Below are 56,704 nucleotides of genomic sequence, written 5' to 3' on the forward strand. Positions count from 1 at the left end.
AGACATCGGCGACCAAAGAAACCGGTTTTTCATCAAAGCACACCGTGGGATACTGCGGATCGTACTCCTCTTCATAGAGTTCGAGCACATCTTCCATGGCTGCCACAAATGGTGCTCCTACCTGTGGAATGCACCATTGCTCGTGTTGCCACGGCTTGAGTTCGTTTTTTTCAAGAGGTGACGGATCGTCTCCGGCGAAATGGACTCGACAAAGCCAAGTTCTACCGCCTGGTCGGCGAGCAAGCGCACGGTCCAATGATCATGGCCATCTGGCACAGGGCTACACGTTATGGCCACCAGGTGAGCTGATTGAACTGGAGTAAGGGCGTGCCGTCGGTGGGCTTGGGGCTGATCCTGGAGCACACGGGCCAGACCGCCCTCAGCATACCGCTCACGAACGCGTTTCACGGTAGAAAGGCTGGTTTCGATGGCTTCCATGATGCGCTGATTAGACCACCCATCTGCGGCTTTGAGCAGGATACGCGCACGGGTCAAGGTTCGAGCATTGGCTTTGCCCCGATGCAACACGGCTTGCAGTTCTTTGCGATCTGATGCAGTGAGTTTGATTGATTCTTTCATCTCTCGACGCTAACACACGAGGGCGTTTCTGTCAAACCTAACTGGACTGACCACTAGTTGAGCCAGATCCCGATCCCAATGACGCAGGTCATTAAACACGTGACGATTCACAACCATCCAGCGTCTATGCAACTGATAATGGAACTGGATAAGCCCGACCAGACCATCATCCATCACATACAATGCTGAGGAAGGATCATACCTCATAGCGTGCTCAATTCGAGTCCGATAATAAGAAAACAGACCCTGGAGGTATTGCTGGATGCGTGGCGAGAGGGAGGGGGGTTGCTCCTGTTGTGCCTCTTCTTGCATGTGGCGCACTCTACCTGTCTTATCAAAAACAACAACGCTTTTCGCTATTGCAAGTGGCCGTACGCGATTATGCATGCGATTAAGTTGCTCAATCTCACATCCGACTCTTTCTTGAAACTGTTCCAGCGACAGAAAGAGAAGATCGAGCCTTGTGCCCTCAAACATGAGATAGCTTCTGTTATGGCAGGCAGCATCTTTGTGAACAATGATCTGAACCTCCAATTCACTCGGCCCGGTAGGCTCGCCAATAGGGATCGGACCAAAAAGCAAGGCCGCCAGGTAGCGCTCATTCTGTTCAAGACGCTGAATAGCCTGATAGGCGGGACGGAAAGCAGGGGGGATTGTTGAAAATGGTGAGGGCACATATGGGTGATCCTCTTGCTTCTCCCACTCAGGAATTTTCGCAGCAATCGCCTCCACTTCCTCAGGGGTAAACGAATGAGTGCGCGCGCAACAGAAAATGGCCCTGTGCCTGTTGGGAAGCTCGTACACAACACAACCAGCGAGGAGGTGACAGTGGGAACAACAATCGTGCTTCATGATGCCTGCTTCACGCAGGTGATGGCAACGAATAATCATGAGGTAGTGCTCTTTTGGAGTGCACAAGAGCTAGCGCATGAGAATGGAAAGATGGCTCTTTCGCCTCTATTATAGAGATGAGTGGTCGTTTTTGCAAGAACGCGCATAGTGCTACTACAGATCCCGGCCGGGACTGTAAAGTGTGAGACCTGAGGAACCATTAGATCAGCGGAGTCTGCTTATCGTGAGATGTAAGCACACACTCCGGATAGAAATGAACCCGCTTACAGAGAACGCGAAAAAGGAACGGTCGTATGTCTCATTGTTTGCGCTCTCTGTAAGCGGGGCAACTCCCCGTCATTCACCACATTTTATTGTCCCAAGGCTTGATATGCAAAGCGCAGCATCCGCTCCTGAGAGGCGATCCTATCATCCACTGAGGGCGAGCCGTGACCCGCGTCAAACCAGAGAATCTCGATGTGCTTCCCTAATGCGCGCATCTGCTCTTCATAGACCTCTACCTGACGCGCAGGACAACGCGTATCGTTGCGTCCCTGAATGAGCAGAACAGGAGCAGTAACGTGTTCAACGTAAGTGGTTGGAGAGCTTTTCCTGTACTGATCTAGCTTTTCATCAGGGGTGCCACCAAACAACCCTGCAATATAGCCCTTGTGTTTATCCGACGAGTACTGATACTGCAATGCTCGATCGGCAACGGCGACACCACCCATACCACCGGCCCAGAGCCCCGGATACTTCCCCAGTGCCTGGAGGGTCAGGTAACCCCCATATGATCGGCCAGTAAGTAGAACCTGATCCGGTCGAGCAATGCCCTGGTCAACCAGCCACTGACGCGCACCGACCATGTCTTCAACCTCCAGATCGCCTGGATTTCCCCAGATTTGCTCTAAAAACTGCTTGCCAAAGGTTGTTGAACCTCGATAATTGATCGAGGCAAACGCAAAGCCATGGTCCACCCACGCCTGACAGGCGGCATCAAATCGCTCAACCGTGACAGCATTGGGTCCACCATGCGTTTCCAGAATCGTAGGAAACGGTCCCTCGCCTTCCGGAACACAGAGCCAACCCTGAATCTCCTGGCCATCCGTGGACGAGAACGTAAACGATCGCCAGGGCTGGCCTTCTGGAATAGTATCAGTCGAGATCAGTGTGCGTTTCAGCTGCCCTGTCTCTCCATCCAGTTCAATGAGACAGGAGGCATGCTTCGCATTCTGCCAGGTGGCCACGATGGTATTCTCAGGTCCAAACTGGGCCTGTGTGTACGTCCCACTGGGATGATGGAGCGCGCGCACCTCTCCGCTCTCAAGATCATAGATATAGAGACGCTGCACCGCTTGCCGGAACTGGCAGAGCAGGAGCCGCTTTCCATCAGCGGACCAGTCCAACGGCCTGATCTCCCCCTCCACATCATCCAGAGACAGATAATGGCATTCACCGGTACGAGGATTCCAGAGCAGCGGACGCATATTCCCGCTACGGTCGCTCGTCGCCAGCACACGCAGATCATCAGCTAAGGGAGAAAAAGCGAGCAGGTCCAGGCTAGCCCCCGGGCCATCCTCCAACTCACCCAGACACTCACCACTTCTGACATCAACTGCCAGAAGCGTGTATTGAAGGGTTCCCGTACGCTCTGTCACAGCAATGACAACCACTTCTCCGTCATATGAAAGCACCGGGCTCATCGCCAGCTTTGGGCTACTATAGAGCAGGCGCGGCTCGCCAATCGCATCTTCCCTCCCCACGTCAATGCAATACAGATAAAAATCACCCGAGTGAGCCACTACTCCACCAAGTACACGACTGGACCCGCTGATCGTCAGGCCATAGAGCACAGACTCCTGCGAGACCACATACGGCGGAAGATGTGGCGTCAGATCGACAGGGGCACCGCCTTCATACGGAATACGGACAAAATGTCCCGTCTCGTCTCCCCCTTGATCATCCAGATAGTACAGGAACTTTCCGTCAGGAGAAAGCACAACGTGAAAGAGCCCACCTGGTTTATGCGTCAGTTGAACAATCGCATTCGTCGATACATCCCAGCTGTATACCTGAAAAACATGACTCGCTTTATTGCTGACCACAATACCCCGCGTGGGATTCTCCCTTGCCACCTGGGCATCAAGCAGCACAGAGGCACGAAACCGGCGTTTCCAGGGAGCAGATTCCTCAAGGAGAGGTTTTTTGAGCATAACATCCTCCGCTATCTATCAAAAACGAAACGAGAGAAACAATATCATCTTACCACTACTGCGACAGAGGCGTCAGACAAGCAATTTCATCCCTGCGTTTGTGCCAACTCTTACTACTAATATTGCCCATTCCCCCAATTTCATGCTATGCTAGCCATGTACTCATAAGTTTTGTTCATCTCTTTTTGTACATTTCCGTCAAGTGATAGCTTGATGGGCACACACGCTATTATCGCCTCAACACATCCTGGTACGCCAGGATAAGAAGGAGCTCAAATTTCTTCGTTCTAGAGAGGATGAGAACAATGATTCCACAACGCATTTCCCTACAAGGCAGAACTCTTTTCCCTGCTTGTAGACAAACCAGGAGATGGAACTGGATTGCTTATTACTGACGAACCAAGAGCGTTGGCTCTGACAGGAGGCACAGGCAAAAACGATTCCTGATGCTCCTTGATGTCGCGTTGATCTCAAAGTAATATTCCCATCTCCTCACAACTCACTTTTTTTGGCTGATCCACGCCTCGTGCGACTGGATCGTTTTGTGTTGCCTCAGACTCCCATACGGCCGTGCTCCTCCCCTTTCCTTTTTCTTTGCTTTTGGTGAATTACAACATTTTTCATACAAAGAAAAGGAAAAAGGAATGGCTTCAATCTCAGATCATCACGTAAATGATCATCAAGCCACGCAAGTAAGTAGGGTACCTCTCAAACGCCGGCTTCCTCTTGCAACATTACTTGTCGAGCGAGGATTTTTTGCACACATCGATGAAGCACGTCGATGGGTCATGGCTGGAAAGGTCCTGGTGAACGATCAGCGTCTGGACAAGCCGGGGATGCTTGTTCCTCGGGAAGCACAGATCCATGTTCGTGGTAGATCACACTATGCAAGTCGAGCTGGATACAAATTGGCAGCCGCTTTGGATACATTTGCTATCTCTGTGGCCGAGCAAGTAGCCCTTGACTGTGGCGCTTCTACGGGAGGATTTACCGATTGCCTCTTGCAACGAGAAGCAACACTGGTCTATGCAGTTGATGTCGGCTATGGTCAACTCCTTGGTCGTCTACGCGTTGATCCTCGCGTGCGAAATCTTGAACGAACCAACCTGAGCGATGTAACACCAAATATGTTAGTTCCTGCACCGACGGTAATCACGCTGGATCTTTCTTACCTCTCGCTCACGAAAGCATTACCTGTTGCGACAGCATTGCTTGGCTCTGGGACATATTCGGTGTGCCTACCTGACTTTGGGAAGCTACTGATCAGGCATCGGGGATGTAGGGGATCAACCCTTTACGGAATGCTGCCTCCTGGATTTCCCTGGGGGCCTGGCGCACATCGATGATGAGTCCATTCACCTCAAGCATCCAGATCAAAGGGTTCTTGTCAACCATGGAGGGGATCGACCAATCTGGGTTCATGGGATACATGCCCAGCAGGTCACGGATTTGTTTGGATTTCGCCTGCATCGTGCTCGAACTGAGATCGAAATACTCCCAGATCTGGCTTGCTGTAATGTGGGGAGTCTGGGAGGAATCAAAGAGAAAGTTGACCATGCCCAGCGCATGAATGATCCCACAAGCCCACGTAGGAGCCTTGCCTCGTGCCAATGGTGAAGGACGTTTCCGGCACAGGGTCGCTGTCAGTTCACGACAGAGTTGGAGATACTCGTCATTTAAGTAGGTCTGGCTGAAGGTATCCGTGAGCAGGGTGATCTCCTCGAAGCACTTCTGCATCTCTTTGGGAACTTGTTGTGATGTACTCCGTTTGGCCATATCTTCCTCCTTCACGTCTTCATTGTAGCGTATCACCACGAGGGATGACCAGCGAATCGCCCATCCGTCAAGCACCGACTATGCAGCTGCGATGGCTGCCGGTGTGGACCCAGTGCCATGTGTCTCAAGAGTGGCAGGAACCGCCACCTGCGAGGAGCGTCTACGCTGCTCTTTACCCAATGATTCCCCTGCTGCTGGGTGGAGCAGAACACGGCGTTGCAGGAGCGCAAATCCGGCTTGTCCATAGGAACTACGCTTGATCCATTTTACTTTATTGACAAAGCCTTCGACCACTCCGTTGCTCCAGGTCAGGCTGCATCCGTTGGTAACCGCCTCCGCATCATCGGCTAGTCCATCAACAAAAGCGATCAGTTCCGCGATCCCACTGGCTTGGACAGCGGCTTTCCATTGTTCCAGATGTGTTCGTCCCTCGTGTTTTCGTAGGAGGTAGCCAAAGTCCTGCGCAAGCTTGAACACGAGAGCGATGGTCTCATTGCTCTGGATGAGCTGATCCAGATAGGCCGCTTGCTCTCTCGTGCGGTTTTGTGCTGGCCTCACCATCATGAGCGCAACGCCTCTGGACGAAGGAGGCTTGTCCCAGATGATTGTCTGCTTAGAGACGGGGCGTGCGACGTTCTGACGAAAAGGACGAAGCCGCCTCTGAAGCGTGCGCTGCGTCCCAGTATATCCTTGAGTGACAATTTCCTCGTACAGCTTGGCCACGTTGTGGCACCCCTGGTTCCATCGCAAAGTGAGGTAGGAAAGGTAGGGATCAACGATGGAAGAAGAGCGAGATCGTCGTCGCGGAGGCGGAGGTGTCTCCTGTTCGAGGGTACGGTAGACTTTGCTTGAACTGACGCCAACGAGCTGGGCAATCTGCCCTTTGTGGTAGCCTTGCCGATACAGTTTCCAGATCCGCTTATGAAGTTTGACTTGTTGGCGATGACGCTCCTGCCGCTCTTGTGCGACTTTTTCAGGGACTGCCGTCCTCGTAGCTAGACGCGTTTTGCCTGTGCTCCCTTGTGTTGCCTTTTTGAGTGCACGTTCTTGCGTGCGAAAGAACTTCTCCAGGGCTTCGGCAAAATTCTTTTGCAAGTGAAAGCGATCGACCACCTGTTTGGCCTGAGGCGCGCCCTCAGTGGCAGCTTCTCGGAAGATTTTGCCACGATCACGTGAGACCAAATCAATTTCGGGATGCGTGCACAACCATGCTTTACTCGTTTCGGCGGAACGCTCTGCTAACAACTGCACGATCCGCCGCTTTTCCAGGTCCACGAGAATGGTCCCATAGCGCTGGCCTTTTTTCCATGCCCACTCGTCTATTCCCACCTTCGCTACCTCGCCTTCACTGGGCAAGGGAAGCTGCAAGACGCGACGGATGATGGTTTTGGCAGTGGTGGGCATGCCAAGGGACGAGGCGATCCGCGCTGCATCGGCCCCATTGGTGGTCACTCCTAGTGCCTGAAGCGCCTTGACGAGCCGATCCGTCATTCGTGCATAGCGCTGGACCAACTCTGGGAAGCGCTCGGCAAAGATGTGTTGGGGACAGGATGCCTCGTGACAGATCCACTTGCGCACTCGTAACTTGAGCACAAGGCATCGGCCGCCAAAGGCAACATCGGCAATGGTGCGCTGATAGTGGCTATGGACTCGAGAGCCAGGCGTCCCACATCGTGGGCAAAGAGCTCTTGACGAGGTTGCATGAAGATGGACGATGATTATCTGATTCTGGATCTCGATAGTCTCAAGATGTACCGTTGAAGGAAATGCAAAAACAGGGGAAAGATCGATGGAAGCGCCTCCAGATGACTTAAATGATTGGAACTGACGCTATTATACCACAAAGCCAAGTCAGTAGGCACACCGAATATGTCCCAGAGCCCATTGCTTGCTCCAGAAGGACAGATCCTGGCACTCGTGAAGCCGCTCTTCGAGGTCGAAAGTGCTGATGCAAGGCGGAGCGGGCGCATTGACGATGTGGCGCTGCTCGTTGAAGCACTTCAGCAGGTAGTGGAAGCAGGAAGAACGTGTGGGCTGAGCATACAGGGTATCGCCAAGCTGGCACTTACACCCGCCATGGTGTTCACGAATTCTTTGCTTCATTTGTTCGCCGTCCTGGTGCTCTTGATTGGCAGTATGATACACACACACTGCTTGATATTATTCAAAGACCAGGTGTTGGTAAGGCTCAAGAATGGAGCGAACCCATGTTGCCAGACAGATGAGGAAGTCAACTCCTGATGGAGAGAGTGAGTGGGTCACTCTCTCCTTTCAATTTCGGACCCGCTTTTATCGGCCAGCCTCCTGCTCAACATAGCGGGCCAGTTTCTCTAGACTCGACTGAGTGCCAGCTTCGTTGTCCTCGGGTCGAACGCCCGATGGAATCCCCTTGAAGAAGAGAGTGACGATTGTTCCGCCGTTTTCAGCCTCAAATGTGGCCTCCATGATCATCTCCCCTTTGAATGCCGGATTGACCGTATCAAAGGTGATTGCTTCAACGATTTTTCTCGGAGGCGTCAGTTCCACAAATCGCGCCGTATAGCGATCTTCCCGATCTTCCGTCTTACCTGGGGAGATCGTTTCGGTTGTAGGGTAGTACAGTGACATCTGATACCCTCCGCCCTCTCGGTCGTCGAAACGATGGACCTTGCCAGTCATGTCTCCTGGTGCTTGCCAGACAGCCAGGGCTGCAGGATCAGTAAAGGCTCGATAGAGCACGTCAGGCGATGCTTTGATCCATTTGGAGTTGCGCGTGCTGGCTCGCGAGGATGCATCAGTCATAGATCTCTCCTTTCGCCACTTCGTTGGTAATGGTCTTCACTCAACATCTGGACGCTTCCAGACCTTACCTGGCCACACGCCGGGCAAGCCATCTGGCTCACACCGATGCCATACCGAGTTTTGTGTAATGGCGTAATGCTAGAATGCGTTAAAACGGCGCCAGTTCTGGCTTCGAGGCTTTTCCGTAATTCACCGTTACACAACATTCGGGATGGCATCGCTCACACCTCCCGACGAAGCATAGCTTGCCTCAAACTCAATAGGTGGAAGATATCCCAGGCTGGAGTGCAACCGTTTGGTATTGTACACCTGTTCGATGAAGACCTGCAAATTGACCTCGGCGTCGGCAAACGACTCGTATTCTTTCAGATACAGCATTCCCGCAAGAGATGTTCGAGTGCTTGTTCATCAATGACTTCTGCGCGCTTGCGTTCCCATATGCCGTCTCCTGGAGCATATCCCAATCATTCTCAAGGTGTCGTCGGCTGTACTCACGCCAGATAACCCTGAATGCTCGATCAGGAATGCTTGCTTTCCAGCCTTCAACCTGTGCTTGCTCATCTTTAATGCATCGTTGGGGGGGAAATCGTTACTCCTGCCAGGCGCTCAGGAGTACTGGCTGCCACCTCCACAGCCAATGCCATTCCAAGGCGAAGTGCTTCGACCAATGGTCCAGAAATATGTGTCTCACTTGTGTTTTCACTCATACCATAGCTCCTTCCCGTCTCTCAGTCGCATTACGCCACATGTTATATGGAGAATAATTTGTCAAGAGGAAAGAGAGATGGAAACTGTTCAGACTTGACCTAAAGACGTTTGCGTCTTAGTGCCATCAAGTAGTGGTCGAAATTATTGAGGGTCTTCGTCGAATACTCCATCCTTTCCTTACAAAGAGATGAGAACGCTGGTTCGGTTCTGTTTTCCGGGGGGAGCCCAGGCCTCAATAAAGGATGGAAGTTCGTTTCGTGGCACTGCAAGCTGCATGATGGTGTTGGCCAATCGCCGATCCTGAATAATTGCAATGGTAGTCGTTGGAAAGAGTGGAACACGAGCGACTCTCACATTATCAACGCTACAGCCCTTTGTGCCCCCCAGCGCATGTGTGTCTATCATTCCATACCTCGAATCGTTCACTTGATGACCCTGACTTCGCAGGAACTCAGTGGCTGAATGGGGAATAATCACTTCTCGAAAGATATCCCCTTCAAAGACGAGTACCGAGGTGGTGCCTACTGAGCAGATCTCGACTCCCTCTGGCAGGCACTGCCACGTCGTACCAACTAAACACACATGCTCAGGATCATTGATCACCGTATCTGCAGTATCAACGAGAATCTGGGATGTTGAAACACGGTTAGGAGAAGAGGCAAAACCGATCGCCTCAATAACACGATAGGCAAACGCCAGCCCAGTGTGCCGAGCCTCCGTGAAATCCTCATCATGTTTTCCAACCATCGCACGGGTGAGAATACCACAGCCACCGCTACTGAGAGCGACCCATACAGTAGGTCGACGTTCCAGGATCATCTTTTCAACGAATTCTAATGGTCGAGGGAGATCCCTTCTCATTGTTCCTCCTCAGGAGACACTTCATACGTCATAGAAAGCAGACGTGAACGTCAAAACAGCCAGGCACTGTTGGGAAAGGATTGAGGCTTTTAAGTTTACCAGCAGATCGAGGGACATTCTTCACCTCCATCTGTATTTTCTGGAGTATACTGGGCTATGGAAGAGCCCGTCAATATTCTCCATATAAAATATTGATGAGATGCGCATTAAGAATGAATTCGTAGGGGCTGAATGAGAAGGTATTGAGCTGCTTCCCGCTCGCTCACGAGAAGTAGACACGAGCAACCAGTTTCACCTGTGGATTATCGATGATCCTACCTTCCGCTTCCCCTTTGGGTTTACCCAGCGCCTGATCACTGAAGCAACCATTGGTGACGTGCGACAAGAACCATGTCCGGCCAACGAACGCCCGGCTGATTGCCTTTCCGAAGAAGAAATGAGAGCACTTCTCCAGCAAGAACAACGCAGGCGTTCTTAACACACGCGACCTTGCACTGGATACGGCCTCTTCAGAGGCCGTATCCAGTGCTATGGAGAGACACAGTTCAAGAAAGCGCTTTTTTGGAGACAGGAATTCTACAAATAATATAATACCAAAATTTGGTAATATCAGATCCTCAAAAAGCTGGGAAGCAAATTGTTGCGTTCGTTTACACACGTGGTCACAGGCTCAAATCTCGAATTGTATGATAGCTAGTACATTCTCAAGAGACTGAATCGGGAATGCGCTAGGCTGTGGCAAGCACCACTGGCTGATAAAACCCACTGATCTCTGGCATGAGCCAGGTGATCTCGCGAAATCCAGCGTGAGAAAGGGCTTGCGTCAAGGTTTCCCGACGGAGCGCTCGATAGAAGGTCGTATACGAGCGCATCTGCCACTGCCCCCTATGTGGCTCAACAAAAAACTGTGTCACGCGATACTGCTCTGCCTGCCACTCCCAGATCTGGAAAGCCACGCGGATGCCCTCAGCCGTGGGAATGAGGTGCTGAGAGGTGAGTTGGGGACGTTCCTCAAGCAGCCGATCATAGTCGCGAATACTGGCCAGGAAGAGTCCTCCTGCTCGTGTTTTCGCTCGCACCTCCCGTGCCGCCAGATGAAGATCTTCATCGCTCAGTAGGTGGGGAAGAGCGTTATCCATGGCCATGACCGCATCAAATTGCCCTGCAATCGTCTGACTCAGGCTGCGCAGATCGGCGAGCGCGAAGTTCACGCTCACCCCTGCTTGCCTGGCTTCGGACGCTGCCCGCGCTAGCGCTTGTGGACTGATATCGGACGCATGGATGCGATACCCTCGTTGTTTCGCCAGACCGATGGCCTGGGTGCCTATCCCACAGGCACAGTCCAGCACCGTCAGCGGAGAGTGGCTTGCATCCAGGTGCGTCCGAATGAGCTGATCTAACAGCTGACCTTGTTGAGTGCTCGCCCGCACCCAGTCATGAAAAATGAGGTGATAGTCTGCTGCCATCGCATCATAAAAGGTGCGCACATCCTCCTGGTCAGGCAGGAACTCTTCGTTCTTCATAAAAATACCTGTTCCTTTCAGAACCCATGGTGCCCTTTTCTTCTTGGATAGGGGTACATTTTCATGAGGCCGCAGGGAGCGACAAATGCGCTTCGTGTGCGCACTGAAAAAAGGAACGCGCCTTCTATCCCCATGGCTAAAGCCAGGGGTTTTACGGCGCGGTTTGATAAAGAGACACAGCAACTATCTCCCTTGAGGCTTTCTTGCCATTCTGCTTTATGTTTGCCTGAACGTGTCCAGACAAACAGTACCACCATGTGCTACCCTGTGGAATCAGTTTCCCCCCTACCTGTTGCGACCATAGACTGGTCACCAACATGACGTGTCTCTATTCGAAAGGCTGGTTCCAGCGGCCACGGTGAACAACCTCGCTCAGCGGTTTGCGCTTCTTCAGTCCTTTCCCAAGCGAGGTCGCAGGATAGCCGAAGGGGACAATCGCCAGGATCTCAATGTTTTCGGGGATGCCCAGGAGAGGCCGCACGTCTTGGAGGTTGTTGAAGCCAACCCAGTTCGATCCAATGCCCCGCGCCCACGCCGTCAGGATCATAGATTGAACTGCTCGGCTGGCATCGGAGACGGCAAATGGGCTTTGCTCCATCCCTACCACAATCGCGAGAGGTGCCTGAGCGATATAGGGGCCAGAACGTGTGAAAGCAGCAAGCTGACCCAATGTCTCCCGATCCTCAATCACAATAAAGTGCCAGGGCTGCCCATTCATACTACTGGCAGTCAAGTGTCCCGCTTCAACAATTTGCCGAACAGCGTCCTCAGGAACGGGCTTCTCCTGGTATTGTCGCACGGCAAGCACAGTGCGAACAGCCTCAAATACGTCCATCGGTTTTCTCTCTTTCTCGCCCCAGTAAGGCAATGATGGGATTTATTCACTACTGCTCAATAACACATAGTGACGCCCAAATATGCCGTTCGGCACAGGAGTAACTGGTGAGCTGAACTACTCGAAATGATGGAGCGTGGCTATACGGCTTTTGAAGCATTCCTCGCCCCGCTCAGCGAAGCGCAGTTGACCGAGTCGGGTGTGAGCGGAGACTGGTCGCTCAAAGATATCCTGGTCCATCTGGCAACCGACAAGGGCGCTCTGCTCAGATTCTTAAAGAAGTGCTGCGCGTCTCTCTTGCGTGTCGCACTCATCATCTGGCATTACCTATCAGAGGGAAGAAGCCTGCCTATTTCATAGCGCAAGGGAAGTTACGTCTCTCTTTACTGAGAGGGAATACGTTTCCAAGATAAGAGGAGGCCAACGATGCCAACGACGAAGTCTGCTCACTCTTCTGATGATGCTAACGATCTCGATGCTCCTGGCAAGAACACAGCCTGGTCGGATAAGGCGAATCAGCAAACGCATACCCACAAGAATACGTGGAAGTGGGTGGTCGTAATAGTGAAACTGCTCGTTTTCCTCTTCTTCGGCTTCTGCTCATTCTTTGTCCTGTATATTACCCTGTCTCGTGCGATAGATAGCGCCTCCGCGCTCCTGATCACCAGTGGTCTGGTGCTCCTCCTCATCGTCGGAACGGGATATCTGTCAAAGGTTCGCTCTACTGCTACACATACAGCAAAGAATCGACCATCAGGGAACGTGTATGAGAAAGCGCAAACAAAAAAGTCAGGCAACCGCAGAACCAGGTTGAAACCTGACGTTTTTGACCAGCTGGTCCAGGAAGCTGTCAATTCCATTCCCGACGAGTTTCAGAAGCACATGGACAATCTGGCAATCTTGATCGAAGATGAGCCAGACGCCGAGACCCTCGAAAGAGTAGGTACTGGTGATGGGCATCTTCTGTTGGGATTGTATCAGGGCGTCCCGCTCGCCTCTTATGGGAGCCACTACTCGCTCTTGCCCGAGCGTATCACCATCTATCAACGCGCTATTGAAGACTATTGTCACGGCGATCTTGAGCGTATTCTCGCGCAGGTCAGAAAGACGATCCTCCATGAAGTGGCTCATCACTTTGGCATAGAACACGAAGAAATGCCAATCTGGATCCAATAAGGGAGAGAAATGCGGAATAAACATAGAGAAGCGGCTAAACTTGGGAAGAATACCAACTAATCAGCGAGTAGGTAGCATCACGTTCCTTGGCGAGATACGTAATAGCGAAGCTGCTCATCAGCATGCTTAAGTGTTATCCATTACCTCATAGTGACAAAGTTCCCGCCAAAATTGTGGGGCAATCTGAAGGATACCATCGTCGGGATAATAGACAATAAAGTTTTTGTTTTATCGTGGCATTTTATCTGAAGTTTATCAGAGTTTGGTATTTGGGCATCACATCCTTTTTCACCTGGCTAGACGAGGATCACCAAATAGACTTGAAAGCTAGCCGATCAAATGCTCTTAGAGCGTCTGCTGGCAAGCGCTCCAAAAGTCTAGGACAACACATCCATTATTCAGAGGCAAAAAGCCAGGATAATGAGAAAGGTCACGAGTCTGTCAAGTATTTTGTGGATGTGTTTTCGCCTATTGGGGAAAACGCTCCCCAAATTCAATGGCGAAACAATTGAGCGCAGGTATCCAATTGCGGATGGGCATGGTCCACTTCTTGGCAATATTGTGCATGGCCAGGTACACGACCTTGTACACGGCCTCATCTGAGGGAAAGATGCGATGGTTGCGCGTGACTTTGCGTAACGACATGTTCACTGACTCAATAGCGTTGGTGGTGTAGATGACCCTGCGGATGTCTTCGGGAAAAGCAAACAACGGAATCACATGGCTCCAGTGCACTGCCCACATCTTGCTGATACTGGGATACTGTCGATTCCATTTCTCCGCGAAGAGGTCCAGGTAGACCTGAGCTTCGCTTTCCGTTGCTGCGGAGTAGATCAATTTCAGGTCGGCTGCCACCTCCTTGCGGTGTTTGTAGGAGACATATTTGAGCGAATTGCGTACCAGGTGGACCATACAGAGCTGGACACGTGTGCGTGGGTAGAGCGTTTCAATAGCCTCTGGCAAGCTGGTGAGTCCATCCACACAAGCAATGAAGATATCCTTGAGCCCTCGGTTGTGCAGCTCCGTGAAGACCGACAACCAAAATTTAGCCCCCTCATTGTAACCTAACCACATCCCTAGCAGTTCTTTTTGTCCCTCCATGTCAATACCCAAAGCCAGGTAGAGCGCCCGGTTGATGATGCGCTGGTTCTCACGCACTTTCACCACCAGGCAATCGACGTAGACAATGGGATAGACCTGCTCCAGTGGACGGTTCTGCCACTGGCGGACCTCATCCATCACCGCCTCGGTGATGTTGGAGACAAAGGTGGGAGAGATCTCCACTCCGTACAACTCCTGGATCTGCGCTTGAATATCGCGAGTCGTCATACCACGGGCGTAGAGGGCCAGAATCTTGTCTTCAAAGCCATCCAATCGGGTCTGGTGTTTGGGGATCAGGGTAGGCTCAAAGCCGGCTTCACGATCACGTGGAACCGCAATCGTGATCTCGCCTTGTGATCCTTTGAGGGTCTTGCGGCTGCTGCCATTGCGGCTGTTGGGTGTGGGGTCGCTGCGTTTGGCATGCTTGGGATAGCCTAGGTGCTCTTCCATCTCCGTTTCCAAGCAACGCTCAATGAGGGCTTTGGTCAGTTGTTTGAGCAAGCCATCTTCGGCCAGAAGTTCCTTGGGGTCGGTGCATTCTTTGAGCAGTTCATCGATCAGTTCGCGTCGAATGGTCATGTGATTTTCTCCTTCTTCATCTACTTCATCCACTACGTTTCATGTGACCACATACACAAAATATTTTACACCCTCGCCTATGCCTGTGCACAAGAAACACCATAACACACCAGAGTCACCAACGACAAGGGTGAGCATTTCCCCAGCAGATGTCCCCAGCCAGGAAAGCTTTCATCAGCATCTACGCGAGCTCATCCGTGGAGCGACCCGCGTGGTGATGGAAGAAATCATGCAAGAAGAACTCAGCCTGTTCTTAGGTGCAGAGTGGGGAGAAAGCACGAGCCAGCGTCGAGGCTATCGCAATGGCTCCTACACCCGCGACCTGGTGACCACAAGCGGTCGCATTGAAGATCTCAACGTCCCGCGAGATCGAGAGGGCCAATTCCATACGCAGGCCTTCGAGCGCTACAGCCGCTACGAGCCTCAGGTGGCAGAAGCCTTAACCGAAATGTTTGTCAGCGGAAGCAGCACCCACAAAATTGGCAAGGTCGCCAATACGCTCCTGGGGGTCGCCCCCAGCGCCAGCAGTGTGAGCCGCTTGAATGAGAGCTTGAGTGAACAATTCGAGAGCTGGCGCATCCGTCCTTTGCAAACCCACTATCGCATTGTGTACCTCGATGGCATTCACTTCGGCATCCGCCATGGCTCTGGGTGTGATTCAAGTATCCTGTTGACCATTTTGGGGGTCGACCTGGAGGGCAACAAGGAGGTGCTTGCCTTACAGGCCTGCGCTGAAGAAAGCCGCGAAGGCTGGCTAAGCATCTTACAAGACATGCGCAGCCGTGGAGCGATTCAAATCGACCTCTTTGCCACCGATGGGCATGAAGGGCTGCTGGGAGCGCTTAGCGAGCTCTTTACCGCGACCCCACGTCAACGCTGCCTGGTCCATAAGCAACGCAACGTTCTCAGTGCCATTCCTCGTCGAGAGCGCGAGCTGGTGCAAGCCGATCTGGTGGGGATCTGGAAGCCGGAGAAGAAGGAGGATGCTCTGGCCAATCTTGTCGCCTTCAAAGCCAAATATGCTGAGCGCTATCCCCAAGCGGTGCGCAGTTTGTGTGAGGACGAGGAGCACTTACTTACCTTTTATGACTTTCCCGTTGGGATGCACCGGCATATCCAGAGCACCAACGCCATTGAAGGCTTCTTTAGCAATGTGCGCCAGAGAACCGATCAGATTGACGCCTTTACCACCGAAACCAGTTGTGTGCGCCTGGTCTGGGCAGTGATGCAAGATATTCGTTTCCACAAGGTGACGGTGAGCTAGGGCGCAAGGATATCAAACCAATCACGACTCGGTTGCTTGTTGCTGCCGAGCAGGGAGAAGAGGGTCTTTTTGTGTGTGCGCAAGGCTGCTATTGGCGCTTTCTCATGGGTTCATCCAACCAAGAGGGGTTTTCGGGGCCATGTCGCCTGCTCGCTCTGAGGCGATTGCGTCATTGGTTCACTGACTCTTTTCCAGTACACAATATTCGTTATGGCATCGCAATTTGTGGCGTTTGGAAAAAGCATATTGTGTCGTGATGAAGCAATTTTTGTCGTATTTGGAAGCCTGGAACTTTTCGAAAAATCAGACAATGGGAAACCATACATTGTCCGAAAGTTGTCAAAAAAGGATAATTTGCCCGAAAGTCTTTGTCCGTGATCATTGCTTCTTGTCCTCGAACGGTGACGCGGTCTTAAGCGGGAAAGCGGTGCACGGGCTTCCGATTCTGAGTGTTCTTCACAGAAAGAAGAAAAGACGGGCGTTTTCTTGCCCCGTTCTGTTTCCTGAACCAGCACGAGGTCTCGAACAGATTGTACCAGATTGCATCTACAAGGAGTGAACACGATGAGCGAAACAAGCGAGACCCTGGCTTTCTTTACCGAGGGTTGGCAAAACTACCAGAAGCACTTGAGCAGGGCCCTCGCTCGACTCACACCGGAGCAGCTCGCGCTCCGTGCCGCGCCGAATCTGCGGTCCATCGAAGAGCTGGCGCGTCATATCATTGCGGTGCGGGCCGGGTGGTTTCACTATCAGTTGGAAGAGGGAGGTGAGGAGTTGCGCGCGTTTGCGGCGTGGGGTAAGCCTGAGAGTCTGCCACGTTCAGCGGAGGAACTGGTGAGCGGATTGGAACACACCTGGCGGGTTATCCAGGATGTGCTGGAACGCTATACGCTCGCGGATTTGCGGTCCACTGTCCAGGACGAGTGGAACGGCAAGATCTCTACCCTCAGCCGTGGCTGGGTTCTCTGGCATGTCCTGCAACACGACCTCCATCACGGCGGCGAGCTTGCCTATTCCCTCGGTATGCACGGCCTTCCTGCCCTCTCGAACACCGACTTATATGGTGAGTGACACCTGATTTTTGCACGTTGGCCAGGCTCGGTTTTCTTGGCGACAACAGAAGCAATTTGTGGCGGATACCCTGTGGAAGCACAATATGGCGCACTCCGTCAGAAATTGCTTCTAGTCGCACTCTGACCAAACAAATGGCTCGATTATGCTCCTTCATCGGGAAGAAGTTGCACCAGTATTAATGTACAGCCATCAAATCCTGCACTATTGCCATCTCATTGCCTTCCCCTGGTGTTCACAATTCCCAGATCAGAGAGAACCATAGATACACACAATTCCAAACATGGGTTTATCTTTCTAATCCTAAGGCACCTGGCTCACTCTTCAGCCAGCGCTCCGTTCCCACAAACACAATTTCGTGGCGTACCTGCTCGCTCAAGCGATAGAGCGGCACTCCTCCCCTAAGTCGCCATCGCTTATCCGGAAACGCTTTCGTATGCAACTGAGCCGGCAACCAGTAATTATCAAACTTTTTGACCACATCCCCGCTCTGCGCCAGATCGCTCAGGATCGGTCTATACAAGGCAAAAATATGGGTATCAAGAGGATCTGTTTCACTATCCAGGCCATCATCAGCAATATCAAGGGCACTCACTTTACGATATAACCAGATGGGCTTCATGAGCCGATGAGCTGCACGCAAAAAGCGGTTAATATGTACTGGCGTCGTCCCCTCCAGTGAATACATCCACAGTGCCGCGCGGATCGCCTCTGCCTGGATACTCTCGATTTTGTAATTGATTGCCTTTACACCAAAACCTAGATTTTGTAAACCCAACATTTCTACCTGGGAGCATGCCGATACTGAAGAAGTGACTTTATGTACCTTTAATTCCAGACCCCGAGGATCTTGGTGAAGAGATACGTTCGCCTTTACAGGCTCTTTGGAGATATTCTTTTCCAAAAGCCCACGGAATGCGCAACGAAATGCAAATTTGGTTGAAGTGGCTTGAAAGCGTCCTTCATTGCTCTCGTCTCCATAATCCAGCGGTGTTTTTCCTTTTTTCTCTCCGAAATGGGGACCGATTCTGACCTCCTTTGAAGGTAGACTGTAGATGTCGATATGGCGAGTACGCTTCTTGGTACATTGAAAGAGAGTAGGAAAGAACAGCTATGAGCGATTTCAACCTTGAGCGATGGAACAGTGAGGTCAAGAATTGGAGCAGCCAGACCAACGCTTGGAACAACCAGGTCATTGAGGAGTTTCGCGCAAATAGAGGAAAAGTTGGTGGAACCTATGAAGGTGCAGTCTTGCTTCTTCTCACGACAACGGGGGCCCGGAGTGGCAAACGCCACACCGCGCCGCTGGCATACCTGATCGATGGTGAGCGCCTGATCGTTGCCGCCTCAGTCCTTGGCGCCGCACACCATCCTGCCTGGTATCACAATCTGGTGGCTTATCCAACAGTGACCGTTGAGCTTGATTCTGAAACCTTTGACGCGACTGCCACCGTTATCGCAGGCGAGGAACGAGAGCGACTCTGGGCCTGGGCAACAAAACAATGGCCCTTGCTCGTCGAGCATCAAGCAAAGACCACCCGCCAGATTCCCCTGGTCGCTCTGCAACGAGAAGCAATGGGACTTCTCTAGGGAATAGCCCACAGAGTGCGCAATGAGATGCATATTCAGCAGAAGAGGCTTGAAAGCATTCTTCATCACGCTCGTCTCTCTGTAAGGCAGTGGCATTTTCTTCTCAGGAAAAAGCGAGAAGGCTGGACGGGCCTGTGAAGATACTTCACCTGAGATGTCTATCTCGTTGCGCATCCCGCGGGCAGAGCCATTTTTCGGGTCATTTACCACCGCAGCAGTGGCCGTAGCCGGTGGTGAAGTCGGCGACAACTAAAACACCGTCCTAAAGGTGCTTCAACTCGGTGGAATAGGAATAGGCAACAGAGTGTGGTTGCCAACTTACCTAGAGACCACACTCTGTTGCCTATTCCTAAATTACACCGCTCCCTCACTGGCAAGCAAAATCACCTCATCCCCGATATGTACCTGAGCATCCCAGATGACTTTGATCGCGCCTTTCACGCTTTGGTGCGCGGGGCAGCCCTCTGGATGGACGCGGAGAGCACGTTCTGTTGCTTCGCGGTCTTCGGGGGGAATAGTGAGATCGTAGTGAAGAGCGATAGACTCGATGCGGATGGTTTTGCCGATACCGACGATGCGCCCATCGACGCTGGCGGTATAGGTTGAGCGATCAAAACGAATCTTGCGCCCTGACAGGGCGCCGGCAAGTGTGCCGTACATTCAGCCGGCGACGGCGGCGACAATATGATCGAGCGTTGAGGCAATCGGTGGTCCCTCTTTGGCACCATAATATTGGCGCAGCGCTCCCTGCACGCCATAGATGACTGGCTCTGGCACCTCACCAAGGTAGGCATTGCGATAGCCATCTTTGTAAACGAGGCGAGCATGAGAAATATACTCGAAAGGTTCTGCCATAATAACATCTCCTTCTTCTGCCTTTGACGCAGAGTATTCCTCTGCCTCACAGTGTACAACATTTGACAACACACTGCGCTCTCCGTCAGATGAGATACTCCCACGAGACGCTCATGTAGGGCTACGCCGTCTGGGATGAAAAAGAGTGCGTATGAGCCACTACGTTGGTAAAATGAGGCCGAGTGGACTATGGCGCACATGAGTTAATCAGAAAAGAGGTAGAGACCACCTGATGCATTTTTCTCCCATGCGACACGCTTCAAGGACGTCAATCATATCGCATGGACGTGATGCAAGCAACTGTCCTCTCGTCAAATGAGAAACCATGTGACATACTGTAGTATCTATATTTGTCGAGTGAGAAAGAGAGCATGATGGATTCGTTCCCCTCCGATGCCACATCGGTCCCGATGGTTCCTCCACCATCACCACTTGAGCCGACAGGGATCCCTCATTTGGATCTGGTGTTAAGTGGAGGGCTTCCAAAAGGAGCATTAACGGTTATTCTTGGACCACCTGGGAGTGGGAAAACCACGCTTGCCAGTCAGATCGCGTTCGCCGCAGCTCAGCGTGGGGAGAAAGTTCTCTTTTTGACAGCACTGTCTGAACCAACGACAAAGCTCTTAGATCATCTGCGTTCCTATAGCTTCTTTGCGCCAAACCTCGTTGGTCGCACTGTACAAGTGTTCAGCTTGCAGCAATTTTTCCCACCGGAAGGTCCCATAACGGGGAAGGCGATTGTGACAGAAGTGCATCGTATGAAGGCGAGTGTCGTGGTGCTTGATGGCTTTCAAGGGTTACGTGGCCAGGAAACCGATTTTGTTGCCGCCCGCCGCCTCCTCTACGATCTTGGAACACAATTGAGTATGTTGGGCACAACCTCACTTGTCACAGCGGAGGCCGATCCCCGCGATACAACGCTCTTTCCAGAGATGACCACTGCGGATGTGCTCATCGGGCTCTACAATACATTGCTCGGCGTGCGCACTCATCGGGCGCTTGAGGTGCTCAAAGTACGAGGGAAAGCGGCATTACCAGGCCTCCACGGTTTGGCGATCAACGAGATAGGGGTACACGTTTTCCCTCGATTGGAAACCCGCCTCAGGCACCCGTTCAAGGTGGGCTGGAATAAGAAAACGCTCTCAGCAACGCCAGCGAAACGAGCGACCTTTGCATTGCCCGAACTTGATACCTTGCTTGGCGGTGGCTTGACCCGGCAAACAGGGACGGTCCTGATTGGGAGTCCCGGAACGGGCAAGACACTTCTCGCGCTCCAATTTCTCCTTACTGGCGTAGCAGAGGGAGAACCGGGAGTGTATCTCGGCTTTCGAGAGACAGCAGATCAGTTGGTTCAAAAATCGGAGGGCTTTGCGTGGAGCCAACAATTACAGCACGCTTTGTCTGCGAGGAGGGGATTGATCGTCCACCACTGGGATCCGGTTGAATTGGACCCCGATTATGTTGCCACAGAGGTGCTTGCGGCATTAGAGCAAATAGGTGCACGGCGTCTGGTCATTGATAGCATTGCGGAATGGGAGCGAGCCATCCAAAGGAGCAGTGGAGCCGAACGTGTTCCCGATTATCTCGCGGCATTCCTGAGTCTCTTACGTGAACGGGGTGTGACGCTGCTTGCCATCAAAGAGCCAACGCAAGGTATCATCACGCAACCGGATTTCTCCGTGAATGAACTAACGGTGCTTGCAGAAAATGTGGTGTCTATGCAGCACCTCATCTATCAAGGGAAACTCCATCGCATCCTCTCCGTCCCGAAGATGCGCTTTTCCACCCACGATGAAACGCTCCGTGATTTTCTGATTACGACGCCCGAGGGGGTGCGTGCGCTGACACCCAATGAGAGGGAACGGGACATCTTGATCAAATTAGCAGAGCAGCAAGCAGCAATCCAACGGAGGGAGTCCCCCCCACCGAGGAGTTCCCCTTCAGAGCAAGAGCAACACTAAGAAAGCAGGATGCAACACTTGCATGAGGAAATATACGAACCACCCATCGTCTTGATCGTTGACGATGACATCCCGATTACCGAAATCCTGACGGTGGTGGTCGAGAGCCTTGGGTACCAGCCACTGGTCGCCTTTAATGGACAACAAGCGCTCGACCTCGCCCGTGAGCACTGGCCGGCGCTTGTGCTCACGGACGTGATGATGCCCATTATGGGGGGGATTGGTGTGGTGCAAGGGTTACGTAAGGAAGCAAGCGCAAGGGGAATTGCGCCGCCGCACATGGTACTACTCACGGCAGCCGACATGTGGCCTGAGTTATCTTTGCTTGTAGACGCTCTCATCTCTAAACCATTTCATATAGATCAGCTTGAGCAACTCATTCACCGCTTCCTTCCCTCACCAGCTTCCTCCTAGTTTCTCTCCTCACATGGATACCTTCTCTGCTAGAGAGCAAGCAGAAAAACAAGATGAGCAAAGACGTACGCAACAGAAGGCCCGTTCTTTTGCCTTGTATCTCATCTGTTCTCAAAAATCAGCGAACCTGCGTAAGAGCCGTCGTATACGTCAACCTGGGCAGACTCTGAGGGAGGGAGTATGAAGTGCTGATAGTTCCCATTAGGGACGTGTACTTTCATGTCGCGGCCATAGTAGGATTTGCGCTTTCTGTAGTCAGCGAGCGGAATGGTTGAATCAATCCTGCAGAGATAGGTGTTGTTGTCCTGCTTTTTATAGAGCAGTGTGTAAATATTGGGATTCGATGAGGTACTCTTTTGGGAACTCTCTGAGGTAATCTCTACGTGGGAAAAAGAGTCCGAAGGGCCTGTGAAGCGTTTTTTCTTGATGAAAGATTACCTCAGATAATTGTCGAAATTCCCTCACGGAATTTCAATATTTACACCTATAGAGATAAAATGCGCATTAAGGATGAACTCGTCGGGCCTGAATGTGAAGGTGTTGAGCTGTTTCCCGCACGCTCACGGGAAGTGGACACAAGCAACCACTATCACCTATGGGTCATTGATGATCCCACATTCCGCTTCCCATTTGGGTTTACCCGGCGCCTGGTCACCGAAGCAACCATTGGTGATGCGCGACAAGAGCCATGGCCAGCCAATGAACGCCCAGCTGATTGTCTTTCCGAAGAAGAAATGAGAGCACTTCTCCAGCAAGAACAACGCAAGTGTTCTTAACACACGCGACATTGCACTGGATACGGCTTCTTCAGAGGCCATATCCAGTGCAATGGAGAGACACAGATCAAGAAAGCGCTTTTTTTGGAGGCAAGAATTCTACAAATAATAGAATACCAAATTTTGATCCTGCTGTTAAACAGGATTAGACAGGAGACATGAGGCGAAGAAAAGCAGATTGGCGGGTGTGCTCTGGTTCGTCGCCATTCAACCAGGCCGCAACCCGAACAAGATCGATAGCAGCCGCAATGCCCAGATGAAACAGGTGTGTTTTCTGTAAGCCGATGTAGCGTGAGCGGCGCAAGCCAAAGGCTCGTACCCCCTGAGAAATCGTCCCTTCAATCCCTGCTCGTGCGTTGTATCGCTTCAAAAAGGCAGGTGTGCTTTGTCGCCGACGTGCCGCCTGCAAGGCAAGATAGTGTTTCTGCGTGCGAATTTGGAGAGTGCGCGCGATCGCTTTCGACGTGATGCATTCCTCTCGCGCGGGGCATGGGCGACAATCGGATCGGGAAAAGCCAATCGTGATCACCGGATGCCCACAGCAGTCGAGGCCTTGAGACCAAGACCGACTCGTTTTTCCTTGAGGACAGGTCGCCTGTTGCTGTTCCCAGTTAATCGCGAAAGCGCTGGCTGGATAGCCCTTGGAAATCCCTGCTTCCCAGGTGGCTCCTGCTCGTGTTGGTCCGACGATCTCGACGCCAAACTGCTCTTGCGCCTCTACTAGCGTCTCGGCCGTGATGTAGCCTGCATCCATGAGATGTTCGGCTGGCAGCAGATCGTGCTGGCGCAGTTGCTCTTCAATGAGCAAGGGCATGCTTTCTTCAGGAGCAGGGGCAGGCAAGCTCGCGACATGGGTGATTACATGAGGGGTGTCCTCATCACAGGTCTCCGTCACGTGAATCTTGTATCCGACCCATGCCATGCCCCCTTTTCTGGCAAGCCGAGCGTCTTGATCGTAGGGGGAACTGAGAAAGAGGGTCGGTGGGGGAATGCCTTCGGTCGTTCGCCAGTGCAGTTCTCCATCCACGACCACATAATTCTGTATCCAGATGCGTCGAAGCGTGTCGATCTCTGGAAGGTCACGGAGGAAGGCGGGGGCGGTTGGGGCAAAGATCTCGCTTAGCAGTTCTTCACCATCATGTCCAATAGCCTCCGCAAGAACCTGGCGCTCGGCTTGCGTCTTGGGAAGATGCGCATCTTCAAACCGTGCCCCATATCGATACATCCAGTGCTCAGGACACCAGGAGACGAGCCAGCGGGGGGCAACCTCTGCCAGACCGCTCAGCGCAAAACGCATGGCTTCTCCGACACACACCACTCGATTGATGGCGCGGATTTTTGCTAGGACATGCGTGGAATCGGTTCGCTGGCGCCCGCCTGCTTTGAGCAACTTGTGCTCTTTCAACCGTTCGAGGAGGATCTCTAACAAAAGGTGTTCGGCGTTGCCTTGCACGAGTCGCTTGCGAAAGGTGGACAAGACGGAAGCATCAAAGCCTGGGTCAGCCAGTTCGAGTCCAAGCATGTATTTCCAGTCGATGCGGCCCCGAACGGCGTCAGCCGCTTGCCGGTCGGAGAGTTCTTCAGCATATTGCATGACGGTGATCATGGCCAAACGCCATGGAGCTTCGACCGCCCGGCCATTGTGGGGAAACAGATGAGCAAAGGTTTGATCGTGATAGATGGGTCCTAAGACCTCACGCATCTGCAGATAGATATTGCCGTGAGGATAGGCCGCATGGGCGACACGAACAGTTTCTTCAGGGATAGCAAAGGATGTATTGGCATGCAGAGTCATCTTCGTTCTCCTTGTCGGATGGTGGCACATGGTTCTCTGCTAACCATCTTCGTTGATGAGCGCAATCCTCTCCCCATTTAGGTTTAACAGCAGGATCAAAGTTTGGTAATTTCGGACCCTCAAAAAGCTGGGGGAGCAAAATGTTGCGTTCGTTCACACACGTGGTCATTGGTTTCATCTCAATTGTATGGTGGCTCATGCCCTTTCGTGGTAAACACAGGTGTAGCCCCTGTTCCATTGAGATATAGTTGTGGGAAGCAGCTATACCTCTTTGATAGAAATAAAAAAGAAGATACACATCTAGCTTCTCAACCATCTACACAAAGCATCCTGTGATTTGCCAAACGTTTTAGCCACCTCGGACAAGATATGGGTCAAAGAGAAGTTGGACAAATTATGGGTCAAAACAGTAAAGTGGTTCATTGGCCGACAAGGCTGTTTGATACTGTAGAGCGAAAACTGATTATCCAGAAGGAGTCACAAAGTATAGTGGGGAGAACCTACATTATACTCTTGTGGCCCCTATGTCCCACAGGTTGCGCAACGAGATGGATTTTAGCAGTGATGAACTAGCCTGAGTACGCTGTCGTTGCTCCCCTGCCACCAAAAGGCAGAGATATTTCTGACCTCTAGCGAGAAAAAGGCAAGAGACTTGAGCAAGTCAGTAAAGACACTTCCGCCGAATGGGCATATCTTTGCGCAACCCGCCAAAAATTTGAAGCCGCTTGAGAAAACGTGTTTTCAAGCGGCTTCATCTTCTATGGCTAAAACTGCCAATCAAGAAATGAGAGTTATCTAAGAATTTCAATACCCAAGACAGATCCATCACCTAACACATACCCATGTACGACCTCGATAGATCGGCCGATAACCGCTAGCGCACACGATATCCCAGCTGACTCTCCTATTCCATTGGTGGGGGCGTTGGGAAGAAGTGCTGGAGACCTGAACGGTTTGGTTCACTCCTTGCAGAATGGTTGCTGGCAGAATAACCTGTGTTGCCTGGTTTGTATGGCCAGGGGCAACACTTTGAGCAAAAGCTCCCGCAGTAAGCAGGGAAAGGCTCATTACTACAGCCAGAACGATCGCAAAGCCGATGCGACCTGTTTTCAACATCGCTTTTCCCCTCTCTTGAACGAACGTGCTATTCCGTTTTCCCTAAAAAGCAGATCCTTGCCCTTCTCTCCTTCAACTTGAACGGCTCCTTGTGAGGGTATACTCCCTCATTCACTTCACTATAATCACTCTTAAAATCAGAACAATACTAAAATCAGAACAATACATTTATAATCACAAATGTATTGTGTGGATGATGACCATGCTCCAACCGATACAATAGAGACCAAAAAGCATGTCCGGTATGTAGTATCCTAGGCAGAGGAAGATGAAACCATGAAAGGAATGGACCTCATGGAAAAGAAGACCTATACTGCCGAGTTCAAAGTGAAAGCTGTGCTGGAAAGCTTGCAACGAGACACCACCTTGGAGGCGGTCTGCCAGAAGCTTGGCGTCTCGCGCTCCCAACTGATCCGTTGGCGGCAGGAATTCCAGGAGAAAGCGCCGGACCTGTTTGTGGACAAACGCAACCCGAAGCAGAAAGCCATCAGTCAAGGCTACGAGCCAGGAGAGTCGCCCGATGACCTCAAAAAGATCATTGGCGAACTGACGGTGCAGAACGAGATCTTAAAAAAAGCTTCGCGGCTGCTGGGGGGAAAGTAAGACCGCGCCAACTGGTGGAAGTGGCTTACCAGTTGTGTGTACCCAACGGCCCGTATCCCAAAAGCCAGATCGCCCGCGCTCTGGGCATCGGCCGAGCGACGCTGTATTGGTCCAGCAAGCAGGCGACAAAGGATAAGCAGGTCGCGGTCGCCATTGAACAGTGGCATGAGGTCGATGATACGCTGGGCCATCGCAAGCTCGCGACTCTCCTCAAGATGAGCAAGGATCGCGTCCGCCGCGTCATGCACAAATATGGGATTACTGCTCGGCGCAAGCAGAAAAGGTACGTCTATCCCGGCAAAGCGAGCCAGGTTGCTCCCAATCTGGTCCGCGAGTTGGACCCGGAGAGCCTGGCCGAAGTCGTCTTCTCCGACATTTTTGAGGTTAAACTAGCGGATAGGACCAAAGTGCGAGGCTGCTTCACGCTCTGGAAGCGGACCCGGCATATTCTGGGCCTGGCCTTCGAGTATCACATGCGTGCCGAGTTAGTAACTGCTGCGTTGCAAACCCTGGCCTTTGACGTGCCTGACCTCATTTTCCACAGCGATCAGGGCAAGCAGTTTGGAGCAGAAGCCACACGCCAGCTCTTGTTGGAGAAAGGCTTCCAGATCTCGATGAGCCGGGCTGGTACCCCGACTGACAACGGCTATGCGGAACGCTTCGTCGACCTGTTCAAGCTCGCCGTGGCTGAACGCCGCCGCTATCAGACCTTGGGAGAGTTTCTGCGGGCAGCCCAGGAGTGGGTCCAGTTCTACAATACCGTCCGGCCTCATGAGAGCCTGGAGTATCGTTCACCCGATCAATTTGCTCAGGAGCACGGTTTACCCGCTGTTCCTTCTATTACCCTGTTTTAATGTCTAGGATTTCAAGGACTTTACACAACTGTTGCACCTGCTCCTGTAATACAAGGGGAACCAGATGCAGCATACTCAGCGTCATTGGTTGCGCTTCACGCCCTTGCATCCTATTTGGAGGGGCATGACATATACGTTCAGGAGCAGGCGAGGAGAGCAGGAGACACCCTTTACTGATCATGTTGTTCTGTCTACCTTTCGTCAGGATGGAGCCATGTGGCCCTCACGTGTGTTGGTTGGTCGTGGAGAAGAGTAGGGGTAGGGAGGCACAACGCGAGAGCCACACGACCTGCTCTTAGTGTACTGAAAAGCCGGTCAAAAAGGGAAGAGCAAAACCACCCAATAGTGGGCGAAGTACTTCGCGATTTTGGGCGAAGTTGGACGATTGCTGAGGAACATCGCCTTCGTTCCCCTTCGCGCAACTCCTATAAACTCTTCTTCGACCCGCTCTACATGCCAATCAAGCCCCATAAAAGAAAAGGGTCGGGACGAAGAGAGCGGCACCCTCTTCTCTAACGTCACTTTTGACCTCCTTCTCCCCGGAAATATACCATTGACCCGAGGAGCATTTTTGGGTACAAAGAGAGTGGAAGTGTGCTATTCATCCATAGGGGATGGATGGTCCTGGCAATGTCCAGGGGAGCCTTTCTACCTCACTATCGAGGGGAAGGGAAGTGGCGCCGTCTGCGCCAGAGTCTGGTGGTTCTCTCTTCTCTCGTCAATAAGAGAGAGCCGTTCGGCCCTGGTGGCGCTACGAATGCGAAGCAACGTCTGAGTCTCTCCGTTGCTTCGCGTTTGCAGACACCCCGCATGGAGGTGTCGAGTCTCTCCACCCGCATGCGTGCCGCGTCTCTCATCCACCGGTTTCCTTCGTGTTTTGTGCAGAAAGGAGGTCTTTTCCATACAAGAGTACCCGTGACTCTTCTCCTCTTTCCCCTGGTGGGATGAAAGAGGTATGGTGCCTTTCTGTGCCTTGTTTGCCCATCTCGAAAGGAGTCACCACCATGAGCCAAGGATCACTCTGTCCCTGCGGGACTCACTGCCGCATCACCAAGGTCCTTCGCGACCTCATCGAAACCCAGAACCAACTCTGCCTTCTGGCGCGCGAAGAGTCAGTCATTGTGAGCATTCTGGAAAACCTTCACCACGTGGTAAGCACCTCTCAACACCGCTTTACCTCGTGGTTGAGTTCGGTTGCCGCCTGTGAGACGGCTCAGGCCAATCTCGCGATTGCCCAAAGCGTCTCCAGGTCCAGGAGTACAACGTCTCGCTGGGATGTCGAAGCCGAGCAGCGTCTGTTTCACCAATGGGTGAAGAAGGAGCAACATCACTGGGAACAACGGCTCTTGCAAATCCAACGGGGAATGGCTAATTATCGCACCTACCTCCAGAAGTGTGTGCAACAGTTCGTGCTCTCTCCAAACTGTCTGGCGCTGTGTCTTCCTCTGCTTGATGAACTTCTGCGCCATCTGGAAGAGAGGATTGAGCAGCACCACTTGGCATCCATCTCGGCACACGAGTTGTTCCTTCAATTTGAGCAACGCTGGACCTACGAGCGAGATCGTTTTGACTATGAGATTGCTCAGGTTCCTCAAGCCTATCAAGCTGGACGCAATCAGGCGCAGGCTCGTTGGGGGTTGTATGTCGTTACCGGTATTGGTCGACCTGTGAGTCTGACCCAGACGAACATGAACTACCAGTCCATGGTGCACAATCGGCAGTTGGAGCTCTACTCCCAGCAATGCAAGCTGTTTCTTACCACCAAAGTCGAACAATTTCGCCTCTCCGTCCAGCAAATGGAGGGTCAGTACAAGGCAACGGTGCTTGCCGCCCAACAAGAGCGCTGGCACATGCTGCACGCGCAATTGTCTGTGGATATCGCTGATCCTGACCAACTTCCTGCACTCCAATCCCTGGTCCTTTCGTACTTCCTCTAACCCATCTCGTCGTTGCAAAACGCAGTCCTATCACCTTCTCCTTTTACGAGAAGAACGGACTGCGTTTTTTGTTGTTCCTCACTGTAAAGAAAAAAGGAAGGTCTGCTTATGACACACCATGTTGGCACATCCTGGTCATTTCCGGGTCATATCCCACACACCGGATATTCGCTCGATTGCGCTGTTGCCACCAGGCACCTCAATCACGTTCTTCAGGTGCATGGCCCGCTCGTTCTTCCTCGCATCAGTCCCTTCCCCATTCACCGCGTCTGGTGGACGCAACAGGGTCCTCTGGCAAGTCTCCAGGTTCCCCCTGGGCATCCTGTCGCCCTGCAAAAACAGCTGACGCCACTTGAATGGCGAAGCCTGCTGCTGGTCACTGGAGCGCTTCCACAGGCGTCGTCACGCATACCTCATAGTTTCGGGAATAGGGCAACCCATTCGTTCAGGTAGCGTGTTCAAAACCACCATATATTGGACAAGATTAGGCATCGGCCTTGTGTCGATGTGATCGCGTGAGAAAGAGAACGATGATTATAGACAAAAAACACCCAACGTATTGCAACTACGTTGGGTGTTCCTTCAGTCCTCTCTTCTCACGCGGAAAAGAAAGGAATCTACTAAGCGTGTTTAGTGTAACATCCCTCGATGAGGTTTTCAATGCTGTTCCACCCCACTATGACGATGGTCGTGTCCAGCAACAGGTGCTTCTCTCAAGAGAGTTCTCCCAGCTCTTTCCAGAGACCATCTACGGCGGGCGCCAGGTCCTCTGGTGGTGTCCTCGCTGCGCCACTCCCTGGTGGCAGGCTGACCATCGCCTCTTCGTGCTTCAGCTTTCCCCAGAACAGGCAGCCAAAATTGGACACCAGCTCCATGCGCCCATGCGCCAGGATGGCTCGTTTCATGAACTGCCCATGCGTCTCTGCCCGCAATGCCTGGGAGCGGTCTGCGTCATTGATACCTATCCTGGTCGTCTCGGCACACAGATCCTCTGGCATACCCTGTCTTATGCAACCTTCTCCTCCACTGAACCTCCCTCCACTGATCTGGGTGCGCTCCTCCCAACAGTCAGTCTCCCAGGCACTTTTCAGCCACAGGGCTCCTCTCCTCAGGCCTTTTTGTTCGCCATGGCCGAGCAACACCCAGACGAGCTGTTGTGGACGCTGGCACAGATGGGAACCGCCATGCTCACCATGCAAACCGATCTCCCCGGAGAACTCGATGCCGTCGCCTGGCAATTACGCTGGGTCCAACGCGTTCTTCCGCCTCCCAGGCACCAGGAATGCGAGCCACTGAGTGCCTCTCATCTGGCACGCCTGGAGCACCTGGTCGAACCTCGTCCAGGGATGCGCTGGCAAGGCTTTCTCTGGCGAGTCCCCGACCTGCTCAGCAAGGTACTCTACACGCGTCACCCTCTCACGCTTCTGCATGCTGCTCTCTTGCCTGAGGACAAACCCACCTCCAATACTAACCTCTATTCCCTCTGGCAACGCTTGCTCCCCTGGATCTTTGAGGCTGCTCAATGGGATGAGCCGCGCCCATGATCGAGTCACATCACGGCTGCTTACCTCTGCCCACAGCCCGTTCTCCTCCTTTCCGGTCCACTTCCCTTTCACTTTCTTCCTATTCGTCCTTCACAGGCCTCAGGAACGCGCTCACATGCTCTCTGTCGTGAGACAGAGCATCATGAGCATGCCCTCCTGAGGCCTACCTGTTTTTGGAAAGGAATCCCTATGACGGAATTTCTTCTTCCCTGCTGGTACCGCGATGTCGAAGTCGGTGGCCCTCGCGAACAAAAGACGCTCTTTCGCGCACTGCAACAACTGATCGAAACCACGGAGGCCAACCTCACCTGCAACAGCTATATCGCTGGTGGTCATTACCATGTCGTGCTCTTTTGCTTGAACGAAGCACCACCTTCAAAACCTGATCAAGCGAGGCTGGAAGCTGCCTTCGCGCCCTATCTCCCGTTCCAGACGCTTGAGGAGCCATTCCTTGATGCCCTCGTCCGAGCGCGTTTAGGCAAGGAACACATGATTCTCCAGGACGCAGCGGCTGGCCGACTCCATGTCGCCCAGAATCAGTATCGTCCTCTGGCTGTTGAGCATGCCTCCCTGTCTCAAGAGAAGCGAAACCAGTACCGAGAGGACTGGATCGCCACCATCAAGGCACTGCTTGCCGAAGGCAAACCCTTCATCGAGGTCTTCAAAATGACGTTCGCCGGGGAGCGTCTGACCTCAGGCTTTCCCTTACCACAAACAGACCCCTTTCAAGCCAGCCTCTTTTGTCAGATGCTCGATCATGCACAACTCTGGCTCTGGACCGCTTCAGCCAGGCAGATGTATCAGGATCTGGTCCAATCTCTTGAAGCGTTCTGGGCGCGCAAGGGCTGGACGACACCGGAGGATCAACTGGCCTACTACAACACACTGGTCACCGACCTTTTCAAGACGGAGCAACGGTACTGGATCGAGTTCGATGAGCCGCAACCCGATCCCCTGGGCCGCGTGCGAGCCGTGTTTCTCTATCCACGCTATCCAGAACAAGAGCTGAACAGGCTGCTTGACCCGCGCGAGGATCTGGTCGCATGGCTTCAGGCACATCAGATCCTTGGGCAGGAGGTGGCACGCTGGAACATTGATGTCATTGGCGAGAATGCGAGTGTGCTCTTGCGCCTCTCCTACGATACGCAGCTCGCGTGTTGGGTGCTGCCAGAAGACCAATTTATGAGCCAGGTGTTTGCGTGGACCCGGTGGCTCGCCATCACCACCGGCATGCTGCACAAGCGCTATGCACGCGCGCCGCAAGCCCCAGACTTTCCGACGCATATCGCATCCTATCAGACGAAAGAACGGGTGCCTCGTAAGCGCGGCAAAGGAAAGCCCAAGGACAAGTGGGTGACGCACTCGCGTACCTACATCAAGGTCACCTATGACGTGTCGGCGCACACGTCTCGCCCAACGATGGTCGACCCTCAGGAACGGGAAAACGCCACCAAACGCCAGAACTGGCTGGCACAGGCCCACCCTGGGGACCTGCTCTACGAGCAACGGATCATCGATACCTTTACCCGCAGCTACCCGACGCGCAAAGATGGCACCCGCCGGGAGGGAGAAGTCACGGTCACGCATTCAGAACCCAAGTGGGTTCCGCTCCTTCGTCCCACACTGCGCAAACGACAGGTCATCAAAAAAGCCGTCGCCAGCACCTACGAAGAGGGCATTATTCCTTCAGAACAGGAAACACCAGAGTCCCCTCAATCGAGACCATCATCACCAGTGAGCGAGCACAGAGGCGAAAGAAGGGAACCAACATGCTAGTTATACGCCGCAAGGAAGGGGAGCGCATCATCCTCTCCGGGAATATCGTGCTCGAAGTACTTGAAGTAGGAGAGGGAAAGGTCAAACTTGGGATCACCGCTCCTCCCGAGGTCGATATTGTGCGCGAAGAATTGCTACGGCGGCAATCACCACCCCCACCCAAGCCTCCAGCCACGCAACCAGAATAAAGCATGTGCATTCTTTTCAACAAACCGCCGCAGGAGTCCCCTGCCTTTGAGACCTGATTCTTACCCACATCTACAAATGGAGGTGAAGAGCGAGATGCGCGCCCTCAAGAAGCGTTTGCAAGGAGAGCCAGCCTTTCCAGATGGTTCGCCATCCAGGAGGACCATCACGACGACGCGCCAGATAACCACCGAGCCGTGCCACTTCCGTCCAGAAGGTGCCCAGTGTCATGGTGGCAGGCGAGTGACCAGAGCGCTGGGCCAACACCGCAAGCATTAGAGGCTCAATCACCTCAGAAGCTGGGCGTTGTGGCGCTTCACGAGCGTAGGCACGCACCTGCAACAAGCGCACGGCAAGTGGAGACAACACCCCCAACAAGCGCATCAGAGCGTCAACCGTTTGCAATTGTCGTTCCTCGATGCGACACCCGCTTTTGAGGCATTGGTGATACTCCTCAATGGTACAATCACAAACGACAAATTCTGTATGAGCCGAGCTGGCCGCTTGCAGCTCAACTGGTGGAGACTGCCGAGAAGGCTCCGTCTTCCAGCCCCGCCACAAACGATCTATCATCCTACTGAGAGACACGATGGGGAAAGTGAATCTCAGGAGGGTAGGTATGAAGGCACGTCAGTGGAGCATCCGGCGTCAGACCATCCCAACAGCCGACGCACAGCGGAGGTGGGATCAAGCATATCAGAATCTGGTCCGATGGAGTCTCGCGGCTTCGCAGGACCGTTTGCAGGAAGCGCCTCAGCAGGAGCACGGTGATGAAAGTGGCGATGTATGTCCGCGTGTCTACGCAACGGCAGGCACAAGCACAGACCATTGAACAACAATTAGAACAACTTCGTCGTCATAGCCAAACGGATGGTTGGCCCTGGTGCGACGATCACATTTTTTCGCGATGATGGCTACAGTGGGGCCAGTCTGCGGCGACCAGGACTGGATCGGTTGCGAGATCAAGTGCGGCTTGCCCAGTTCGATCAGGTGGTCATTACAGCTCCGGATCGGTTAGCCCGCAACTACGTCCATCAAGTCCTTTTGATTGAAGAGTTGGAACGAGGAGGGTGCCAGGTCACCTTTGTCGATCGGCCCATGAGTCAGGACCCCCATGATCAACTCCTCTTGCAGATCCGTGGAGCGGTGGCGGAATACGAACGAAGTTTGATCGCCGAACGGATGCGGCGAGGGCGCCAACAGAAGTACCAAGCAGGCTGTCTGCTGCCCTGGACTCATCCACCCTACGGTTATCGGCTCGATCCCAGCCGTCCGCGCGATCCAGCAGGGGTGCGGATAGAACCGCCCGAAGCGGCCGTTGTCACAGAGCTGTTCGTCACCTATCAGCAAGAGGAGCAAAGCCTGATCGGACTGACCAAACACCTCATCCAGCAGCAGGTTCCTACTCCCAGTGGAGGTTGGCGCTGGAACCAGGCAACGGTACGTGGGATTCTGGCCAACCCGTCCTACACTGGCACCGTCTACATCGGACGCTATCAGAGCAGGGCAGCGCAGCATCGGCAATCGGCTTTGGTTCCCATCGGCCACGGCTTTGGGGGTCACCCCCTCGCCAACCCCCAGGAGTGGGTGGCGGTTGCCCAGATCCCTGCCATCGTGAGTCAAGAGCAATTTGATTTGGTGCAAGCCAAATTAGCCCACAACCAGCAGTTTGCCAGCCGCAACAACACAACCCATCCGTATCTGTTGCGTGCCCTCGTGAGTTGCGGGACGTGTCATCTGGCTTGCACCGGGCGTTCTGATGCCAGACATGGCTATGCCTACTACACGTGCCGGGGCAAGAGCCATGCCGTCCTCTCTTGCCGTGATGAGAAATGCCCCTCCCGCTACATTCCGGCAGAGCAACTCGAGGAGCTGGTGTGGCACGACGTCTGCGAACTGCTCATGCACCCAGAACTGATTGCGGCGGCTCTCCAGCGGGCACAGGGTGGACAATGGCTTCCTCAAGAACTGCATGCGCGGCGGGAGAATCTGCGCAAAGCACGGGTGAGTCTGGAACACCAGAAGGAGCGGCTGACTGACGCCTATCTGGCCAATGTCCTCTCCTTGGATGAGTACAAGCGACGCCACCAGGAACTGGAGCAACGGTTGCAAGGGGTTGCTGAACAGGTGCGTCAGTTAGAGGCCAGCGTGGGACGCCACGACGAACTCGCTGCCATGGTCCAATCCATTGAGGCTTTTTGCCTGCGTGTCCAGCAAGGGTTGGCTCAGGCCACCTTTGAGCAGAAGCGACAATTGGTTGAGTTGTTAATTGACCGTGTGGTAGTCACCGACGAGGAAGTGGAGATCCGCTATGTGATCCCCACTTCCCCACGTTCTGAACAGCTTCGTTTTTGTCATTTGCGATTGGACTATTTCGACCAGCCAGCGTTGCCGATACCAGTCCACACGCTCCCGTGCTTGTTCGAGCGTCGTGGTGGGAACCGAGGTCAACAAGATCCATTCCAACGGTTTTTCACCTTCCGGAGCCAGTTCTTCCCAGACGCGGATGACCCAGACGGTCAAGGGGTCGTTGCTCGCTTGCGGCTCATTGCGTGGGGGCAAGAGGGTCATGTGTCCGAAGGCAAGCTGAACCTGGGTCGAACGCGCTTTGTGTCCATGCCGAGCTGGCACCTCCAGCGGACGGCTCTGCTGACTTGGAAAGGCGCGGGCGCGATCCAGAGAAGACGTGATCTCTTCCTCGTCCGCTTCCGTGCGCCGATTCTGAGCCGCTCGCACCAGAAAGTGCGTCTGGTTCGCTTGGCATGCGAGGAAAAACGGGAACATATCCGCGCCTCGATCCCCAACATGGACCCAAGTGCTTCCTGGCTTAGGCTTCCCAATGGCACCTACCTGGCGCATCCAGACATCGGTTTCACGCTCTTTGCGTTTGAGCCGTTGATGGCGTTGTTCCCCTTTGGGTGCTGCAATGCGCACAAAGGGTTCTTGAGCCATACAGCCAAGCACTTCCTTGGTAGGGGGATGCACAGCAAGCACTGTTTGCACGCGCGAAACCACGCCCACGTTCATTGCCAATTTGCCCCGTCCCACTGATCTTGTGGCGATGCGACAGATCGATATCGGTGGTATCTTGTACCAGCAACATCACTGCAGAGGATGCAGCTTGTTCCCTCGTCTGTTGAACATGCGGCTGCATCAAGGCAGCAAAGGTCACGTCTGGCTCGTTGAGCAAACGATACAAGGCTTTTGCCCCTTTCCAGTCGTGCATTTGAGCAGGCAGCGAACCCAGAGGGTTCTCCGCCAGGTTGCTGGCTGCCTGGATGGTGCGTCTCGTTCGGCGGCTATCGTGCAATTGGACGTTCCCAAAGGTGTGCTCGGCCCAACTCTTGGCGTCTCATACTTCTTGCGTCTTCATCCTTGATTCTATCACTTCCTAAATGTGGGTAAGAATCAGGCCTTTAGGCGTGGGGTCACTGACGACAACACAGTCTTTTCTCAGAAAGGCAGGAAAAATATGTAACCACAACAGAGTCCCGCCCGTATTACAGGTGAACATGTGTTCTCATTTGTGAGAGCCGTAGCGCACAAGAAGGGAGATCGTTGGGTGAATGTCGAGTCGCTCCATTCGCCCAGGGATTTTCTGGCGCTGCACGTGCGCCAGGTGGTAGCTCTGCTCCCTGGCGTCACACCCACATGAAGGCAGAAGCATCGTGTTGTCTGGGTCTGTCTGATCTCCAGCGGGCCTCTTCCGATGGAAGAATAAACAGACAAACAGGATGTTTTCGAGAGAACGGAGCATCTCCCTGTCTTCATCCCGCCTGGCATGGCCCCTCCGGGTACCTGCCCACCGCTTCGGAAGTACTGAACTGAACGCTTGCCTTCCAGGGGCAAACTATGCCTTTCAACCGAAGCAGGATATGTACACGCCATGGGAAAACGACCCGGACTCCTCTATGAAGCCCTTCAGCGGCTTGATGGCTTGATGGCCATCGGCCAAAGCCGTGCCGATGCCAAAGCGCAGGCTCGTGCACAAGGCGAGCACTTCTGGTCGTTTTCTGACGGGAAGATCCACTCCTTTCAGACCCGGGCAACCTACCAGGACATGGTGATGCGCTTTTTGCGCTGGTGCCGCGCGACTCACAGTACCAAACGCCTGGCCGAGGTCGACCAGCGTGCAGACAAACTCGTCTCGGCTTACTTGCTCTTGCACATACAGGAGGGCTATAGCCCCTGGACCCTGGCCACCGAACGCAGCGCATTACGGCTCTTCTTTGGCTCTCCACTCCTGGCAGAAAACGCTTCATTTCCACCACGTCACCGGGAAGCCATTCACCGTTCTCGCCAGACTCCTGGGTCTGAAGAACAATCCTCGCCCCATTTTCAACCTGAGCACTGGCAACCCCTGCTGGCCTTCCTTCGCGTCACCGGATTACGGCGGCGCGAAGTGAGCATGCTCCGGGTTGGACAGATTCAGGAGGAGCCGGATGGACACATCGTAATTCACGTTCAGGGCAAGGGGGGCAAAGTGCGCCAGGTCCCGGTCATATCAGGGCAAGAAGCAACCGTGCTCAGCCTGGTACAAGGCAGGAACGAGGAAGAAAAGGTCTTTGCTCATATCCCCAGTCACCTCGATATTCACGCCTACCGTCGGCAGTATGCGCAGGCGCTCTATCAGCAACTCTCAGGGCTGCCACTCCCTCCTGCCACTGGTCGACTTCCGCGTGGCATTCTGGATGAGGAGGCAGTACTCGCTGTCTCACGAGCGCTGGGGCATAACCGTCGAGATGTGGTCCTGACCTACTACCTGCGCTGATTCTGATGCCATTCCAGGAACATTGTGCCCTTTGAAGACGAATTTGGCGCAAGTGGGAGACGTGGGTGTTGACTGGCCAGTCATACGAAGCCTTTTCCAGCACTCAGTTTGGAATGGTCTCCTTGAAAGTTTTTCCTTGTATGTTATCACCTCCTGGGAAGCAAGCAGAAAGCCCGAATGTGGACAAGAGCCATATATGAGAATCCACAAACACGCCACCTCTTCGCTGGTCTTTGGATACTCTACGAAGCCTTTCGTTCACTATTGTAGTGTTTACAAAAGAGATCAATTGACCCAGCGCGACCAGGATAAGGGCGTGCGGGAGAGGTGTAAAGCGTATGTTTTCTCGTACAACGGATATCTCGGAAGAAGCTTCTACAGACTGTCCTCTGCGGCCTCGTTCCAGGCCTCTGCTGGCCCTGGGCGAAATGGTGGTCTTGCTCATTGCTCTGCTCATTCCGGCCTGTGGCGGCTTGTATCGGGCGGACTATTATAGCCGCTTTGTCCAGGGCACCTGTACCATCACCAGTGGGGAGGTAACGAGCGAGCAGCACCATGTCAAAAATGGCTCGGATTATACCACCTATGCTCCTTCTTTTTCCTATACCGTCTCTGCGCCTGGAACCTCTGGAGTGGACAGTTCGGGCTATGATGGGCCTGACCATACTTCCTTTTATGATGAGGCTGAGGCCCAGGATATCGTGAACCAGTATGCGGTCGGCACGACGACAACGTGCTCGTATAATCCTGCCAATCCCCACGAGGCCTTCCTGGTCTTTCAAGGCTATTCGCAGGAGCGCGCCTGGAGTGTCTTCTGGAGATCTCTCTTCTTGACTGGGCTGGCCCAGATGGTCACGTTGCTGGTCTGGTATCTCTGGGTGCGCAAGCTCATGATCTTACACGAGCGCGGCCAGTTGACGCGTGGCCATGTGGTCAGGCACGAGACCCGTCAGAGCAAAAACGGTCGTTATACCGTCTCGATCATTGAGTATACCGGGATCACTATCTTGAAGCGCCCGATCCGGGGAGAGCTTACGGTATCGGGACATCTCTCTCTCAAGAGCCCGATCCCGGTCTGCTACGATCCCTATCGCCCAACCCGAGCCAGGCGCGGCGACCGTCCCACCCAGATACATATCCGTGGCGCGATCATCGCAACGCTCCTCTTGCTGGCCTCAATAAGCGGATTTACCTGTTTGATCACGTTTTTGTTGGCGTAATCATCAATCCTGTTTATTGTGTGAGATACATACTTTTTTCAGGAGACCATTCCAAACTGAGTGCTGGAAAAGGCTTCATATGACTAGCCAGTCAACACCCACGTTGGAATAGTCTCCCACTTGCGCCAAACTCATCTTCCGCTTGCGCAAACTCGTCTTCCGCTTGCGCAAACTCGTCATCAAAGGGCAAGGAACAACGAGGTTCCTGTTCATCATAGATTCCCATCGCATTTTCTTCGTGTTCACTGGCTCACCTACTTGCATTGGCAAGTAGGTGAGCCAGTTTTTCATGTCTTGTTTTCCATACAACAAAAGGAGGAATTTTAATGCGTCGAGAATATACACGCTATCGCTTTCTGCTCAAAGAACTGGAGGCCTTCACTGGCATCTACAAGCATACTGCCGAGAGTTGGCTCATAGAATTTACCAGTGACCCGTCCAACGTGACTGACCAGGAGCATGGCTACCGACACATCTTTCCCGAACACGTCCTCGCTCGTATTGAGGGCTTTGACACTCCCAAGCAGCTCTTCAAACCCTTTGGTCCACTCCCACAACCCGCGCGCTTCTTTCTGCCCTACCGCGACAAGGTCCTGACGCCATTCAACGACGAGATGGAACGGCGCCTGGCCACGTGGTGGCAGCAGGAGTGGCGACGCCAGCATCTCGACTTTACCCATATTCCGCCGGCGCCACCGACACGCGCCAGAGCACTCACCCCCTGTGGCTTTCGCACCTGGCGCTATACCGATCAATTCCTGGTCAGGATCGAAGGTGGAGTAAGAACACGCCGATGTCGGGTAAGCACCTGTAGCACAAGCTACGTTATCTGGAGCCTTCTGCTCCCGCCCGCCCCATTGCGTCTGCTTCCTCACCTGCTCCTGCCACGGCTCCATCGGCTGGCGTCCCTCACCGACTGGCGACAACTGGAACAACTCACTCCCGCAGTACATCGCGCCCTCGCCAAACGCGTGGCCCAATTGATCATCTTTTACACGAAGCGCTCTCTTCAGGTCACCCCACTGCCATTACCCTCGCACACACCGCCCTGCCAGGACATCTCACAGCAACAGACCATGCAGAGAACCTCCGCTCATGAATAACCATTCCCTTCCCCGTTGCCGTAGCCCTCCATCACGGCTCTCACACGATCAACGTCTCCCCAACAACTCACTCATAGAACCGAAGAAAGGATACATACACCCCATGAACACACAGCAGCAACGTTCCCCTCATCTCTCACTCATGCCCTCCGTTACGGAGAAAGCCTCAGAGCCGGGCGAGAACACCGACTGGCGAGAAGCAGGATTGGAAGAGGACGCAAGCCTCGTGCTCCTTCTTGAGGCTCTCGCGAGCCCCGTCCGGTTTCGTTTGCTCCGCTTGCTGGCCCAAGAAGGCGGCAACCTCTGTGTGAGTGAACTGGTAGAACGAATACCACGCAGCCAGCCCGTCGTCTCGCATCATTTGCGGCTCTTACTGTTTGCCAGGCTGATTGGAGTGAAACCACAGGGGACGCATAACTACTACTACATCTTGCCCGACAAGCTCAAAGAGATACGCGAGGCCCTGGCCTCCGTTGAACACCTGCTGCAGCAGAGACGTGAGGATCAACGCTAAACACAAAGCACCTCTTCAGGGTCGAGATCTGCAACATCACCCCTGAAGAGGCCCAGTGAAGAGAGAGCGGGATTCCCTCCAACGCTCTCTCCTCTCTGAGCATATCTCACGATCTCCCAGGCATGCAACATTCTTCCCCATTGTTTTCTGGTGACGACAGCTTCCCACATGCGTAGTGGGAGGCTGTCGTCCTTTGTCTGAAAGGAATGCTCTATGACGCATACCAACCCACCACGCTTTGATTATCAGCAGGCCATCGAACAGGCTCGTGCCCTCCTGGAAGAAGAGCAGCAGGCAAGCCTCATGCCCTCAGGCCTCTCTCACAAAGCGCGAGCACAGAGACGCGAACAACTTGGGCACCTGCTCATGCAGATCCAAATCCGCATGCAGCAGGAGATTGGTTACTTGCGCTACGCCCTGCACACCCTCCCACCACTGCCACCCTTGCGGGAGATCCGCTGGGCGCAAGAGATGCTGGCCCGCCCCGATCTGGCCGTTTTCCACCTGACCACCGCCGGGCTCTCACATGACGCTGAGATCATCGCGGTCACCTTGGTTGATCGAGCAGGTCTGCCCATCGAGCATCTTGTGCTTCGCCCAACGGAGCCCATCTCCTTTGCACGCGGGGAGACCTATGGCCTGAGCGCAGAGCGGCTGGCGTCGGCGCCCTCTTTGCCTGAGGTGTGGGCTCGGCTTGCCCAGGCCTGCCAGAATCGCTTCTTGCTTAGTTTTCAGCGCGACTATGACCTGGCTCGACTTGCAGAAGCCGCTGCACAGTTGCATCTCCCGCCTCTTAGTGTGCAGATGGAGGATCTGCGCACCCATACCCGGGCCTACTTCGGTGAATTGGGTCTGCGGCTCTCCGATCTCTGCGAACGATGTGGGATCACCCTGTCACCCTCACCTGATCCCCTTCAACGTGCCCAGGCTTTCCATGCTGTGCTCTGCACCATGGCACGCGCGGGAGAGGACTAACCGTTGCCCGCACAACACAAGCCATGCCAGGGGAGAGAGGGCGACAACGCTGCGATTAGGCTCCATCCCACGTGTGCTCGGTTCTTTCACATTCGTGGGTTGCTCCATGCCAAACAGCAGTACTGGCAGGCAGCCTATCAGGATCTCTGGCGCGCCTTACACGAGATGCCAGAAGACCAGGCACTGGCGGACTGCTTCTTTGTCGTCATGCAACGCCTGGGCACACAGCTTGCCGTGCCTACCACCTCTACCCCACGCGCGAAAGGGAGAGCCACACATGCATAACCGCCGACAGTCCACGTTCACCCGTCAACTTCAGGAACTGCGTGCGTCCCTGCCTCCTGAGGCGCCTGACCCCTTGATTGATCCGCCCCCTGACGCGTTTCTCCACCTGTGGGAGTGTGCCAGGGCTGCGGGAATCGAGGTGAGCGACCTCCTGGTCGTTCGCCAGCCACTGGATTTTCGCGCGGCAGGGGCCTATTCCATCGAGGATCATGACATCTGGGTCTGGTATTCCTCAGAGATATCCGAGGAACAGGCTCTGCGGACACTCCTGCACGAACTGGCCCATGCTCAGTGTCCACCCACGTTGCCCTATACCTCGTTCGAAGAGGAGTGGGAGGAAGAGCGAGCAACCTGGAAACGCGCCATTGCCCTGGCGCACACGTGGGGAATGGAGCATCTCTTCTCGGAGGAGATCGTTGCAGAGCTCTTGGAAGAGGTGGAGGCGTGTTTGCAGCAGCGCCTCGCCACCGCTGCCATTCTTGGGAGTACCGATATGGAGCGAACTGAGCGTGCACTCAAACAACTCTGGCTTGAAGCCGATGCGCGTGGGTGGACGAGTGAGCTCCTGCATGAGGTACTCACGGGAACCAGGTCTGATCCTGGTTTGCTCATGGAGGTGCTCGCCTTTGATCGGTGCGTGCTGCATGCCTGCTGGGAACTGGTGCATGAGCTCGAGGATGACCCTGACCCTGACATGCTCTTTGGCCCTCTTTCTCGCCTGGGAGAAGGCACACGCTTGGCGAGCGCGGTAGTCCTGCTCCAGCGGACCCTCGCCTCCTGTGCCCGCCAGGAAGAGGCGCTGCGCACCCGTCTCGCCACACGTCCCTGGCAGGTGGTAACCTTGGGAACGATGTCCTATGAGCGAAGCCGTCAGGTAATCCAGGATGAGGCCTCGCTCCAGGAGGCCATCGCTCTGGTCAATCAGCTTTGCTTTAATGCCCATGGCTATGCTCTGCGGATGAACTGGCAATGCTTTGACGAACTGTTCTCCCGGCAAGATCAGGTGACACACCCGGCGCGGCTCTACTGTCTCCATCTCTTCTTCACTCCCTGGACAGAGGTGCTGACCGAGATCACTCTCTGGATAGACCTAGAAATGCTCCCAGGCTGTCAGAAACGCCTCCCCAGCGCCATCTGGTTCCTGTTTCCCAGAGACGAGGACACCACGCTGCTTGAGGTCGCGTGGCAACTCTTCCTGCTGTCCTGGATCAGGTGTGCTGAGATCAGCTATGAAGGATCCCTCTCCACTCCGGCGAATCCGCTCCAAGATAGGAGAGAGGCTCAGTGGGCACCTTCTCCAGAGGACAGCGAAAGCGGTAATGGGAGCACGATGGGAGGGACGGCGTGACGATGTTGGATCAACGTCAATTCGATGTGCTCTATACCTGGCTTCAAGAGCCCCAGCAGTGCCATGCCAGGCCGACCAAGACTGGATGGCGCTACAAGTGTAACCACACCTTTGAGCATACAGCCATCTGGCTGAGGCGTCAGGGTCTGAATGTCGAAAGCCACCTGGAGCAGTTGAGAGCGCTAGGGATCACCTACGATTGTGGCATCCTCTCAACGCTCATTGACTGGCCCACACCCTAGCCAGTTTCTCTGCGCGCATTTCATCATCATCTTCTCTTCCCTCTCCACTCCCACTGTTTTGTCCTGCTTTGGTTCCAGCAAGAGCGCGACTCACATGACGATCGGAGCACGTTCCTGCTGTGTCTCAAGCACACGGCTACAGACAGGTAGGAGGGAAGGCAGGGAGCATCATCAAGACGACAAGCACACAGAGAAAACGCGTCATCTGTGTGCTCTTGTCATGGAAAAGGAATGCCTCCTGCCCGGCCATGATCACGGCTGGGCAGGAGGCATTGTTGTGTTCAAAAAAGGAGATAACGTATGTCAGACCGACAGGCAAAACGCCAACGCCGCGCCGAGCGAAGAGCGGCAGCGAGCCAGGAGGGGGGAATATCTCATCCTCCCCTGGGTGCACCGCCGCTCTTCACTGAGCGTTCTTCAGTTGCCTCAAGCCATCTCGCCATTGCGCTCAGTGCCGCCGTTCCTCTTCGTGTGCTAGGACTCTATGAACGGCAGGGTCCCGATGAGAATGACCTGGAAGCAGCCCGTCAGGTAGGAACACTGCTTGCATCAAAGGGAGATGTCCTCCTCTTTGGAAGCCAGGTGAGAGGAGAAACTGCTAAGCTCTTCAATCATGTTGCACAGGCTCTAGCGGTGCTCTCATTTGCACCAGGTGGCATTTGCTTTGGCCAGCATTTTGACGCTCAGGCGATCCTCACAGGGTTCTTTGGCGCCCAAACGGCGGAACAGTATTGTCAGCACATGAGAGGAACTCCTCTTACGGCACAGCAAGAGCAGAGGAATCCTCACAACGACGATATGCGCTGAGCCAACAAAGCAAAAATGGTTTGAAACGTGTCAGGCGGTGCCTTATCAAGGCGTAGCCTGTTGCTTTCTAGAGAAAGAAAAACTATGAAACGCAAGAAACAAGATCCCAAACACGATCTTCTAAGCATCCCCTGGACACCTTTCGTCCAATGTGAGAAAGATCCACGTGATCCTGAAAGTGAGATCTATCGTAATAGTCGTTATCAGGTCCATCGCAGACGCTTCAAGGCACATGACAGTGGGCCAGACCTGATCCACCTCTCGTTCCGACGCCTGGATCGTGGAACATTTCTGCCCTATAGGGACAAAATGTGCATCAAAGATGAACTCGTCGGACCAGAATGCGAAGGCATCGAACTCTTCCCCGCGCGCTCACGCGAAGTGGACACCGCCAACCACTATCACCTGTGGATTATCGATGATCCCACGTTCCGCTTCCCTTTCGGCTTCACCCGGCGCCTGGTCACCGAAGCAACCATTGGTGACGCGCGGCAGGAACCATAGCCCGCGAACGAACGTCCAGCAGATTGCCTTCCCGAAGAAGAAATGAGAGCTCTGCTCCAGCAAGAACAACGCAGGCGTTCTTAACACACGCGACCTTGCACTGGATACGGCTTCTTGAGAGGCCATATCCAGTGCAAGGGAGAGGCACAGTTCAAGAAAGCGTTTTTTTGGGGCAGTAAATTCTACAAATAATATAATACCAAATTTTGGTAATGTCGGGACCCTCAAAAAGCTGGGGAGCAAAATGTTGCTTTCGTTCACACACGTGGTCATTGGTTCCATCTCAATCGTATGGTGGCTCATACCCTTTCGTAAACACAGGTGTAACCTCTGTTCCTTTGAGGTATAGTTGTAGGAAGCAGCTATACCTCTTTGATGGAAATAAAAAAAGAAGATACACATCTAACTTTTCAGCCATCTACACAAAGCATCCTCCCCCATCTGGATGAGATTGACTCGATTTGGCAGGGGTGCAACAAAAAAATGATTGTGTTCCTCTCTTTGAATTCGCTATAAAAGCGGGTGATGGTCTGGCTTGTTTCTGAGAGCAAAAGTGCTATATTCAAAGAAGTGCTGCGCGTCTCTCTTACGTGTCGCACTAATTCATCAGGCATTGATCTATCAGAAGGAAGAATCCTGCCTATTTCATAGCGGAGGGGAAGCTACATCTCTCTTTATGAAGAGGGAAATAGTTTCCAAGATAAGAGGAGGTCAACGATGACAACGACGAAGTCTGCTCACTCTTCTGATGATGCTGACGATCTCGATGCCTCTGGCAAGAACGCAGCCGGGTCAGATAAGACGAATCAGCGAACGCATACTCACAAGAATGCGTGGAGGTGGGTAGTCATAATAGTGAAACTGCTCATTTTCCTCTTCTTCGGCTTCTGCTCATTCTTTGTCCTGTATATTCCCCTATCTCGTGCTATAGATAGCTCTTCCGCACTCCTGATCACCAGTGGACTGATACTCCTCCTCATCGTCGGAACGGGATATCTGTTAAAGGTTCGCTCGACTGCTACACATACAGCAAAGAACAGACAATCAGGGAATGTGTATGAGAAAGCACAAACAAAAAAGCCTGGCAACCGCAGAACCAGGTTGCAACCTGACGTTTTTGACCGGCTGGTCCAGGAGGCTGTCAATTCCATTCCCGACGAGTTTCAGAAACACATGGACAATCTGGCAATCTTGATCGAAGATGAACCGGACGCCGAGACCCTCGAAAGAGTAGGTACTGGTGATGGGCGTCTTCTGTTGGGATTGTATCAGGGCATCCCGCTCGCCTGTTATGGGAGCCACTACTCGCTTTTGCCCGAGCGTATCACCATCTATCAATGCACTATTGAAGACTATTGTCAGGGCGATCTTGATCGTATCCGCGCGCAGGTCAGAAAGACGATCCTCCATGAAGTGGCTCATCACTTTAGCATAGAGCACGAAGAAATGCCGATTTGGATCCAATAAGGAAAAAAACAGCAGAAGAAATCTTCCTTGTGGGTACGACTTCTCGTGATGCAATGTGTAGACGCAAAAAATAGCGTAAGGGAAACGAGCCCAAGTATGCCATACTAACAGTAACGTCTAGTATGGAGAGGAGAGCCTCATGGCTTCTACATGGCCTAACAGTACTCAGTATATAGCAGATGCTTTAGAGGGTCCTCCTAACAGTGATCAATACAACCGATGGCAAGCATCCCCTTCGCTACCTTGCTAATGAGCACTACCAATTGTCAGCAAGTGGTGGTGTGACATCTAGACACAGGGCCGAAAGCACCAGACGCCAGAGGAACATATCTATTATGGCATTCAAAACTGCTTCCATTACGTTCGCAATGTTTCCTTCAAAGCCGCTTCTGTTAACGCACAAGCGACGTTCCACAGCCTCTAGCAACTTTTCGCAATCTTAGCCATCTCCTTGATCCATCGCTCTAGCACCTCACAGATTTCAGCGACTCGTCACTTATTTCATCGCATTCTGAGCAAGTCGTTGCCCTCATTTACGCAACGGGAAGCCAGCATAATTCTCAGAATCTATTTTGTGGATAAATAAGTCTTGCAAATGTTGTGCATCATATTGACAACTATAACCTCAAGCATTATAGTATAGTGCCATTACCGTGAAATTGCCTCCTCTCGGAGCACATCGATAGTAATCAAACTCATTCGTGACGTCTAGGCATCGCCATGTATATGGTTGGACCTACGCCATGGTTAGCTAACAAGAAGCGAGAGTCAGCGAAATGAGGTTCTTCCCTGAAGACACGGCACCAGAATATAGGGCCGAGAGTGATGTGTGGGATATCGTCAAGGAAGCGTTAAAAGATGATGATGGGGTTGCTTGGCACGGCTACCGCCTCTATCGCAAGGGACGATCATATTCCTACGCACCTGACATTTTTGTGCTTAGTCGTCATTATGGGGCTATTGTCATTGAATGCAAGGGATGCCTCATAGACAACATCGATGCCATCTATAATATTGCCTGGGAAATGGTAGACTGGTATAAGCCACAAATTACTCCAGTCACCCAGGTAGAGAACCAAAGACTCGAAATTCAGAGACTTCTCAGGCAAAAAAATTTGCCTCCTGAAAGACTCCGCTTTCGCGTCATGGTCGCCCTTCCCTTTATTACACGTACACAATGGGCAGACAAGGGCTTTGCAGAAGAGGAAGCTATCAAACCCGTTGCCCTGGCAGAGGATCTCACAGTTGATGGGTTCCTTGCCTGGCTGGACCAATGTCAACGCGAAAGTCCGCAATCACAGCTGGCTGCTTCCGAGTGGTCTGCAATCGTCAAAGCTCTTGGAGGGGGGCAACAGGAAGCAACTCAGCAAGCAGAAACAACGGTTCCTCAGAACATTCTGCCAACCCAACCATCTCCAGCCAGGGAAGAGCAAGTGGTGTTCCTCACCTATGAAGGGAACCCACCCCATGACGATTTACTGCGCAATCGGTTAGGGTTGCCATATCTTAATACCTGGACAAGTGAAAAACCGATGCCGGATTATTGGTACCTGGTACCAACGGCAGGTTTAGAATGGCAACGTCGTAACCTGGCTCCCGAGATCCAAATACAAGAGCGTCTACGTCGGGAGATCAGCCGCCAACAGGAATTTGGCGTGAAATTGCTATTTCGGAAAGCCTTGATACACTTTATGGCACTCGGGCCGCAACCACGCATCGCCACACGCGTATCCGAACTTGTGCACCTGCGCAGAGCAGTGTTTTCCCTAGACCTGGAACCCGAGATGCGAGAACAAGTATTGCGAGACCGATATGCGTGGATCGAAGCAATCCGGGCAGTGGAAGAAGAAGGCTTAGACTTAACAGTAAGTTCACTTGAGCACGAAAATCTCTTTGTGGACCCGGCAGTGGCAGAACTAATGGGGAAAATCCAAACCAGTTTCCGTCAACAGCTCACATCACAAGACGAAGTCTTATTCGAGACAGCAGCACGGGCCTTTCTTTTAAGCGATGATTTTCAGCCACCACCGCTCGTAGTCATGGAGGGCTTTACGCGCTTGACCCCACTGCAGTTGCTATTCGTGGAGCGCTGTCTTCGCATTCCCAAATGCACCATCTGGTTTATTCTCCCCTTCCGAGCAACTCAGGTGGAAGGGTTTGAAGCAATCAAACATACATATCATAAACTGCAAACCCTTCCACACAAAAAAGTGCAAGAACTATTACGCGGTCTCCGAGAACCCACAGCACTGGTGGCGCTACAACAGAGTCTATTCAGTGAGGAAAGCGTGCGAGGCACAGGAGAGCCAGAAAGTGTAGTCATCGAAGCTTACCCTACCCGGCAGCAAGAGGTAGCGGCATGTGTGCAACACTTGAAACGTTACCTTGACGCGAATCCGGAGCATCAGATAGCGGTAGTAACCCGTGATCCATTGAAGTATAGAACACTCTTACGCGAAGAAGCCGCCTTGCTTGATCCAGCATTTGCCGAGCGTTTTGACATCCCGCCAGCACACTTATTGCTCACACCTGTTGGTCGCTTCGTCCTCTCACTCTACAATGCCTGGTCAAACGGAAAGCTCATCTTACATGCGGAGCTGTTTAGGAGCATCCTGGCGTCAGGTTGGTTAGGTCGACGTGCGAAGAATTCAGTGCCTTTATTCCGATCTATTGAGCCTGCCTTCTTCGCACATTGCGAGAACTATGACTCCTGGCAAAGAGCCTTCACAGCCCTTGATGCCGCAATCAGTAAAAGTGCTGCAGGCCGTACACTTGCAGCCTGGTGCACACCAGATGACTCCGCCTTATGGCGCAAGGCCATGGATATTGTGGTGTCACTCACACAGCAATTATTCGATGGGCAAACGCGGATCCTCTCTGAACAAATCCTGCGGCTCCAGTCAACACTTGAGACACTTGATTTGCAGGATGTACAAGAGGATGAAAAAAAGATTATTCGGAACATCCTGATCGCCCTACAAAGTTTCCAGGATTCGTCAGAGCTCGAACTGGACGCCGAAGAAGTCGGGGAAGTTTTGAACTCGCTTATACGCCAACGCGAGGACGCTGAGAATCACGAGCGTATCACAGTGACAGGACCAGAGAGCCTGGATGGCCTGCAAAAAGACATCATCTATTACCTCGGAGTAGATGAGCATCGTGTGCCGCGTCCGCCAGGAGATAACTGGCCACTCGCGGAGATAGACAGTTCTCAACAGCAGCATCAGATTCAGGAAAGATACTTGTTTCTTGCTACGGTACGAGCTGCTACCAAAAACGTACATTTGACATATGCTGAAATCGATGATCGCCAGGCCTGTGGTCCTTCCCTCTACTTAGACGAGGTTGCGAGAATCCTGGAATACGGCCAAGTCCCATTTGCAGATCGTCCAACTGCAGGAGAACAGCAAAAAGTCGAGACAACTATCGACCCTATCGGATTTGTGCAGCGAGACACCTATGCAGTCGGTGAATTGGCACAATTCCAGGTCTGTCCACGTCGATATTATCTGCAACGCATGACCCGTACAGGCAACTATTACCGAGACCCCTGGCAAGTACGATTTCTCGTTCAAAGCGCACTTCTAACCCATGCACTGACAGCCTTCCAGACACAATATCCCTCAGGTGTACAAATAGAGAAGTTCCCAGACATTATGTCTAAACTTGCGCTCGAAGCGGCATTGGCACAAGCGAAGGCGACTTATACGGGATACACTGACGCTGATTGGTTTTTTCTCGCTCAGCAGACACAGAGTAGACTTGTCAACGCCCCCGCCTGGATAAAACAGCACTGGCCTGCTGAACTGATAGTGCGTGTCGAGAGTCGTCAAGACGCTTTCGTTTCACTACGAGGCAGTAATGGACGCACAATCAATTTGCGCGCAGCAACCAGGTTTGTCATTCGTGGAGGAGATCGGCGCTACGTTTACACAGAAGATCTCCTGGCGGAAGAATGGCTACTGCCATCCAGAAACAATGACCCAACAGACAGCAGATATCAAGCGGTACGGTGGTGGGGAAATCTGATCAGGAACGTCGTAAAGAGTCCGCACAGCGTACACATTGGAAATCCCATGTCAATAAAATTGAACAATACACAATATGAGCTTGCCTCGATAGAAGAGGTTATCGCACAAGTGGAAAAGGGCATCTATCAGGCTCACCCAGGGGATCACTGCCACTACTGCCCGGTGAAAAGCCTATGCATAGGTTGGCAGACGGGAGGACTACTATGAGCTTTTCATTCACCTCACGCCTACGCGAAGAGCAAGCCAGGGTGGTTCAGGAGGTTCTCAACCAGAAAGTCACGGTCGTATCGGCTGGAGCGGGCACGGGCAAGACCTTCACGACAATCGCGGCAGTCTTAACGCTCCTACAAAGAGCAGCAGAGCCGCCTATAACGCTCGACCAGTTCGTATTAATTACCTTTTCACGCAAAGCGGCCACTGAACTGCGCTTGCGGATGGCGGCCGCTTTGCGCGAGGAAATGCATATAGCACGCAAAGCCAATGATATAGCGGGCCTAAAGCAATGGCGTCATATAAGCGAGCGACTAGGTTCAGCATACATTGGAACGTTTCATGCGTTCTGTAGGAGACTCCTACACACCTATGGTTATACTGAGTATGTAGCGCGGGAAAGCGACGTCTCATTCTCCACATATTTACGACAAAAGGCGTTCGCTCAGACACGTGCGAAACTTCTCGAAGAGACGCCCGCGAGCACGTTTGTGCGTGAACAGCTATTCATGGGTGAGCACCAACTCACGGACTATGAATTACAGAAACTCGCATTCAACATCATCGATTACGTTCGGAACCGTAATCTGTCCCTCGACGAGCTTGTGACACGAACGGAGCAACGTGCGCTCACAGATTCGAATCGAAACTTCAGCTTAGCCGTAGCCTACGCTACCCGGTGGACGCTTGAGTTCTTTGATACACTCAGACGTTCCCAACAGCAGCTAGATAGCTATGATTTACTGGATCGCACTGTGCAGCTGCTGAAGAATGACCAGGTGCTGCAGCGCGTTACCGAACGATATCGCTACCTCTTCATCGATGAGTTCCAGGATACTGATGCCCAGCAGAAGGAGTTGGTAGAGCGGCTTAATGAGCGGCTCAAGAAGTTAGTCGTTGTGGGTGACAAAAAGCAGTCAATCTACTACTTCCGCGGCACGCGCCATGATTTTCTCGAAGATATCGCTAGTAATTTCAACGTATCCACTCTACCATTAAGAATCTCAGGGCGCGCACGTTCTGAAGTGATTGAAACACAAAATCGGTTATTCAAGAGCATGGCTACTGGTGATCAAGGGTGGCGCGACTTAGACGAACCGCTACAACCAGATCCACATCGCCGTAAGGGCGCAAACAGTTACGGACTACCACCCTTACGGTATATAAGCACCAATCAAAGCAACAGGGATCAGGATGCACGGATCGCTGTCATCATCCGAGAAATTGAAAGCCTCACCAATCGCGGTTTTGCTCTCGGTGACATTGCACTTCTTTTTCGCGGGAATGCAAGCATGTTACGCTATCTCGATGCGCTAAAGCAAGCAGGGATTCCTGCGCGCTCGTCGTTAGGAGAATCATTCTATGCACAACCGGAAATTGTTGTAGTCTATCGTATTCTGCGATGCATTCTGCAACCTGACGACGACGCTGCGCTCGCGCTAGCCCTACAGACACCAGTAATGCGAGCTGCACGTGATGTAAACATTGAGAAGAATCTACTCCGGCAAGGGCCTGCGCCTGAGCGCCTCACTAAGTGGTTCGCGAGCCAATTCGCGCCCAGCGCGCAGTACGAGATGCATGAAAAGCTGCGCACGCTTCGAAGAGATTTGTTGGAAGACACCGTACCCGGCTTTCTCGGCAGACTCTACCGCGACCTGGGCTTTGTTGAGGCCTTTCACAATAGCAGCATTGTTGCAAGAAACCTCGACCGCTTACGAGAAATCGCACGAGACCTCGTTGAAGTTGAGGAGGCAATCACAGTCGAGATGTTTACGGACGTGATTCAGATCCGCATTGAGCAGGGAGCACGCGAGGAGGCAGTCGATCCACCGCCTCTTCAGGAAGACCCGAAGCCACCGTATGTACAGCTCATGACAGTGCATGCCGCAAAAGGACTAGAATTCCCGGTAGTAATCATCCCCGAAGTACAGGCAGATCTCGTTCGGGACAATGAGAATATGCAGCCAGACTATGTGGTACAAAGCGACCTTAATGCGGTCGATGATGCCTTTGGTCTAGATATAGCTCCCCAGCTTTCAGGAATTGAGCGGTCTCAAAGTAAATTCAATCAACGGGTACAAATGGGACAACGTGATCGCTTGGAAGAAGAGATGCGCCTATTGTATGTGGCACTAACCCGAGCCAAGGAAATCGCCGTGCTGGTTGGCGCAGGCTCGGGTCAAGGGAACAGAAGAGGGAATCGTTTCTACTCCTGGCAGGATGAAGTTCTCCGCGCTCGTGGTATGTTAAGCGAAGTAGGCGCTCAATTCCGTTGGTCAAAATCCTGGTAAAATCTAAGCTTTCTCAACTCGAGTTCCTAACTTAAACGGATTAAAGTTAGTCTGATAATCGTAGACATCAACGCCTTCCCGCTGCTTGAGAAAACGAACAATGACATAGGTAAAAGGCGTAGCAACAACCTCATAGAGCACCTTGAATATCCATTGTGTCAAAATAGCCGTCAAAAGAAGCGGAAGAGGGAGTATGCTCCAAAAAACAATACCAATAAAGATCGCCGAGTCCACCCCCTCTCCGACAAAAGTGGAGCCTATAGTTCTCATCCAAAGCCAACGTCCCTTGGTGGCAATTTTCATCTTCGCCAGGATAAAGGAGTTTGCAAACTCACCCACAAGGTAAGAGATGAAAGAAGCGAACAGTGTCTTAGGGGTAGATCCTAAAATGGTCTGGTATGCATTTTGATCGTGCCATACGCTTGCCGATGGAAGAAGGCCGCCCAAAGAGAAGGCGATCACGGCCAGGAGGTTACAAAAAAAGCCCAGCCAAATGACAAACCGCGTCGCACGATATCCGTATACCTCGGTCAAAACATCGCCAAATAAGTAACTAAGAGGAAAGATGATCACTCCTGCTGGGAGGAGAAAACCAAGCGGAGAAATCAGTTTTACGGCAAGAATATTCGCAGTAATCAGACACGTAACGAAAAGAGCGGCAACGCCAACAAACCAAGTCGAAACCTTCAATGTGGTTATCCTCCGAAAGCCTATTACATTAGGCAGAAACTCGGTATCAATAGGAATTAATACCAATACCAGCTAGAAATAATGAAACTTATCAATATTATCTCTCAATATCCCCGTAATAACAATGCTTTCATATAAAAGCTAAGCAGTCGCCTCTCATCGGGCGACTGCTTAGCTTTACGCTTTTTCCTATTCAATGTAGTAGAGCTAGAAAAGGTCGATAATCTCCTTACGGCTCTATGAGCACTAATCGTTCACGTCGCGGGGATACCCTCGTGCAACAATTTTCATCTCTTGTTTAGGCAATACATATAATTGGGCAGTAACCCGCACAGGGACACGAACAACTTGAGCACAATCGTGCGCTATACGCAATAGCATGCCTTCCATATCTCGAACGTCAAGTTCGCCTGTTTCTGTGCGCAGGCCACCAACGAATTGATGAATATATGCATACAGGGGAGTGATATCCAAAACCATTTCTTTTGCGCGATAGGAAATAGTAACTTTGCTTCCAGGCCTAGGATTTTTAGAGACAGGGCAACAATCTGGTAGTTCTAGTGTATGTTGTTCTAGCATACGCTGCGTAGTAATATTGTTTGGAAGCCCTTTCAGAGCAATCATACTCCCTCCAAGCCTTTGTTTTCAATAGCTTATCATAAACCACCAATAGTATCTAGCCCGTTGAATTTGTTTCCGGCACTGTAAAATTATCGTGTAACTCACAGACAAACTGACTTCCTTCTCTTGCCAAATAAAGTTATACATCTGTTGCTCTAGTGGTCAGTCCAGTTAGGTTTGACAGAAACGCCCTCGTGTGTTAGCGTCGAGAGATGAAAGAATCAATCAAACTCACTGCATCAGATCGCAAAGAACTGCAAGCCGTGTTGCATCGGGGCAAAGCCAATGCTCGAACCTTGACCCGTGCGCGTATCCTGCTCAAAGCCGCAGATGGGTGGTCTAATCAGCGCATCATGGAAGCCATCGAAACCAGCCTTTCTACCGTGAAACGCGTTCGTGAGCGGTATGCTGAGGGCGGTCTGGCCCGTGTGCTCCAGGATCAGCCCCAAGCCCACCGACGGCACGCCCTTACTCCAGTTCAATCAGCTCACCTGGTGGCCATAACGTGTAGCCCTGTGCCAGATGGCCATGATCATTGGACCGTGCGCTTGCTCGCCGACCAGGCGGTAGAACTTGGCTTTGTCGAGTCCATTTCGCCGGAGACGATCCGTCACCTCTTGAAAAAAACGAACTCAAGCCGTGGCAACACGAGCAATGGTGCATTCCACAGGTAGGAGCACCATTTGTGGCAGCCATGGAAGATGTGCTCGAACTCTATGAAGAGGAGTACGATCCGCAGTATCCCACGGTGTGCTTTGATGAAAAACCGGTTTCTTTGGTCGCCGATGTCTCTCCTTCCCAAGCTGTTGCGCCAGGAGTTTCCGCGCGTACAGACTATGAATATCAACGCAATGGTACCCGCAATGCCTTTTTCTTTGTCGAACCCCAGGCTGGCTGGAGGCATGTCAGCGTGACTCACCAGCGCACGAAACAGGATTACGCCCGCTGTATGCAATGGCTGGTGGACGAAGCGTATCCCAACGCCGAATATATCCGGGTGGTCCAGGATAATCTGAGTACTCACACGCCTGCGGCCCTCTACGAGACCTTTGCGCCAGCCGAGGCCCGGCGCATCTTACGTCGTCTGGAGTTTCATTTTACGCCCAAACATGGCAGTTGGCTCAACATGGCAGAAATCGAGATCGGGATCTTTTCTCGGGGGTGCTTGTCTCATCGGGTCGGTGACGAAGCAACGCTGCTTCGACGCTTCCAAGCCCTTGAGACCGAGCGCAATGACAAGCATTGTACCATCACCTGGTGTTTTACCTCTGATGATGCTCGTGTGAAGCTCGAACGGCTTTATCCCATCAAGCAAACCTAACTGGACTGACCACTAGTACAGGTGGGCAGAAATATCTTTGTGATAGAATGAGGAGAACAAGCGAGAAAGAACGAGAGACGAAACCAAAAGGAGGAGTTGCATGGAAGATGATCTCTTGAGGATATATAAAAAGGCCTTTACCATGAATGAGGGGATGCCTGGGGACGAGGCACGTAGCATTTTGGTTCTTGAAGCAGATGAACAGGATTGGCACATCTTTTTCCCCTTTCTCCACGCGAGTCCCTATGCGATTGAGTTTCTCGTTGGTGGAGAACAAAGGCCACTCCCGGAGCGTATTGAAGACTTTTTTGCGCTCATCCAAGAGTACGAGAACTCCCCACTCTTCCACATTGTGGACTCCCCAGTCATCCTGATTGACAAGGAGCACCTGGCCGTTGGTTGCTATTGCTCCACAGGCAGGGATAGGGCAATAGAGTTTGACATCTCAGTCAAAGGTTTTCAGGACGAGACAACGCTCAGAGAGCAGGTCGCCCGGTTCCTCGATTTCATCCGTACCATCGGGCGAGTCCTGAACAAAGTGATGATCCTTGCGCCAGAGTCATCCCCCTTTTTTCACTTGTTTCGCTTTGATCCTGGCACAGAGGAAGAACACTGGTTTCTGGAGCATATCGAAGCATTTAATCCCGACTGAGGAAGAGCACTCATCTCTGGGACATATCGAAGTAATGGAAGGAAGAGAACAACGAGAAAGGCAGGAATGCGCATGCCAAAGCAAGCGATCCCTGTGGTGTTGACGCAAGAAGAACGAGCGGCATTGGTGCGTCTCACCAAGCGGCATAGCAGTGCGCAGCAAGTGGTGTTGCGAGCACGGGTAGTGCTGGAAGCATCGGAAGGCAAAAGCAATGCGACTATTGCACATGAGTTGTCCACCAGTGTGGAAACGGTGCGCTTGTGGCGAGGTCGTTGGGTCGCTCAGCAAGCCATCAAGATCACCGATCGAACTGTTGAGGAGCGCTTAGCTGATGCTCCCCGTCCAGGCGTTCCTGCGCGCATCAGCGCTGCGCAACGCTGTCAGATGGAGGCGCTCGCCTGCGAAGCGCCAGGCCAGTCAGGGCGCCCGATCAGTCAGTGGACTGGGCGAGAAATTGCGGACGAACTGGTTCGGCGAGGGATTGTGGAGCAGATCTCGCGACGGCATGCAGCTCGCCTCCTCAAAAAGGGGGCTTTCAACCGCACCGGTTCCGCTATTGGCTGACGGAAGTCGCCGATCCGCAACGCGAGGAGAAGATTTGTGAGGGATGTCACCTCTATCTGACGGCGCAAGAACGGGCAAAGCAGGGAGAGCGGACCATCAGCATGGATGAGTTGACAGGAGTGCAAGCGTTGGAGCGGTTGCACCCCGATTTACCAATGACCGCTGGGCATGTGCTTCGGCGTGAATTCGAGTATCTCCGGCATGGAACGCTTTCCTGGTTTTTCAATTTCGATGTGGTGACCGGACAAGTAATTGAACCCTCGTGGGGACCTACTCGCAATGAGGAAGACTGCCTTGCCCACCTTCAACGCCTCATTACAAGTGATCCTGCGGCAACCAAATGGCATATCCTGGTCGATAACCTCAATACGCATCAGTCCGAG

General features: G+C 52.8%; 59 protein-coding genes and 1 pseudogene (2 of these 60 cut by a window edge). 38 read left to right on the forward strand and 22 right to left on the reverse strand.

Going from position 1 to position 56,704, the window contains the following annotated elements; translation table 11 throughout:
- The 4 genes from JMJ16_RS56590 to JMJ16_RS00790 all read right to left on the reverse strand — a co-directional run.
- Positions 1-130, reverse strand: the 5' end (the start) of a protein-coding gene (locus JMJ16_RS56590) for an IS630 family transposase (protein WP_374228975.1). Its footprint begins 530 nt before the window's first position; 130 of the gene's 660 nt are visible here — the first part of the coding sequence; the start codon lies at positions 128-130; its stop codon lies beyond the left edge, outside the window.
- Entirely contained in the window at positions 118-579 is a 462-nt protein-coding gene (locus tag JMJ16_RS56595) for a helix-turn-helix domain-containing protein (RefSeq protein ID WP_374228905.1), read from the reverse strand. Before JMJ16_RS56595 ends, JMJ16_RS56590 begins: the two co-directional genes overlap by 13 nt.
- Positions 580-588: 9 nt before the next feature.
- Complete coding sequence (locus JMJ16_RS00785) at positions 589-1,470, reverse strand: hypothetical protein (RefSeq protein ID WP_201377655.1); 882 nt, start codon at positions 1,468-1,470, stop codon at positions 589-591.
- Between the two features lie 311 nt (positions 1,471-1,781).
- Complete coding sequence (locus tag JMJ16_RS00790; RefSeq protein WP_201377657.1) at positions 1,782-3,623, reverse strand: prolyl oligopeptidase family serine peptidase; 1,842 nt, start codon at positions 3,621-3,623, stop codon at positions 1,782-1,784.
- Between the two features lie 644 nt (positions 3,624-4,267).
- Between JMJ16_RS00790 and JMJ16_RS00795 the strand changes: the two genes are divergently transcribed.
- Complete coding sequence (locus JMJ16_RS00795) at positions 4,268-4,969, forward strand: TlyA family RNA methyltransferase (protein WP_201377659.1); 702 nt, start codon at positions 4,268-4,270, stop codon at positions 4,967-4,969.
- On the opposite strand, the gene JMJ16_RS00800 is transcribed toward JMJ16_RS00795, so the two are convergent.
- Entirely contained in the window at positions 4,887-5,399 is a 513-nt protein-coding gene (locus JMJ16_RS00800; RefSeq protein ID WP_201377662.1) for a DUF6398 domain-containing protein, read from the reverse strand. The two genes, JMJ16_RS00795 and JMJ16_RS00800, sit on opposite strands and share 83 nt — an antisense overlap.
- Positions 5,400-5,477: 78 nt before the next feature.
- On the reverse strand, positions 5,478-7,190 hold the full coding sequence (locus JMJ16_RS00805) for an ISL3 family transposase (protein ID WP_236601524.1): 1,713 nt from the start codon (positions 7,188-7,190) through the stop codon (positions 5,478-5,480).
- A 78-nt stretch (positions 7,191-7,268) separates the two neighbouring features.
- On the opposite strand from JMJ16_RS00805, the gene JMJ16_RS00810 reads away from it, so the two are divergent.
- On the forward strand, positions 7,269-7,640 hold the full coding sequence (locus JMJ16_RS00810; RefSeq protein WP_201377664.1) for a hypothetical protein: 372 nt from the start codon (positions 7,269-7,271) through the stop codon (positions 7,638-7,640).
- 48 nt (positions 7,641-7,688) lie between these two features.
- Here the strand turns inward: JMJ16_RS00810 and JMJ16_RS00815 are convergent, their stop codons facing one another.
- From JMJ16_RS00815 to JMJ16_RS00840, 6 genes are all read right to left on the reverse strand, one after another.
- Positions 7,689-8,180, reverse strand: coding sequence for an SRPBCC domain-containing protein (locus JMJ16_RS00815; protein WP_201377666.1), 492 nt, complete (start codon positions 8,178-8,180; stop codon positions 7,689-7,691).
- Between the two features lie 195 nt (positions 8,181-8,375).
- Positions 8,376-8,558 (reverse strand): integrase core domain-containing protein, encoded by a 183-nt coding sequence (locus JMJ16_RS00820; RefSeq protein WP_201377668.1) that lies wholly within the window; start codon positions 8,556-8,558, stop codon positions 8,376-8,378.
- A gap of 185 nt (positions 8,559-8,743) precedes the next feature.
- Entirely contained in the window at positions 8,744-8,887 is a 144-nt protein-coding gene (locus JMJ16_RS00825; protein WP_201377670.1) for a hypothetical protein, read from the reverse strand.
- A gap of 178 nt (positions 8,888-9,065) precedes the next feature.
- A complete protein-coding gene (locus JMJ16_RS00830; protein ID WP_201377672.1) occupies positions 9,066-9,749 on the reverse strand; it encodes a hypothetical protein in 684 nt (227 codons plus the stop codon).
- Positions 9,750-10,477: 728 nt separating this feature from the next.
- Positions 10,478-11,272, reverse strand: coding sequence for a class I SAM-dependent methyltransferase (locus JMJ16_RS00835; RefSeq protein ID WP_201377674.1), 795 nt, complete (start codon positions 11,270-11,272; stop codon positions 10,478-10,480).
- A 328-nt stretch (positions 11,273-11,600) separates the two neighbouring features.
- Positions 11,601-12,107 carry a nitroreductase family protein gene (locus tag JMJ16_RS00840; RefSeq protein WP_201377676.1) on the reverse strand — a complete coding sequence of 169 codons (507 nt, stop codon included), beginning with the start codon at positions 12,105-12,107 and terminating at the stop codon, positions 11,601-11,603.
- A 126-nt stretch (positions 12,108-12,233) separates the two neighbouring features.
- On the opposite strand from JMJ16_RS00840, the gene JMJ16_RS00845 reads away from it, so the two are divergent.
- Both JMJ16_RS00845 and JMJ16_RS00850 read left to right on the forward strand, forming a co-directional pair.
- Positions 12,234-12,467, forward strand: coding sequence for a maleylpyruvate isomerase N-terminal domain-containing protein (locus tag JMJ16_RS00845; RefSeq protein ID WP_201377678.1), 234 nt, complete (start codon positions 12,234-12,236; stop codon positions 12,465-12,467).
- Positions 12,468-12,533: 66 nt separating this feature from the next.
- Positions 12,534-13,283: a metallopeptidase family protein gene (locus tag JMJ16_RS00850; protein WP_201377680.1), complete on the forward strand. Its 750-nt coding sequence runs from the start codon at positions 12,534-12,536 to the stop codon at positions 13,281-13,283.
- A 468-nt stretch (positions 13,284-13,751) separates the two neighbouring features.
- Here the strand turns inward: JMJ16_RS00850 and JMJ16_RS00855 are convergent, their stop codons facing one another.
- Positions 13,752-14,963, reverse strand: coding sequence for an IS256 family transposase (locus JMJ16_RS00855; protein WP_201377681.1), 1,212 nt, complete (start codon positions 14,961-14,963; stop codon positions 13,752-13,754).
- Positions 14,964-15,042: 79 nt separating this feature from the next.
- On the opposite strand from JMJ16_RS00855, the gene JMJ16_RS00860 reads away from it, so the two are divergent.
- The gene (locus JMJ16_RS00860; RefSeq protein WP_201377682.1) at positions 15,043-16,227 is read left to right on the forward strand and encodes an IS256 family transposase; all 1,185 of its coding nucleotides are present in this window, start codon (positions 15,043-15,045) and stop codon (positions 16,225-16,227) included.
- A gap of 564 nt (positions 16,228-16,791) precedes the next feature.
- Positions 16,792-17,298 carry a DinB family protein gene (locus JMJ16_RS00865; RefSeq protein WP_201377683.1) on the forward strand — a complete coding sequence of 169 codons (507 nt, stop codon included), beginning with the start codon at positions 16,792-16,794 and terminating at the stop codon, positions 17,296-17,298.
- A 289-nt stretch (positions 17,299-17,587) separates the two neighbouring features.
- Here JMJ16_RS00865 and JMJ16_RS00870 read toward each other — a convergent pair whose 3' ends face one another.
- A complete protein-coding gene (locus tag JMJ16_RS00870; RefSeq protein WP_201377684.1) occupies positions 17,588-18,202 on the reverse strand; it encodes a hypothetical protein in 615 nt (204 codons plus the stop codon).
- A 209-nt stretch (positions 18,203-18,411) separates the two neighbouring features.
- Between JMJ16_RS00870 and JMJ16_RS00875 the strand changes: the two genes are divergently transcribed.
- Entirely contained in the window at positions 18,412-18,888 is a 477-nt protein-coding gene (locus tag JMJ16_RS00875) for a nitroreductase family deazaflavin-dependent oxidoreductase (RefSeq protein WP_201377685.1), read from the forward strand.
- Between the two features lie 354 nt (positions 18,889-19,242).
- On the opposite strand, the gene JMJ16_RS00880 is transcribed toward JMJ16_RS00875, so the two are convergent.
- Both JMJ16_RS00880 and JMJ16_RS00885 read right to left on the reverse strand, forming a co-directional pair.
- A complete protein-coding gene (locus JMJ16_RS00880) occupies positions 19,243-19,548 on the reverse strand; it encodes a hypothetical protein (RefSeq protein ID WP_201377686.1) in 306 nt (101 codons plus the stop codon).
- Positions 19,549-19,743 carry a hypothetical protein gene (locus JMJ16_RS00885; RefSeq protein WP_201377688.1) on the reverse strand — a complete coding sequence of 65 codons (195 nt, stop codon included), beginning with the start codon at positions 19,741-19,743 and terminating at the stop codon, positions 19,549-19,551. It abuts the gene before it with no gap.
- A 371-nt stretch (positions 19,744-20,114) separates the two neighbouring features.
- On the opposite strand from JMJ16_RS00885, the gene JMJ16_RS00890 reads away from it, so the two are divergent.
- The 3 genes from JMJ16_RS00890 to JMJ16_RS00900 all read left to right on the forward strand — a co-directional run bounded on the left by JMJ16_RS00890 (position 20,115) and on the right by JMJ16_RS00900 (position 22,894).
- Complete coding sequence (locus JMJ16_RS00890) at positions 20,115-21,704, forward strand: ATPase domain-containing protein (RefSeq protein ID WP_201377690.1); 1,590 nt, start codon at positions 20,115-20,117, stop codon at positions 21,702-21,704.
- Between the two features lie 9 nt (positions 21,705-21,713).
- Complete coding sequence (locus tag JMJ16_RS00895) at positions 21,714-22,118, forward strand: response regulator (protein ID WP_236601099.1); 405 nt, start codon at positions 21,714-21,716, stop codon at positions 22,116-22,118.
- 497 nt (positions 22,119-22,615) lie between these two features.
- The gene (locus tag JMJ16_RS00900) at positions 22,616-22,894 is read left to right on the forward strand and encodes a hypothetical protein (RefSeq protein WP_040445688.1); all 279 of its coding nucleotides are present in this window, start codon (positions 22,616-22,618) and stop codon (positions 22,892-22,894) included.
- A 145-nt stretch (positions 22,895-23,039) separates the two neighbouring features.
- Here JMJ16_RS00900 and JMJ16_RS00905 read toward each other — a convergent pair whose 3' ends face one another.
- On the reverse strand, positions 23,040-24,689 hold the full coding sequence (locus JMJ16_RS00905) for an IS1182 family transposase (protein WP_201377692.1): 1,650 nt from the start codon (positions 24,687-24,689) through the stop codon (positions 23,040-23,042).
- 1,410 nt (positions 24,690-26,099) lie between these two features.
- Between JMJ16_RS00905 and JMJ16_RS00910 the strand changes: the two genes are divergently transcribed.
- The 8 genes from JMJ16_RS00910 to JMJ16_RS00945 all read left to right on the forward strand — a co-directional run bounded on the left by JMJ16_RS00910 (position 26,100) and on the right by JMJ16_RS00945 (position 32,707).
- Positions 26,100-26,408, forward strand: a complete 309-nt coding sequence (locus tag JMJ16_RS00910) for a transposase (RefSeq protein WP_201377694.1) — start codon at positions 26,100-26,102, stop codon at positions 26,406-26,408.
- 32 nt (positions 26,409-26,440) lie between these two features.
- Positions 26,441-27,262 (forward strand): IS3 family transposase, encoded by an 822-nt coding sequence (locus JMJ16_RS00915; protein ID WP_201377696.1) that lies wholly within the window; start codon positions 26,441-26,443, stop codon positions 27,260-27,262.
- A 64-nt stretch (positions 27,263-27,326) separates the two neighbouring features.
- Entirely contained in the window at positions 27,327-27,518 is a 192-nt protein-coding gene (locus tag JMJ16_RS00920; RefSeq protein ID WP_201377698.1) for a hypothetical protein, read from the forward strand.
- A 748-nt stretch (positions 27,519-28,266) separates the two neighbouring features.
- Positions 28,267-29,199, forward strand: a complete 933-nt coding sequence (locus tag JMJ16_RS00925; RefSeq protein WP_201377700.1) for a hypothetical protein — start codon at positions 28,267-28,269, stop codon at positions 29,197-29,199.
- Between the two features lie 108 nt (positions 29,200-29,307).
- Entirely contained in the window at positions 29,308-29,652 is a 345-nt protein-coding gene (locus tag JMJ16_RS00930) for a hypothetical protein (RefSeq protein ID WP_201377702.1), read from the forward strand.
- A 173-nt stretch (positions 29,653-29,825) separates the two neighbouring features.
- A complete protein-coding gene (locus JMJ16_RS00935; protein ID WP_201377703.1) occupies positions 29,826-30,743 on the forward strand; it encodes a hypothetical protein in 918 nt (305 codons plus the stop codon).
- A 189-nt stretch (positions 30,744-30,932) separates the two neighbouring features.
- Positions 30,933-32,519 carry a hypothetical protein gene (locus tag JMJ16_RS00940; protein ID WP_236601100.1) on the forward strand — a complete coding sequence of 529 codons (1,587 nt, stop codon included), beginning with the start codon at positions 30,933-30,935 and terminating at the stop codon, positions 32,517-32,519.
- Entirely contained in the window at positions 32,513-32,707 is a 195-nt protein-coding gene (locus JMJ16_RS00945; protein ID WP_201377705.1) for a carbon storage regulator, read from the forward strand. Before JMJ16_RS00940 ends, JMJ16_RS00945 begins: the two co-directional genes overlap by 7 nt.
- Positions 32,708-32,777: 70 nt before the next feature.
- Here the strand turns inward: JMJ16_RS00945 and JMJ16_RS00950 are convergent, their stop codons facing one another.
- Positions 32,778-33,278: a hypothetical protein gene (locus JMJ16_RS00950; protein ID WP_201377707.1), complete on the reverse strand. Its 501-nt coding sequence runs from the start codon at positions 33,276-33,278 to the stop codon at positions 32,778-32,780.
- Between the two features lie 46 nt (positions 33,279-33,324).
- Here JMJ16_RS00950 and JMJ16_RS00955 point away from each other — a divergent pair, with 46 nt between their 5' ends.
- Both JMJ16_RS00955 and JMJ16_RS56600 read left to right on the forward strand, forming a co-directional pair.
- Positions 33,325-33,537 carry a hypothetical protein gene (locus JMJ16_RS00955; RefSeq protein WP_201377708.1) on the forward strand — a complete coding sequence of 71 codons (213 nt, stop codon included), beginning with the start codon at positions 33,325-33,327 and terminating at the stop codon, positions 33,535-33,537.
- 38 nt (positions 33,538-33,575) lie between these two features.
- Positions 33,576-34,535: pseudogene (locus JMJ16_RS56600) on the forward strand (recombinase family protein); the annotation flags it as partial.
- Between the two features lie 435 nt (positions 34,536-34,970).
- Here the strand turns inward: JMJ16_RS56600 and JMJ16_RS56605 are convergent.
- On the reverse strand, positions 34,971-35,657 hold the full coding sequence (locus JMJ16_RS56605; RefSeq protein ID WP_374228976.1) for a transposase: 687 nt from the start codon (positions 35,655-35,657) through the stop codon (positions 34,971-34,973).
- Positions 35,578-36,015, reverse strand: a complete 438-nt coding sequence (locus JMJ16_RS56610) for a transposase DNA-binding-containing protein (RefSeq protein WP_236601395.1) — start codon at positions 36,013-36,015, stop codon at positions 35,578-35,580. The genes JMJ16_RS56605 and JMJ16_RS56610 overlap by 80 nt, the downstream gene beginning before the upstream one ends.
- 576 nt (positions 36,016-36,591) lie before the next feature.
- Here JMJ16_RS56610 and JMJ16_RS00970 point away from each other — a divergent pair.
- The 13 genes from JMJ16_RS00970 to JMJ16_RS01030 all read left to right on the forward strand — a co-directional run bounded on the left by JMJ16_RS00970 (position 36,592) and on the right by JMJ16_RS01030 (position 52,473).
- Positions 36,592-37,476 carry a site-specific integrase gene (locus JMJ16_RS00970; RefSeq protein WP_201377709.1) on the forward strand — a complete coding sequence of 295 codons (885 nt, stop codon included), beginning with the start codon at positions 36,592-36,594 and terminating at the stop codon, positions 37,474-37,476.
- A 338-nt stretch (positions 37,477-37,814) separates the two neighbouring features.
- A complete protein-coding gene (locus tag JMJ16_RS00975; RefSeq protein ID WP_201377710.1) occupies positions 37,815-38,696 on the forward strand; it encodes a DUF3592 domain-containing protein in 882 nt (293 codons plus the stop codon).
- A 326-nt stretch (positions 38,697-39,022) separates the two neighbouring features.
- Positions 39,023-39,799 carry a hypothetical protein gene (locus tag JMJ16_RS00980; RefSeq protein WP_201377711.1) on the forward strand — a complete coding sequence of 259 codons (777 nt, stop codon included), beginning with the start codon at positions 39,023-39,025 and terminating at the stop codon, positions 39,797-39,799.
- A gap of 103 nt (positions 39,800-39,902) precedes the next feature.
- Entirely contained in the window at positions 39,903-40,313 is a 411-nt protein-coding gene (locus JMJ16_RS00985; RefSeq protein ID WP_201377712.1) for a helix-turn-helix transcriptional regulator, read from the forward strand.
- 213 nt (positions 40,314-40,526) lie between these two features.
- Positions 40,527-41,288, forward strand: coding sequence for an exonuclease (locus JMJ16_RS00990; protein WP_201377713.1), 762 nt, complete (start codon positions 40,527-40,529; stop codon positions 41,286-41,288).
- A 3-nt stretch (positions 41,289-41,291) separates the two neighbouring features.
- A complete protein-coding gene (locus tag JMJ16_RS00995; protein WP_236601102.1) occupies positions 41,292-41,573 on the forward strand; it encodes a hypothetical protein in 282 nt (93 codons plus the stop codon).
- Positions 41,566-42,921: a hypothetical protein gene (locus JMJ16_RS01000; RefSeq protein WP_201377715.1), complete on the forward strand. Its 1,356-nt coding sequence runs from the start codon at positions 41,566-41,568 to the stop codon at positions 42,919-42,921. The genes JMJ16_RS00995 and JMJ16_RS01000 overlap by 8 nt, the downstream gene beginning before the upstream one ends.
- Before the next feature lie 2 nt (positions 42,922-42,923).
- Entirely contained in the window at positions 42,924-43,163 is a 240-nt protein-coding gene (locus JMJ16_RS01005) for a DUF2695 domain-containing protein (protein WP_201382679.1), read from the forward strand.
- 300 nt (positions 43,164-43,463) lie between these two features.
- A complete protein-coding gene (locus JMJ16_RS01010) occupies positions 43,464-43,970 on the forward strand; it encodes a hypothetical protein (protein WP_201377717.1) in 507 nt (168 codons plus the stop codon).
- A gap of 84 nt (positions 43,971-44,054) precedes the next feature.
- A complete protein-coding gene (locus tag JMJ16_RS01015; protein WP_201377718.1) occupies positions 44,055-44,474 on the forward strand; it encodes a hypothetical protein in 420 nt (139 codons plus the stop codon).
- Between the two features lie 717 nt (positions 44,475-45,191).
- Positions 45,192-45,941 carry a metallopeptidase family protein gene (locus JMJ16_RS01020; RefSeq protein ID WP_201377719.1) on the forward strand — a complete coding sequence of 250 codons (750 nt, stop codon included), beginning with the start codon at positions 45,192-45,194 and terminating at the stop codon, positions 45,939-45,941.
- 776 nt (positions 45,942-46,717) lie between these two features.
- Positions 46,718-50,179 (forward strand): hypothetical protein, encoded by a 3,462-nt coding sequence (locus tag JMJ16_RS01025; RefSeq protein WP_201377720.1) that lies wholly within the window; start codon positions 46,718-46,720, stop codon positions 50,177-50,179.
- Positions 50,176-52,473: an ATP-dependent helicase gene (locus JMJ16_RS01030; RefSeq protein ID WP_201377721.1), complete on the forward strand. Its 2,298-nt coding sequence runs from the start codon at positions 50,176-50,178 to the stop codon at positions 52,471-52,473. Before JMJ16_RS01025 ends, JMJ16_RS01030 begins: the two co-directional genes overlap by 4 nt.
- Positions 52,474-52,476: 3 nt before the next feature.
- Here the strand turns inward: JMJ16_RS01030 and JMJ16_RS01035 are convergent, their stop codons facing one another.
- Entirely contained in the window at positions 52,477-53,163 is a 687-nt protein-coding gene (locus JMJ16_RS01035) for a queuosine precursor transporter (RefSeq protein WP_201377722.1), read from the reverse strand.
- A 246-nt stretch (positions 53,164-53,409) separates the two neighbouring features.
- Entirely contained in the window at positions 53,410-53,787 is a 378-nt protein-coding gene (locus JMJ16_RS01040) for a hypothetical protein (RefSeq protein WP_201377723.1), read from the reverse strand.
- A gap of 209 nt (positions 53,788-53,996) precedes the next feature.
- On the opposite strand from JMJ16_RS01040, the gene JMJ16_RS56615 reads away from it, so the two are divergent.
- From JMJ16_RS56615 to JMJ16_RS53480, 5 genes are all read left to right on the forward strand, one after another.
- Positions 53,997-54,458: a helix-turn-helix domain-containing protein gene (locus JMJ16_RS56615; protein ID WP_374228905.1), complete on the forward strand. Its 462-nt coding sequence runs from the start codon at positions 53,997-53,999 to the stop codon at positions 54,456-54,458.
- Positions 54,446-55,105: an IS630 family transposase gene (locus JMJ16_RS56620; protein ID WP_374228975.1), complete on the forward strand. Its 660-nt coding sequence runs from the start codon at positions 54,446-54,448 to the stop codon at positions 55,103-55,105. The genes JMJ16_RS56615 and JMJ16_RS56620 overlap by 13 nt, the downstream gene beginning before the upstream one ends.
- A 100-nt stretch (positions 55,106-55,205) precedes the next feature.
- Complete coding sequence (locus tag JMJ16_RS01050; protein WP_201377726.1) at positions 55,206-55,757, forward strand: hypothetical protein; 552 nt, start codon at positions 55,206-55,208, stop codon at positions 55,755-55,757.
- Positions 55,758-55,829: 72 nt separating this feature from the next.
- Positions 55,830-56,321, forward strand: a complete 492-nt coding sequence (locus JMJ16_RS53475) for a helix-turn-helix domain-containing protein (RefSeq protein WP_236601103.1) — start codon at positions 55,830-55,832, stop codon at positions 56,319-56,321.
- A gap of 101 nt (positions 56,322-56,422) precedes the next feature.
- Positions 56,423-56,704: the 5' end (the start) of a transposase gene (locus tag JMJ16_RS53480; RefSeq protein WP_236601104.1), read on the forward strand. 336 nt of this gene lie beyond the right edge of the window; the window shows 282 of its 618 coding nt (coding positions 1-282); it begins with the start codon at positions 56,423-56,425; its stop codon lies off the right edge, out of view.

This window comes from Ktedonobacter sp. SOSP1-52, from assembly GCF_016587395.1.

What these genes read in the sequence shown, in the direction of transcription:
- JMJ16_RS00990 (WP_201377713.1), top strand. Translation starts at nt 40,527, where the DNA reads ATGACGCATACCAACCCACCACGCTTTGATTATCAGCAGGCCATCGAA.
- JMJ16_RS00920 (WP_201377698.1), top strand. Translation starts at nt 27,327, where the DNA reads ATGCAGCATACTCAGCGTCATTGGTTGCGCTTCACGCCCTTGCATCCT.
- JMJ16_RS01020 (WP_201377719.1), top strand. Translation starts at nt 45,192, where the DNA reads ATGACAACGACGAAGTCTGCTCACTCTTCTGATGATGCTGACGATCTC.
- JMJ16_RS00845 (WP_201377678.1), top strand. Translation starts at nt 12,234, where the DNA reads ATGATGGAGCGTGGCTATACGGCTTTTGAAGCATTCCTCGCCCCGCTC.
- JMJ16_RS00825 (WP_201377670.1), bottom strand. Translation starts at nt 8,887, where the DNA reads ATGAGTGAAAACACAAGTGAGACACATATTTCTGGACCATTGGTCGAA.
- JMJ16_RS00910 (WP_201377694.1), top strand. Translation starts at nt 26,100, where the DNA reads ATGGAAAAGAAGACCTATACTGCCGAGTTCAAAGTGAAAGCTGTGCTG.
- JMJ16_RS00880 (WP_201377686.1), bottom strand. Translation starts at nt 19,548, where the DNA reads ATGTACGGCACACTTGCCGGCGCCCTGTCAGGGCGCAAGATTCGTTTT.
- JMJ16_RS00795 (WP_201377659.1), top strand. Translation starts at nt 4,268, where the DNA reads ATGGCTTCAATCTCAGATCATCACGTAAATGATCATCAAGCCACGCAA.
- JMJ16_RS00895 (WP_236601099.1), top strand. Translation starts at nt 21,714, where the DNA reads ATGCAACACTTGCATGAGGAAATATACGAACCACCCATCGTCTTGATC.
- JMJ16_RS01015 (WP_201377718.1), top strand. Translation starts at nt 44,055, where the DNA reads ATGAAACGCAAGAAACAAGATCCCAAACACGATCTTCTAAGCATCCCC.
- JMJ16_RS00905 (WP_201377692.1), bottom strand. Translation starts at nt 24,689, where the DNA reads ATGACTCTGCATGCCAATACATCCTTTGCTATCCCTGAAGAAACTGTT.
- JMJ16_RS00930 (WP_201377702.1), top strand. Translation starts at nt 29,308, where the DNA reads ATGACACACCATGTTGGCACATCCTGGTCATTTCCGGGTCATATCCCA.
- JMJ16_RS00970 (WP_201377709.1), top strand. Translation starts at nt 36,592, where the DNA reads ATGGGAAAACGACCCGGACTCCTCTATGAAGCCCTTCAGCGGCTTGAT.
- JMJ16_RS00875 (WP_201377685.1), top strand. Translation starts at nt 18,412, where the DNA reads ATGAGCGATTTCAACCTTGAGCGATGGAACAGTGAGGTCAAGAATTGG.
- JMJ16_RS01000 (WP_201377715.1), top strand. Translation starts at nt 41,566, where the DNA reads ATGCATAACCGCCGACAGTCCACGTTCACCCGTCAACTTCAGGAACTG.
- JMJ16_RS56595 (WP_374228905.1), bottom strand. Translation starts at nt 579, where the DNA reads ATGAAAGAATCAATCAAACTCACTGCATCAGATCGCAAAGAACTGCAA.
- JMJ16_RS00835 (WP_201377674.1), bottom strand. Translation starts at nt 11,272, where the DNA reads ATGAAGAACGAAGAGTTCCTGCCTGACCAGGAGGATGTGCGCACCTTT.
- JMJ16_RS00885 (WP_201377688.1), bottom strand. Translation starts at nt 19,743, where the DNA reads ATGGCAGAACCTTTCGAGTATATTTCTCATGCTCGCCTCGTTTACAAA.
- JMJ16_RS00945 (WP_201377705.1), top strand. Translation starts at nt 32,513, where the DNA reads ATGCTAGTTATACGCCGCAAGGAAGGGGAGCGCATCATCCTCTCCGGG.
- JMJ16_RS00865 (WP_201377683.1), top strand. Translation starts at nt 16,792, where the DNA reads ATGAGCGAAACAAGCGAGACCCTGGCTTTCTTTACCGAGGGTTGGCAA.
- JMJ16_RS01025 (WP_201377720.1), top strand. Translation starts at nt 46,718, where the DNA reads ATGAGGTTCTTCCCTGAAGACACGGCACCAGAATATAGGGCCGAGAGT.
- JMJ16_RS00785 (WP_201377655.1), bottom strand. Translation starts at nt 1,470, where the DNA reads ATGATTATTCGTTGCCATCACCTGCGTGAAGCAGGCATCATGAAGCAC.
- JMJ16_RS00810 (WP_201377664.1), top strand. Translation starts at nt 7,269, where the DNA reads ATGTCCCAGAGCCCATTGCTTGCTCCAGAAGGACAGATCCTGGCACTC.
- JMJ16_RS00840 (WP_201377676.1), bottom strand. Translation starts at nt 12,107, where the DNA reads ATGGACGTATTTGAGGCTGTTCGCACTGTGCTTGCCGTGCGACAATAC.
- JMJ16_RS00830 (WP_201377672.1), bottom strand. Translation starts at nt 9,749, where the DNA reads ATGAGAAGGGATCTCCCTCGACCATTAGAATTCGTTGAAAAGATGATC.
- JMJ16_RS00790 (WP_201377657.1), bottom strand. Translation starts at nt 3,623, where the DNA reads ATGCTCAAAAAACCTCTCCTTGAGGAATCTGCTCCCTGGAAACGCCGG.
- JMJ16_RS53475 (WP_236601103.1), top strand. Translation starts at nt 55,830, where the DNA reads ATGCCAAAGCAAGCGATCCCTGTGGTGTTGACGCAAGAAGAACGAGCG.
- JMJ16_RS00975 (WP_201377710.1), top strand. Translation starts at nt 37,815, where the DNA reads ATGTTTTCTCGTACAACGGATATCTCGGAAGAAGCTTCTACAGACTGT.
- JMJ16_RS01010 (WP_201377717.1), top strand. Translation starts at nt 43,464, where the DNA reads ATGTCAGACCGACAGGCAAAACGCCAACGCCGCGCCGAGCGAAGAGCG.
- JMJ16_RS00850 (WP_201377680.1), top strand. Translation starts at nt 12,534, where the DNA reads ATGCCAACGACGAAGTCTGCTCACTCTTCTGATGATGCTAACGATCTC.
- JMJ16_RS00925 (WP_201377700.1), top strand. Translation starts at nt 28,267, where the DNA reads ATGAGCCAAGGATCACTCTGTCCCTGCGGGACTCACTGCCGCATCACC.
- JMJ16_RS00900 (WP_040445688.1), top strand. Translation starts at nt 22,616, where the DNA reads ATGCGCATTAAGGATGAACTCGTCGGGCCTGAATGTGAAGGTGTTGAG.
- JMJ16_RS00820 (WP_201377668.1), bottom strand. Translation starts at nt 8,558, where the DNA reads ATGCTGTATCTGAAAGAATACGAGTCGTTTGCCGACGCCGAGGTCAAT.
- JMJ16_RS01040 (WP_201377723.1), bottom strand. Translation starts at nt 53,787, where the DNA reads ATGATTGCTCTGAAAGGGCTTCCAAACAATATTACTACGCAGCGTATG.
- JMJ16_RS01030 (WP_201377721.1), top strand. Translation starts at nt 50,176, where the DNA reads ATGAGCTTTTCATTCACCTCACGCCTACGCGAAGAGCAAGCCAGGGTG.
- JMJ16_RS00815 (WP_201377666.1), bottom strand. Translation starts at nt 8,180, where the DNA reads ATGACTGATGCATCCTCGCGAGCCAGCACGCGCAACTCCAAATGGATC.
- JMJ16_RS00860 (WP_201377682.1), top strand. Translation starts at nt 15,043, where the DNA reads ATGCCTGTGCACAAGAAACACCATAACACACCAGAGTCACCAACGACA.
- JMJ16_RS56605 (WP_374228976.1), bottom strand. Translation starts at nt 35,657, where the DNA reads ATGGCTCAAGAACCCTTTGTGCGCATTGCAGCACCCAAAGGGGAACAA.
- JMJ16_RS00890 (WP_201377690.1), top strand. Translation starts at nt 20,115, where the DNA reads ATGATGGATTCGTTCCCCTCCGATGCCACATCGGTCCCGATGGTTCCT.
- JMJ16_RS56615 (WP_374228905.1), top strand. Translation starts at nt 53,997, where the DNA reads ATGAAAGAATCAATCAAACTCACTGCATCAGATCGCAAAGAACTGCAA.
- JMJ16_RS00940 (WP_236601100.1), top strand. Translation starts at nt 30,933, where the DNA reads ATGACGGAATTTCTTCTTCCCTGCTGGTACCGCGATGTCGAAGTCGGT.
- JMJ16_RS00950 (WP_201377707.1), bottom strand. Translation starts at nt 33,278, where the DNA reads ATGATAGATCGTTTGTGGCGGGGCTGGAAGACGGAGCCTTCTCGGCAG.
- JMJ16_RS00800 (WP_201377662.1), bottom strand. Translation starts at nt 5,399, where the DNA reads ATGGCCAAACGGAGTACATCACAACAAGTTCCCAAAGAGATGCAGAAG.
- JMJ16_RS00855 (WP_201377681.1), bottom strand. Translation starts at nt 14,963, where the DNA reads ATGACCATTCGACGCGAACTGATCGATGAACTGCTCAAAGAATGCACC.
- JMJ16_RS00980 (WP_201377711.1), top strand. Translation starts at nt 39,023, where the DNA reads ATGCGTCGAGAATATACACGCTATCGCTTTCTGCTCAAAGAACTGGAG.
- JMJ16_RS00985 (WP_201377712.1), top strand. Translation starts at nt 39,903, where the DNA reads ATGAACACACAGCAGCAACGTTCCCCTCATCTCTCACTCATGCCCTCC.
- JMJ16_RS00955 (WP_201377708.1), top strand. Translation starts at nt 33,325, where the DNA reads ATGAAGGCACGTCAGTGGAGCATCCGGCGTCAGACCATCCCAACAGCC.
- JMJ16_RS01005 (WP_201382679.1), top strand. Translation starts at nt 42,924, where the DNA reads ATGTTGGATCAACGTCAATTCGATGTGCTCTATACCTGGCTTCAAGAG.
- JMJ16_RS01050 (WP_201377726.1), top strand. Translation starts at nt 55,206, where the DNA reads ATGGAAGATGATCTCTTGAGGATATATAAAAAGGCCTTTACCATGAAT.